The organism is Curtobacterium sp. 314Chir4.1 (assembly GCF_900215175.1).
Lineage (GTDB): Bacteria > Actinomycetota > Actinomycetes > Actinomycetales > Microbacteriaceae > Curtobacterium > Curtobacterium pusillum_A.
In genome coordinates this window covers 515,955-572,319 of record NZ_OCMI01000001.1, presented here as the reverse complement: position 1 = coordinate 572,319, position 56,365 = coordinate 515,955, and the positions used below count along the sequence as shown (strand labels likewise).

Below are 56,365 nucleotides of genomic sequence, written 5' to 3'. Positions count from 1 at the left end.
ACATGGCGCCAACGTAACACGGTCATGAGATAAACCGAGGGGGACAACGCCCAGGTTCTCAGGATCGGGTTGGGAATACACCATCGGTGAGAGTTCGGTGGCGGGTGGCGGGTGGCGGGTGGCGGTCGTTGCGCGTGCATCGTGCGACAAGACGCTCGTCGAACGACGGCCGCGGTGTCGCTCCTTGCACGCGCAACAGTTGCGTGTGCATCGTGCGACAAGGCGGCCGTCGAACGACAGCCGCGGTGTCGCTCCTTGCGCGTGCAACGGTTCGGCGCGACCGGCGTCGCGTCTCGAGGCTGGTGTGTGGCGCAACGGTTGCGCGTGCATCGTGCGACAAAGCGGACGTCGAACGACAGGCGCGGTGTCGTTGCTTGCGCCCGCAACGGTTGCGCGTGCATCGTGCGACAACGCGCTCGTCGAACGACAGCCGCGGTGTCGCTACTTGCGCGCGCAACGGTTGCGTGTGCATCTTGCGACAACGTGCTCGTCGAACGACAGCCGCGGTGTCGCTACTTGCGCGCGCAACGGTTCGGCCGGGCCGGTGTCGCTTCTTGCACGCGCAACGGTTCGGCGCAACACGCGCGACCGGCGCTAACGGCACCGCCGCGCCCGCCGATAGTCCTCCGTGCAGGCCCACGGACGGGCCGCATCCCGCCCCACGGACGGCGGCGGGACGATCGAGAACCAGGACGGGCCATGATCGTCGTCACACGACTGAACGGCAGCGGATTCGCTGTGAACCCCGATCTCGTGGAGCGCATCCAGGAGACGCCGGACACGACGCTCATCATGGTCGACGGTGCCAAGTACATCGTCCGCGAGTCCATGGCCGACGTCATCGACCTCATCGCCGCGTACCGCGCCCGCATCGTCGGGATGGCGTACGGCACCGACCTGCCGGCCGGCCGGAACGCAACAGGCCCCCAGCCGACGCTCGCCGCGGTCGCGCCCCTCCGCACGCAGGACGGGGGTCGCTGACGTGGACATCGCAACGATCATCGGCATCCTCGTCGCCTTCGGCGCACTGTTCGGCATGGTCGAGATGGAGCACGTCGAGCTCGCCGGGCTGTTCCTGCCCGCGCCGATGCTCCTCGTGTTCGGCGCGACGATCGGCTGCGGCATCGCGAGCACCACGCTGAAGGACGCCATCGCCAGCTTCAAGGCCGTGCCCAAGGCGTTCACCGGCAAGGTCACCCCGCCGCAGGCCGTCATCGACGACGTCGTCGGGCTCGCCGAGACGGCCCGCGCGAACGGCCTGCTCGCGCTCGAGCAGGAAGCCGACAAGCACGACGACCCGTTCATGAAGAAGGCCCTGCAGAACATCGCGGACGGCACCGACGGCGACGAGCTGCGGATCCTGCTCGAGGACGAGATCGAGTCGAACGCCGCCCCGGTGCGGAGCGCGAGCGCGTTCTTCATGGGCCTCGGCGGGTTCGCCCCGACGGTCGGCATCATCGGCACCGTGGTCTCGCTCACCCACGTGCTCGCGAACCTCGGCAAGCCGGACGAGCTCGGCCCGCTCATCGCCAGCGCGTTCGTCGCGACGCTCTGGGGCCTGCTCACCGCGAACTTCCTCTGGCTGCCGATCGGCGGCAAGCTCCGGAAGCTCGCGCAGCTCGAGGCCGACCGGCAGACGCTCCTGATGGAGGGCCTCCTCGCGGTGCAGGCCGGCAGCCAGCCCCGACTGCTCGGCGAGCGCCTGACCGCCATGGTCCCGCCGGCCGCGCGCGGTGGGGACGGCAAGGCGAAGGGCGCCAAGAACAAGGGCAAGGGCAGCGACGCCCACCTCGACGACCAACAGCTGGCGGCCTGACGATGAGCGCGAACCCCCGGGGACGCGGCCGCGGTCGCTCGAAGAAGTCCCACGACGAGGCGGAACACCCCGACGAGCGCTGGATGGCGTCCTACATGGACATGATCACCGTGCTGATGTGCATGTTCCTCGTGCTCTTCGCGATGTCGACGGTCGACCAGCAGAAGTACATCGCCCTGAAGAACTCGCTCGCGACGGGCTTCGGCGAGGTGAAGTCGCAGAAGGTCGACACGGCGTCCGGAACGGTCGTGACGAAGGACGAGGTCAAGGACGGCTCCGGCTACTCCGTCGACAAGTCCCAGGCGGACCACTCCACGGCGTCGTCGGGGACGAAGGACACCAACGTCGACCCGGCCTCCACCGTGGTGCCGGCGACCGCGACGAAGGCCGACGTGGCCGCGGCCCAGAAGGAGCTCGACGACCTCACGGCCATCGAGGCGGCGATCAAGGCGAACCTGGAGAAGGCCGGACAGACGTCGAACGTGCAGTTCACCGTCGACGCCCGCGGACTGACCGTCCGGCTCGTCGGCAGCGAGACGTACTTCACGACCAACAGCGCCGACCTGTCCGACCAGGCGAAGCGGATCATGGACGCCATCGCCCCGGTCCTGAGGACGAGCAGCCACGACGTCAGCGTCGAGGGGCACGCCGACCAGCGGAACTCGACCGCCCCGTACGCGACGAACTGGGAGCTCAGCGCGGCACGGGCGACCGGGGTGCTGCGGGACCTCGTCGAACGCGGAGGGATGCCGGCGGACCACGTCCAGAGCGTCGGGTTCGGGTCGAGCCGACCGCTCGCGAAGGGCGGCACCGACGCGGACCTCACGCTGAACCGCCGGGTCGACATCGTGGTGCTGTCGAACCAGGACCAGGACGTCAGCGCCCTGATGCCCGCGCTGGCGAAGGCGCAGGACGGAGCACGACAGGGCTGAGGCCCACCCAGGACGACACCGACACGACCACCGCCCCAGAAGGGGGGCCAGCACTGACGGGTGCTCCACAGCGAACCGATAGACGCACCCGTGACCGAGACCCTGCCAGCGCCCGAGGTGTACGACTTCGCGCGCCCGTCGACGCTCGCCCGCGAGCACGCCCGGGTCCTCGAGCTCGCCTTCGAGACGTTCGCACGCCAGTGGGGCACACAGCTGACCGCCAAGGTGCGCGCCGTCAGCCAGGTGACCTGCGAACAGGTCCAGATGACGACGTACGACGAGTACGCGGCGTCGCTGCCCGCCCTCACCGGCATGGTGCTGCTCCCGATCGCCGACGTCGTCCCGAAGGGCGTCCTGCAGGTCCCGCTCGACGCCGCCCTCACCTGGGTGTCGCACGCGCTCGGCGCCTCGAAGCCGCTCCCGACGCCGGACCGCACCTTCACGCCCATCGAGCAGGCGCTCGTTCGCAAGATCGTCGAGGACGCCCTCGACGACCTCCGCTACTCGTTCGGCGGACTGCTCGCGCACGACGTCACGGCCGGCGGCTTCCAGTTCAACTCGCAGTTCGCCCAGGCCGCCCAGAAGGGCGACCTGATGATCGTCGCGTCCTTCACGATCCGCGTGGGGGAGCGGGTCGCGCCCGGCACGCTCGCGCTGCCCGCGGAGGCCGTCCTGCCGCAGCTCGGCGAGGCCGCCGCGCACGTGACGCCCGCCGACGCGCGCGCCCTGGTCGACGCGCAGCTCGCGAGCGTCCCGGTCGGGGTCAGCCTGCGCTTCGCCCCGGCGACGGTCCTGCCGTCGCAGGTGCTCGGCCTGTCGGTCGGCGACGTCCTGCCACTGCCGCACCCGCAGCACCGACCCCTCACCATCGCGGTCGACGGCGAACCCGTCGGCACCGCCGCGGTCGGCGCGAACGGCTCGCGCCTCGCCGGCATCGTCGTCACCACCACATCGGAGCTCCCCGCATGACCGTCACGACCACCCTCCACACGCAGGCAGCCGAGGCCCTCGCCGCGCAGCTCCCGACGGCCGTCCCGTTGACGGTCGTGGCCCAGCCTGGAGGCGCGACCCCCGTCGCCCTCGAAGCGGCCGGTGACGCCGTGGTCGCCTCGTTCGTCGGCGGCCTGTCGGCCGACCTGGTCCTCGTGCTCACGGACCTCGAGACCGTCACCGCCGCTGGTGGCACCGAGCACGGGATCGTCGACGTCACCGACGTGCTGCGCCCCTCGCTCGAGGCAGCAGCGGGCGTGCTCGGTGTCGGTGTCCTCGGTGACGCCCGGCGCGAGTCGGCATCGGCGCTCCTGGCCGACCCGGACACGGTGGTGTTCGAGCTCACGGCCGGTGGGACGCCCGGCGGCTGGTTCGCCCTGCGCGTCCGCGAGAACGGCACGGTGTCCCGGACCACGTCCGCCCCGGCCGCGACGCTGCCCGCCGGGAACCTCGGCCGGATCAACAACGTCGAGATGACCCTCACGGTCGAGATCGGTCGCACCCGGATGTCCGTGCGCGACGTGCTCGGCATGGAACCGGGCGCCGTCGTCGAGCTCGACCGCAGCGCGGGTGCCCCCGCCGACGTCCTGCTCAACGGCCGCCTCATCGCGCACGGCGAGGTCGTCGTGGTCGACCAGGACTACGCCGTCCGCATCACGAAGATCCTCGACGTCGCCGAGAGCGTCTGAGCCGCCGACCGTGGACACGCTCGTCATCACCCTCCGCGTCGCGCTCTCGCTCGGCGTCGTGCTCGCCCTGATGTGGGTGCTGCACCGACGCATGGCGAAGAGCGGCTTCGGCGGGGGCAAGGCCAAGGGCCGTCGCTCGGCCTCGGTCGAGGTCGTCGCCCGGCAGGGCATCGGCGGCAAGGCGAGCGTCGTCGTGGTCGACGTCGAGGGGGAGCGCCTCGTGCTCGGGGTCTCCGAGCAGGGCGTCAACCTGCTGACGAGCGGGCAGGCGCCCGCGCCGGAACTCACCATCGTGACCGGTCCCGTCCAGCTGCCCGTGCGTCCGACCCCGTCGGCCGACGCGTTCCGTCAGGAACTCGAGCAGCAGACAGCAGTCGAGCCGCGCCTCCCGGCCGACACGGCGGAGCCGCTCCCGATGCGTCCCCGGAACCGTGACCGGCGTGCCGTGCCGACGTCCGCGCAGCTGCAGGGCTCCATCCTGTCGGCCGACACCTGGCGGCAGGCCGCCGCGGCGCTCCGGAACCGGCGGGCCGGGTGACCGCGGCGCGGACCGGACGCCTGATCGCACTCCTGCTGCTGGGGGTGACGGTCGTCGCCGGCTTCCTCATGCTCACCGCGACCGGTGCCCACGCGGCCGGCGTCGTCCAGCCGACCGCCCCCGCGACCCCGAGCGCACCGTCGACCGGTGACTTCAGCGTCAGCGTGAACGGCCCCGACGGCACGCCCTCGTCGGCCGTCGTGACGCTCATCGGCATCACACTGCTCAGCGTCGCCCCGGCGCTGATGCTCATGATGACGTCGTTCACGAAGATCTTCGTCGTCCTCGCGATGACCCGGAACGCGCTCGCGCTGCAGTCGATCCCGCCGAACCAGGTGCTGGCCGGCCTCGCGCTGTTCCTGTCGCTGTTCGTGATGGCGCCGGTCCTCGGGCACATCAACGACGACGCGCTGCAGCCGTACCTGGCCGGGCACCTGGACTTCAACCAGGCCGTCGAGATCGGCACGAAGCCGATCCGGACCTTCATGCTGCACCAGACTCGCGAGGAGGACGTCGCGCTCATCACCCGGGCGGCCGGTCAGGACAACCCGAAGTCGATGGCTGACGTGCCGATGACGACGGTGATCCCGGCCTTCGTGATCTCCGAGCTGCGCAGCGCGTTCATCATCGGGTTCGTCATCTTCATCCCGTTCCTCGTGATCGACCTCGTCGTCTCGGCGGCGCTGATGTCGATGGGCATGATGATGCTCCCGCCGGTCATGATCTCGCTGCCGTTCAAGATCCTGCTGTTCGTCCTCGTCGACGGATGGGGCCTCATCATCAAGTCGCTCATCGAGAGCTACCACGTCGTCTAGGACGACGGGACAGGGAACGACATGAACCAGCAGGCCGTCATCGACCTCACGCTGCAGGCGCTCCTGGTGTCGGCGAAGCTCGCCGCGCCGGTCCTCGTGACGTCGCTCGTCGTGGGCTTCGCGATCTCGCTCTTCCAGTCGGTCACGCAGATCCAGGAGGTCACGCTCTCGTTCGTCCCGAAGGCCGTCGCGGTCGCGATCGCCCTGGTGGTCTGCGGCAACTGGATGATCTCCGAGATGGTGGCGTTCACCCACATCGCCTTCGACATGATCCCGAAGCTGCTCGGGACGTAGCCGATGGAACTCGTGATCAACGGCGACCGCCTCGAGGCGACGATGCTCGCCGGCGTGCGCCTCGTGGCGTTCTTCGTCATCGCGCCGCCGTTCTCGTACCGGGCGTTCCCCGCGACGGTGAAGGTGATCCTCGGGCTCGGCCTGGCGATCGGCGTGGCACCCCGCGTCGCCGAGGGGTACCACGCGCTCGACACGGGACCGTTCCTGCTCGCGCTCCTCACCCAGCTCGTCGTCGGCCTCGCCCTCGGGTTCCTGGTGTTCCTCGTGTTCGCGGCGGTGCAGTCGGCCGGCGCGCTGATCGACCTGTTCGGCGGGTTCACCCTCGCGCAGGCGTACGACCCGCAGTCGCAGGTCAACGGCGCGCAGTTCACCCGCCTGTTCCAGATGGCGTCGCTCGCGCTCCTGTTCGCGTCAGGTGGCTACCAGCTCATCGTCGCGGGACTCGTGCGGTCGTTCGACGCGGTGCCGTTGACCGGGACCTTCGAGCTGGGCGGTCTCGCCTCGTTGCTCGTCACCGCCCTGTCGCAGATGTTCCTGTCGTCGCTGCAGATCGCCGGACCGCTCGTCGTCGTGCTCTTCCTCGCCGACGTCGGCCTCGGGCTGCTCACCCGCGTCGCCCCGGCGCTCAACGCCTTCCAGATGGGCTTCCCGATCAAGATCGGGCTGACCGTCGTCTTCGCCGGCGCCCTCTTCATGGCCCTGCCCTCCGTCGTGTCGTCCCTCACCGGCGACGCGGTGGCGGCGATCACGGGACGGGGGTGACCGACGTGTCCGACAGCGGAGAACGCTCCGAACAGGCGACGCAGAAGCGGATGCGCGAGGTCCACCAGAAGGGCCAGATCGGCCGCTCGCAGGACCTCGGCGCCTGGATCGGCATCGCGGCCGCGGCGCTGATGATGCCCGCGGCGATCGGCAACGCCGCCGCGGCCGGCTCCGACCAGCTCCGTGCGGTCCAGCGGGTCATCGCGAACCCCTCGCTCGGCACGATGAACGGCGTCTTCCACGACGCGCTCGGATCGATCGCCGGCACGCTCGGTCCGATGCTCGGGGTGGTGCTCGTCGCCGTGACGGCCGCTGCTGTCGCGCAGGGTGGCGTGCACGTCCGGAAGCTCACGCCGCAGCCCGAGCACTTCGACCCGATCGCCGGCCTGAAGCGGGTGTTCGGCACGCAGGCGCTCTGGAACGGGGCGAAGGCGCTCCTGAAGACCGCCGTCGTGGGGCTCGTCCTCTGGTTCGCCGTGCAGGCGCTCGTCCCCGTGCTGATGACGAGCGGTTCGCTGCCGCTCTCCGCCGTGCTCGACGCCGCCGCAGGAGGTGCCGGAACGCTGCTCCGGGCCGCGATCGCCGCCGGCCTGATCCTCGCCGCACTCGACGTCTTCGTGGTGATCCGCCGGAACCGGAAGCGCACGATGATGACCAAGCGCGAGGTCAAGGACGAGAACAAGCACAGCGAGGGCGATCCGCTCGTGAAGTCGCAGCGGCGGTCCCGGCAGCTCGCGATGAGCCGCAACCGCATGGTGCAGGCGATCGGCACCGCGGACGTCGTCATGACGAACCCGACGCACTACGCCGTGGCGCTCAGGTACGAGCCGGGCAAGTCCGCGCCGAGGGTCGTCGCGAAGGGTGCCGGTCCCGTCGCTTCCCTGATCAGGGACAAGGCGACCGAGGCCCGTGTGCCGATCGTCCGCGACGTCCCGCTGACCCGAGCCCTGCACGCTGCGTGCGAGCTCGGGCAGGAGGTCCCCGTCGACCTCTACACGCCCGTCGCCCGCGTGCTGTCGTTCGTGATGGCGCTCAAGGCGCGCGGGGCGGCGGCCGGCTCGCACTCCCCGCCACGACCGACCACGCCGGACGAGGTCGCCACGGTCCTCGACCCCGCCACCCTCACCGGTGACCTCCGGCCACGCAGACTCCGCAAGAACAGCCCACTCGAAGAGGTACCCGCATGAACCGCAAGGACCTGCCGAAGCTCGTCGTCCCGGTCTTCATCGTCGGCATCATCCTGCTGCTGATCCTGCCGGTGCCGTCGTTCCTGCTCGACTTCCTGATCATCTGCAACATCCTGCTGGCGCTGGTGATCCTGCTCACGACGCTGTTCGTGAAGAAGCCGCTCGACTTCTCGGTGTTCCCGTCGCTGCTGCTCGTCGCCACGCTGTTCCGCCTCGGGCTCAACGTCGCGTCGACCCGGCTCGTGCTCGGCGAGGGCTTCGCCGGTGACGTCATCCAGGCGTTCGGCCACGTCGCCGTCTCCGGGTCGATCATCATCGGCGCGGTGATCTTCCTCATCCTCGTCGTCATCCAGTTCGTCGTCGTGACGAAGGGTGCCGAGCGGGTTGCCGAGGTCGGGGCCCGGTTCACCCTCGACGCCATGCCGGGCAAGCAGATGGCCATCGACGCCGACCTGAACGCCGGGCTCATCACCGACGCGCAGGCGAAGGAACGCCGGGCCGCCGTGTCCGCCGAGGCCGACTTCTACGGCGCGATGGACGGTGCCTCCAAGTTCGTGAAGGGCGACGCGATCGCCGGCATCCTCATCATCGTCATCAACCTCGTCGGCGGCATCGCGATCGGCATGCTGCAGAACGGGCTCTCGGTCACGGACGCACTGTCGAAGTACGGCATCCTGACGATCGGCGACGGGCTCGTCACGCAGATCCCGGCGCTGCTCATGGCCGTCTCGACGGGCATGATCGTGACGCGCTCGGGTGCCGAGACCGAGATCGGGTCGTCGGCGACGACCCAGCTCACGCAGTCCCGGAACGCCCTCGCGATCGCCGGGGTCGCCGCCATCGCCATGGGGTTCATCCCGGGCATGCCGATCGTCCCGTTCCTGCTCATCGGCGCCACCCTGCTGTTCATCGCCTGGCGACTCGGGCAGCAGACCAAGCGCGCCGAGCAGGACGCCGCTGCCCAGCAGGCGCTCGAGGCGGCGGCACCGAGCGCGGACACCCCCGAGGACCTCATCGAGCAGATGCGCGTGCACGCCCTCGAGATCCTCCTGGCCCCCGACCTCGTCGACATGGTGTCCGGGGCGTCGGACGACCTGCTCGGCCGCGTCCGTGCGCTCCGCCGGAAGATCGCCGTGGACATGGGCGTCGTCGTGCCACCGGTCCGCACCCGGGACAGCATCGAGCTCCCGCCGTCCACGTACGCCATCCGGATCGCCGGCGTCGAGGCCGGCCGGGGCACCGCACCGTCGCGCAGCGTCCTGGCGCTCGGCGACCACCTCGACGGGCTGCCGGGGGAGACGACCGTCGAGCCGGTGTTCGGCCTCGCCGGCAAGTGGGTGCCCGCCGAGCTCCGGCACGCCGCCGAGATGACCGGCGCCACCGTGATCGACCGCGTCTCGGTGCTCGTCACCCACCTGCAGGCGATCATCGGCGACAACGCCGCCCGGCTGCTCACCCGCGAGGACGTCAAGGTCCTCACCGAGGGCGTCAAGCAGGTCAACCCGGCGGCGGTCGAGGAGCTCGTCCCGGGCATGCTCTCGCTCGCCGAACTCCAGCGCGTCCTGCAGGGGCTGCTCGCCGAGCGCGTGCCGATCAACGACCTCGGCCGGATCTGCGAGGCGCTCACGCTCCGCGCGAAGGTCTCCATCGACCCCGAGGGACTCGTCGAGGCCGCCCGAGCCGCACTCGGCCCCGCGCTGCCCGCCCGCTACCTCGACGCCGGGGTGCTCCGCGTCATCATGATCGACCCGCTGCTCGAGCAGTCGATGCTCGAGGGGCTCCGGCCGTCCGAGCAGGGCACCCAGATCGTGCTCGACGCGCACCGCATCGAGCAGGTCCTCGGTTCCGTCCGGGACGCCGTCCGGTCCGTCGAGGACCAGGGCATCTCCGCCGTCCTCGTCTGCGCCCCGCAGCTCCGACCGGCCGTCCACCGCATGGTGTCCGCGCAGTCGAACGGCCTGCCGGTGCTCTCCTACCAGGAGGCCACCGCCGCGGGCTCCACCATCGAGACCGTGGGAGTGGTCCGTGCCGCCGACCCGATTGCAGCGTAACGGCGCGACGCTCGACGAGGTCCGGGACGCCGTCCGGGCCGAGTTCGGCGCGGGTGCCAGGATCGTCGCCGCCGAGCGGGTCACGACGCCGGGCATCGGCGGCCTCTTCCGCAAGGCGCACGTCGAGGCCACCGTGGAGGTCCCGACTCCGGACGAGGTCCCCACCGCCCGCGTCGCCATCGCCGACGGCCCCGCCACGCGGGTCGGGATCGCGGCACTGCTCGCGGACGCCGAGGCGGCCGAGGCCCGGATCGCCGGCGGCGACGGCACCGCGTCGACGCGGGCCGACGCGTTCGCGTCGGTGCTGGACGGCTTCGTCGCGGACGGGATCACGGGGAGCGCCCCGCGCCCGGCGCCGGCACCGCCGGAGGTGCCGGAACCCGGTCAGGGCGGGTCGCGCCTCCAGGCCGTCGACGCGCTGGGCACGGACCCGGTCGTGGGTCGGCCTGGAGGCACGGCTCGGCCCGTGCCCGCAGCCGTGCGTTCCGCAGACGGGGACCTGGTGCTCCTGGTCGGTCGCCCGAACGACGTCGACGCGGCCGCCGGGATCTTCGCCACCCGCCACGCGCTGCGCGCGACGGACGCGTCGGACCGGCGGAGCGGGATCCTCGCGCGTGCCGAGGGGGTCCGCGACGGCCATGCCCTGCTCGCGGTCGCCGCGTGGGACGACGCCGCGACGGTGGACGGCCTCGCCCCGGACCAGGTGTGGGTCGTCGTGGACGTCGGACGGAAGCCGGCGGACTCCGCCGCGATGCTCACCGCGGTCGCCGGGCGGGTGCACGTCGCCGGGGTCGTGGCGATCGGTGCGGGGGAGACCGCCACGCCGGAGTCGGTCCACCTGCTGGGGGTGCCCGTCCTGTCGCTAGGCTGAGCGGGTGCTGGTACTCACGCGGAAGGTCGGCGAGCGGATCCTCGTCGGTGACGACATCGTCATCACGGTGCTCGACAGCCGCGGGGACGGCGTCCGCATCGGCATCGACGCTCCGCGCGGGGTGAAGATCCAGCGCGAGGAGGTCGTGCGCGCGGTGACCGAGGCGAACGCGTCGGCCTCGGCGACGGCGGCGGACGACGACGCCGAGGCGCGGTTGCGTCGGGCGTTGGGGGACCTGGGCGGTACCGAGGCCTGACGCTCGCTGCGGCGTGCTGCGCTCGGCGTCACGGGCTGATCGGAGGATCGCGCCCCGCGGTGAACACCGCGCCCCGGTCCTCAGGGGCGCGGTGTTCGTCCGGGGGCGCGGTTCCGGGACGTGCTCGCGCTACGGCCGGGGCTTCTTCTCCTGCTCGGGGAGCCGACCGGCCGCTGCCTCGGCGGCGAACCACGCGCGCGCCTCGTCCTGCCGCGCCTGCTCCTCGCCGAGGGCGATCGGTGCGCGGACGTGGCCGGGCTCGTAGCCGAACGACTCGAGCAGCTGCGGGATCACCGGACGGACGCGGGCGACCAGCCGGTCGATGTACGCCGACACCGCCCGGGCACGCTGGACCGTGATCCGACCGTGCATGAGGTACCAGTCGAGGTGCTGCTCGAGCAGTCCGAGGGCGAACAGGTCACGGAGCCAGACCAGGACACGGCGGGTGTCGCCCGGCGGGACCTCGTCGATCGCCTCGGTGAACGCGTCCCACTGCATGAGCTCGGCGTGCGCCTTGGCGGCCTCGATGAGCTCGTGCTGGGACCGGTTCAGCAGGAGCGCGCCGCGAGCACGGTCCTTGCCGGCGGACGCCAGACGCAGCCCGATCTCGGTCACCATGGTGTCGACCCGACCGGCGAGCAGGTCGCGCTGCGTCTTCGCGTCCTGCAGGTCCGTCACGGACGCGGCAAGCGAGCCGCGGTCGGCGACGGCCTGGCCGATGCGCCGGATGCCGGTGGCGTCGGCGAGCCTCGTCGCCGCCTGGGCCGCGACGAACTTCGCCGTCGACGCCGGGTCCTTCGGGGCCTTCGCGCGGAAGTCCGTGAGGAGGCGCTTGCCGACGAGCTGGAGCAGGACCGTGTTGTCGCCCTCGAACGTCACGTAGACGTCGAGGTCGGCGCGGAGGCCGGTGAGGCGGTTTTCGGCGAGGAAGCCCGCGCCGCCGCAGGCCTCGCGGCACTCCTGCAGGGTGTCGAGCGCCGACCAGGTCGACATCGACTTGAACGCCGCGGCCTGGGTCTCGAGGTCTTCGCGCCGCTGCGGGGTGTCCTCGCGCCCGCTGAAGACGTCGTCGAACGTGCGCAGGAGCTTCTCGTGCGCGAACGACTGCGCGAAGACCGTGGCGAGGCGGGGGATGAGGCGGCGCTGGTGGCGGCCGTAGTCGAGCAGGACGCCCTCGGTGCCGTCACCGGTGGGGAACTGGCGGCGCTGGGCGGCGTACGTCAGGGCGATCTCGAGCCCGATCTTCTGGGCGACGACCGCGGCGCCGTCGAGCGACACGCGGCCCTGCACGAGCGTGCCGAGCATCGTGAAGAAGCGGCGGCCGGGCGAGGCGATCGGGGACGAGTACGTGCCGTCCTCGGCGACGTCGCCGTAGCGGTTGAGCAGGTTCGTGCGCGGCACCCGGACGTGGTCGAAGTGCAGGCGACCGTTGTCGATGCCGTTCAGGCCGCCCTTGTACCCGTCGTCCTCGCCGCCGACGCCGGGCAGGAAGGCGCCGTCCGCGTCGCGGAGGGGCACGTAGAAGGCGTGCACGCCGTGGTCGACGCCCTGCGTGACGAGCTTCGCGAAGACGACCGCGGCCCTGCCGTGCAGCGCGGCGTTGCCGATGTAGTCCTTCCACGCGCCGCGGAAGGGCGTGTGGATCTCGAACTCCTGGGTCTCGGGGTCGTAGGTCGCGCGGGTGGCGATGCTCTGCACGTCGGAGCCGTGCCCGGTCTCGGTCATGGCGAAGCAGCCGGGGACCTCGAACGAGACGATCCCGGGGAGGAACTCGCGGTGGTTCCGCTCGGTACCGAGGTGGTGCACCGCCGACCCGAACAGGCCCCACTGCACGCCCGCCTTGATCTGCATCGAGGGGTCCGCCGTGGTGAGCTCCTCGAACGCGGCGAGGTTGCCACCGTGGTTGCTCGAACCGCCGAACTCCTCGGGGTAGGGGCGCTGGATCGCGCCGGCGTCGACGAGGACCCGGAGCTGGTCGAGCGTGCGGGCGCGCGCGTCGGCGTACGGCATGCCCTCGATCTTGTGCATGGCCGGGTCGAGCGCGAGGCGGCGGGAGGCGCGTCGGTCCTCCGCCCAGCGACCGAGCAGGTGCTCGGCGAGCAGGTCCACGTCGATGCGGACGTCGGTGTCCGTCCCGCCGGCGGGCGTGCCAGCTGCTGGGTCGCCCGCGGCGTCGGCCTTCGGCGTGTTCGTGCTGTGGACGGGTGCGGTGTCGACCATGGTCGGAGCCCTCCTGAACTGCTCTGTCCGGTGTTGCAGAAGCCACGCTATTCACCGCACCCGTGAGCCGCACGAACGCCGTCCGGGCCGCACAACGAAGGTCCCCGTCGGATCGCCCCTCGTGGTGGGAACCCTCCAAATCCTGGCGGCCGCAGTACCTGAGCATGGTTCGTCGATTCGGCGCGGCCCTCGCCCGAGGGGCAGACTGTCCGGCATGTCAGGTACCACCGCGCCGGAACGCAAGCGCACATTCTTCGGGCAGCCGTTCGAGCTGTCCACGCCGTTCGCGGTCGAACTCTGGGAGCGCTTCTCGTTCTACGGGATGCAGGGCATCGTCCTCATCTACATGTACTACTCCGTGGCCAAGGGCGGCCTCGGCATCGACTCCCACGTCGCGACCGGCATCGTCGGCGCGTACGGCGGCGCCGTGTACCTCTTCACGATCCTCGGCGCGTGGATCTCCGACCGGCTCATCGGCGCGGACCGCACCCTGTTCGGCAGCGCGGTCGTCGTGATGTGCGGCCACATCGCCCTGGCGCTCATCCCGGGCGTCGCGGGCGTCGGTGTCGGCCTGGTCCTCATCGCGCTCGGGTCCGGCGGGCTCAAGGCCACGGCGACCACCATCGTCGGCGGTCTGTACAGCAAGGACGACGACCGCCGCGACGCCGGCTTCTCGCTGTACTACCTCGGCGTGAACCTCGGTGCGTTCTTCGGTCCGCTCCTGACCGGCTACTTCCAGCTGAAGTTCGGCTTCCACGTCGGCTTCGGCATCGCCGCGGTCGGCATGGCGGCCGGCCTCGTGCAGTACGCGATCCGCCGTCGCAAGCTCCCCGCGGTCGTCCGGCACGTCCCGAACCCGCTCGAGAAGCGCCGCTACCCGCTCGTCGGGATCCTCGTCGTCATCGGGCTGGCGATCATCCTGACGGCGGTCCTGACCGGCCTGCTCACCGTCGACAACCTGCCGCAGGTCGTCGTCGCCATCGTGGTGCTCGCCACCATCGCGTACTTCGTCGTGATCCTGTCCAGCGGCATCACGAAGGAGGAGCGTTCGCGCGTCCTCGCCTTCATCCCGCTGTTCATCGGCAGCGCGGTCTTCTGGTCGCTGTACCAGCAGCAGTTCACCGTCCTGACGATCTACTCCGACCAGCGTCTCGACCGGTCCCTGTTCGGCTGGGAGATGCCGGTCTCGTGGGTGCAGTCGATCAACCCGGTGTTCATCATCGTGCTGTCCGGCGTGTTCGCGGCGATGTGGACGAAGCTCGGGCCCCGTCAGCCGTCCACCCCGACGAAGTTCGCGCTCGGCACCGGCATCATGGGCGTCGCGTTCCTGCTGTTCCTGCCGTTCGTCGGCACCGGCCAGAACGGCACTCCGCTGCTCGTGCTCGTCGGCATCCTGCTCGTCTTCACGTTCGCGGAGCTCCTGCTCTCGCCGATCGGGCAGTCCGTCGCCACGAAGCTCGCCCCGCCGAAGTTCCAGACCCAGATGGTCGCGCTGTTCTTCCTGTCGGTCTCGCTCGGCACGGCCGTCACCGGTGTCCTGTCGCAGTACTACGACCCGAAGAACGAGGCGCCGTACTTCGCGGTCCTCGGCCTCGTCGCCGTCGCGGTCGGTGTCGTGCTGCTCGTCATCGCCAAGCCGGTGCTGAAGCTCATGCGCGGCATCCGGTAGCCTGAGGGAAGCCACACCGGCCCCGGAACCAAGGAGTCACCAATGCTCGAACTCATCGCAGGCGTCATCATCGGCATCGGCGTGCTCGGCGGCGTGGGGGTCTGCATGGCCGTCGCCGCCATGATGAAGAGCGGCTCGGAAGAGTACTAGGACTCCGGTGCCGGCTCGACCGGCACCAACTGACGACTCAGGACGGTCGCGCGCTCGAAGGGGCCGCGGCCGTCCTTCGTGTACACGGGCTCCTCGAACGCGACCGTCCAGGTGCGCTGGGCTCCGCCGATCTGGCTGCCACCCGGTGCGACGATGACGCCGATCGGCTCGTCCGCCCACTCCTCGCCACCTCGGTCGGTGTCGACCACCCGCACGAGGGCCCCGATGCCGAGGCCGGGGGAGTCGTCGGGGCGGGGCTGGGGAGAGCGTCGTCCGAACACGCGCCCACCGTAGCGTGCCCGCCCGTGGCGGAGCCGCCGCTTCGGCGCGCCGGGCGCAATCGGGCGTACCGGGGAAGAACGGGCGTACCTGGTCGATCCTTTCGACCAGGTACGCCCGATTCCACCTCCCATCGCGGGCGTTCTGGGAAGGAACGGGCGCGTGCGGTGGTGGCGAGCAGCGCCGGACTGGAGGCACGGGGCGGGCCCGCACCGTGCCTCCAGTCCGGAACACGGTTGCGTCCAGGTCGCGCAACACGCCGTGCGCACCGCGTGGCGGTCCCACGAACTGCCGCCGCCGGTGCCGCCAGGCGGCAGTTCGTGCGACGTCGCGACCACGCGCGCCGCGCCCCGCGCGTCAGCCCGCGTCGGGCGCGACCCGCGCGATCTCCGTGATCGACGAGTGGCCGGTCTCCGGGTGCTTCCGCATCGACAGGAGCCGCTCCATCGACGGTTCGAGCGCCGTGACCTTGTCGAGCGGCGCACTCACCACGAGCTGGAACCCGAGCCGGAGCCACGCGGTGACGGCACGCCCGGCGAACTCCGAGTCCGCCTTGATGAACGCCTCGTCGAGGAACACCGGGGCGAACCGCGGCCGGGGCCGGGTCTCGTCACCGAGCTGGTAGCGGAGCGCCGCCCCGACGATGAACGCGACGAGCTCCTGCGTCTCGCCGCCGGACTTGTCCCCGAGCGACGAGTACACGCCGAGGTCGGCGCCGGAGGTGTCGTAGCGGACGGCCGTGATCTCCATGTGCCGGCGGACGTCGAGTACGGCGTCGCGGTGGGTCGTGCGACCGCGGGCGGCCTCCGGGTCTGGTCGGATGACGGCCATGAAGCGCCGGAGCCGGCGGAACCGGGTTTCGAGCACGTCGTCGGTCAGCTCGGTGTCGACCGAGGCGGAGAGGGCGCGGAGCTCCTTCCGGAACGAGACGACGTCCTCGCGGGTGACCCGGCGGATCTGGATCTTCAGGCGGTCGCGGTTCGCGCCGAAGGGCAGTTCGCGGAGGATCTCGTTGACGGGCTCGAGCCGCTCCTCGATCTCCACGACGGCCCGGTCGAACGCGCCGGCGAGCGGGACGAGGTCCTCGCCGCTCCACTGCGACAGCCGACGGCGCCACTCGGTGCGCCGGGCGTGCAGGCCGGTCGCGACGATCTGGTCGAGGATCGCGTGGTAGTCCGGGTACGAGGCGACCCCGGTGCCGAGGTTCGGGTCGGGCCAGGCGTCCTGGTACCGCTGGAAGGTCAGGGTCAGCGCGTTCGAGGCCGATGCGGCACCGTCGAGTGCCTGCGACAGGCGTTCCTCGAGCCGGCGCCGCAGTCGGCGGGTCGCGTCGTCGAACCCGTCGACGCCGTCCGGGGCGCCGACCTCTTCGAAGGTCTCGGCGAGCAGGCGCTCCTGGGCGTCGTCCGGAACGCTGTCCGGCACGGACTCGAAGCGCGACAGGATCTCCGCGGCGGCGTCCTGCCCGTCGACGAGCACGGCGTGGCGCTCCTCGAGGCGGGTGACCGACAGTCGAGCGGCGCTCCGACGGTCGGAGGCCTCGTCGAGGGCCTTGCGGAGCCGAGCGACCGACGTGCGCAGGGTGCGGAGGCCGTCGTCGGCGGCGAGCAACGCCTGGCGCTCCTCGTCGAGGCGGGCGAGCGAGGCCTCGACACCGTCGACGTCGATGGCGTCCCACGTCACGTCGACCACGTGCTGGTGCGCGGCGCGGAGGGTGTCGAGCGCCGCGATGTCCTGCGCGACGTCGGTGCGGCGGGCCTCGAGCGTCGCGAGGTCCTGCGCGATCGACGCGAGTTCGTCCTCCACGGAAGCGACACGCGCCTCGTTCGTGAAGCCGATGACGTTCGCCTGACGGCGGTCACCGTGTGCACCACGACGGCCGTCACGGAGCTGTCCGGACTCGGTGACGCGTCGGCCACCGCCGCCGAGCTCGTCCGCGGACGCGACGCATCGGGCGTCGGTGCGGTCGGACTCGATGCGCTCCCGCACCCAGGTGCTGAACGGCGACGACTTGATCGCGAGCTTGCCGGACACCATCGACGGGTCGCCCTCGAGGTCGAGGTGCGGCCCGGTGGGGACGCCCTCGAACTGCACGCGCACGGGCAGGCGCAGCGAGTCGATCGCCGCGCTGAAGTCGTCCAGCCGGTCCTGGTCGACCAGGAGCGTGCGGGCGACAGGGGCCAGGACGGACTCGATCGCCGTGCGCCAGCGCTCCTCGCCGGGCAGGACGTCGAGCAGCTCCGCAACGAACGGCAGCGACTCAGGGTCGATGCCGGCGGCGCGGGCCATCGCGAGCCGGGCCTCGTGCATCGGGAGCGGCATGGCGCCCTGGCGGTGCTCGAGCGACTGCCGCTCCTGGCGCAGGGACCGCTCGCGGTCGAGGAGCGGGTACTCCTCGCGCGTCAGGGCGTCCCGGCGCTCGTCCAGGGCAGAGCGCGACGCTGCGTACCGACCGAGGAACTCGTGTGCGGCACGCTGCACCCCGGTGAAGGCCGACTCCGACGCCACCGGGACCCCGAGCACGGCCGTGCGCTCGTCGAAGGTCGCACGGGTCCGGACGACGGCGTCGCGCTCCCGGGTGCGGCGTTCGATGCGGTCCTCGAGCTGCGCCAGGGCGTTGCCGCCCTGGTCGCGCAGGCGTGCCTCGGCGTCCCGCAGCTCGATCTCGACCGCGGCGTGCCGGGCCTCGGCGGCGGCGACCTCGCCGCGAGCGGCCGTGCGTTCGCGGCTGTTGCGGTCGACCTCGGCATCCAGCAGCGCACGCTTGCGCGAGGCGGTCCAGTGCGCGAACGGGGAGACCTCGGCACCGGTGGCGATGCCGTCGAGCGCGGCGGCGGCCGCCGTGGACCGCTCGATCTCGGCGTGCAGCTCGGTGATGGGGGAGAGGATGCGGACCTTGCGCTCCTCGGTGTCCATCGCCTCGTACGCCTCGTCCAGCGCGGAGAAGTGCGCGAGCGCCCGGTCCGCCGCTTCGTACGTGCCCGGCGTCTCGAGCACGAGCGACTTGTACAGGGCGTCGACGGTCGGCAGGTGCTGCCCGGCCTGGATGCGTGCGAGCAGACGCATCGCCCGGTTGCCGCCGCCGGAGTCGCCGATCCCGAGCCGCGTCTGCAGCGTGTAGGCGAGCTCCTGGTAGGTGTCGCGGATCACGAGCCCTGGCACGCGTCCGGTCAGCTCGAGGTGGTGGAAGCGCGTCGGCACGAACTCCTCGAGCCGGCGGAGGTCGAACGTGTCGTCGACCGTCGCCATCGTCATCTGGATGTCGCCGACGCCCCGCGCGCGCTTCGGCACGATGTAGGCGCGGAGGACCGTGAACCGGCGTTCGTCGTCGTTCCGGAAGGTCACCGCGACGGCGCCCCACGTGGTCTGGTCGTCGCCGCGCAGGTTCACGTCGCGGAGGGCACCCGACTCGGGGTCGCGGCGGGTGTCGACCTTGCCGCGCAGGTACGTGAGCAGGTTGCGCTGGTCCGCGCTGCGGGCGCGCCCGGTCGTCGCGTCGTTCGAGGCGCCGTTGAACGGCACGTCGGACGGCATCATCACCGCCAGGTAGGCGTCCATGAGCGTCGACTTGCCGGTGCCGGACGCGCCGGAGATGAGCGTCGCGGTGCCGGACAGCTCCACCTGGCGGTGGCCGTGGAACCCGCCCCAGTTCACGACCTGCATCGACTCGGCGCGCCACTGCGCGACGGTGTCGAACAGGGCCGGAGCTTCGTACTGACGCAGGCCGAAGGAGTCGGTCGCGGTGTCGGTCATGCGTCCGTCTCGCCTTCGTCGTCGGTGTCGGTGTCGGTGTCGTCGGCCTGGAGGCGGGGGTCGTCCCCGTCGGTCGGGTCGCCTCCCGGCGTGTTCGCGTCGGGCGTGGTCGCGTCGTCCTGCGCGGTGGTCGTCCGCAGCCAGGTGTCGAGTTCCAGGAGCCGCTCCAGCGGCAGGAGCACCTCGACCACGCTCGCGACCCGGAACCGGTCCGGGTCGGACGTCTTGATGAGGACGCGCGCGGTCACGAGGCGCTCGATCGCCTTCGCGACCCGGCCCTCGTCACGCGTGCGGTCGGTGGCGGTCGCTGGGCGGAACCCGGCGACGTGCCCGAGGATCTCGCTGCGGTCGACGACGACCTGGTCCGGGCCGGGGCGGGTGTCCGCCCGGAGCCGCATCCGCAGGTAGACGAGGACGATCGTCTCCTCGCGCGTGTACGGGACGTCGCGCAGCAGTGTCGGGAACCCACGGCGCTGGCTCTCCGACCGGGCCTGACGTTTCCAGGCGACCTCACGGTCGCGGTCCACGTGCAGCTCGAGGAACAGGTCGTTGAGGCGTGAGCGCAGCTGGTACTCGGCGTCGAGCACGGCACGCCACTCGTCGGCGTGCGTCCGGGCGCTCACGTACGAGTTCCGGAGCAGCGCGACGAGCGCGCGGCGCTGGCGGTCGTCGAGCCTGCCCTCGTCGCCCTCGAAGAGGGCGAAGCTGCTCTCGTCCCGTTCGTCGTCGTGCGTGACGGTGGTGGGGTCGTCGTCGGGGACCGTCTCGTCGACCGGTGCCGGCGTCGTGTCGCTCACCGCGCCTCCTGTGCGTGTTCGTCGTTGGTCGTGTCGGGGGTGCCGGTGCGGCGGTCGGCGTCGAGCGCGGCCGTCGGCATCCGGAAGGCGACCGGGCTGCCGTCCGGACGCACCGTGCGGTGCTCGGCGACGTGCGCGGCGGACTCGAAGTCCTCGTGGCCGGTGAGGAGATGCGCCAGGCCGAAGAGCTCGACCGGGCGGCGCTGCTCGTCGGGCAGGCCGTGGAAGGCGTCGACGCTCGAGTCGGCCTCGGCGAACCGGAGGGCCGCGCGGAGCTCGGTGAGCAGCGGGCCACCGTGCCGGCGGAGCATCTCGACGTCGAGGTCCTCGAAGACGTCGTCGTCGGGTTCCTCGATGGGAGGCGGCACCGACTCGGCATCCGGGTCGTAGAAGCGCTCCCGGAGGGTGCCCACCTCGGCCGTGGCGGGCAGTAGCCCGAGCGGCAGGCGATCGCGTGCCGACCCCCGGTCCATCCAGGTCGCGAGCCCGCGGTTGATCGACCGGATGACGGCGTCGAGCTCGCGGTCCCGGACGACGTCGTGCGCGACGATCTGGTCGCGGAGCGTCGCCGTGAGCTGCCGACGCTGGGCGAGCACGTCCTCGATGCCCTGGCGGAGGATGCTCACCGTGTTCCGGAACGCCCGACGCTCACCGGCACCGAGCGAGTCGGCGAACGGGTGGGCCAGGATCGTCGCGATGTCGTCCCGGAGCCGCAGGAGCAGGGCGTCGTCACGGAGGAGCTCGAACGCCCCCTCGAACGCGCGACCCTCCGGCGTTGCCTCCATGAGGTTGTCGGTGCGGACGAGGTAGTCGTCGAGGATCTCGCCGATCGGGCGCACCTCTTGCCGGAAGTCCTCGACGATCGAGCGGTGCATCGTGGCCACGGCTTCCTCGACGCGCTTGAAGTCGCTCGGGAGCTGGCGGATGAGGTCCGAGATGTTCGTGTAGCCGTCGCGCATGCGGGCGTCGTCCACGGTGGCGACGTCCCCCTGCTCGAGCCGTTCGCGCTCGGCCTGGAGCTCGGCGATCTGCGCGTCGATGCGGCGGATCTGCACGTCCGGGTCGGGTTCGGCGCGGGCGGCCCACCGGTGCACGGCGTCGACGATCATCGCGAGGCGGCTCTCGCTGATCAGGGCGCGGTCGGAGGACAGGGCGTCGACGAGGGACAGGGCCTCGAGGGCGTGGCTCGTGAGGGAGTACTGCTCGTCGCCGTCGGGGGAGTTGGATCGGACGAGCCACTGCGCCGACACCCACTCACGACAGAGCGCGCGGCCGTTCGGACGGGCGTCCTGGTCCTGTTGTTCGCCCGGGGTCTGCTCGCTCGCCGGCACGCGCGCGCCGGTGGCCTGCAGCCGGGCGACGTGCTCCTCGACCTGCAGGTGCATGCGGTCAGCCGGGACGTACTGGACGTCGCGGTCGAACACCGTGCGGAACACCGCGAGGACGGTCGCACTGGTCGGGCGGGACATGAGCCGCAGGGTCGGACGGTCGAGGACCGCCCGGACGCGGGCGAACTCGAGGTCGACGTCGGTCATGTGCCCCTTCGTCCGGATCGGGTCGGCGGTGTGCGGAGATGACAAGAGCCCGACGCTGTCGCGCCGGGCTCTTGTCGTCGGTGTTCTTGCTTGTGGGCGATACCAGACTCGAACTGATGACCTCTTCGGTGTGAACGAAGCGCGCTACCAACTGCGCCAATCGCCCCCTGCACTGTTCGTGCGGATCGATACTAGCGGATGCCGCGGGCTCTGCCGAACAGGGCGTGCGTCCCGGGTGTGGCGCGCGGTGGGGTGGGGTGGGGTCGCACGGTGCGAGGCTGCGCGGCGCCGCCGGTGCTGGGTGCGAGGTTCCTGCCAGTGTGCGAGGTCGTTCGCCTCGCACACTGCGCGAGACCTCGCACCGACGGGCGCTGCGTCGCACGGTGCGCGAGGTGCGGTGCGGTCGCACGGTGCGAGGCTCCGCGGCGCCGCCGGTGCAGGGTGCGCGGTTCCGACCAGTGTGCGAGGTCGTTCGCCTCGCACACTGCGCGAGACCTCGCACCGACGGGCGCCAGCGTCGCACGGTGCGAGGGGCGGCGGACCGTGCAGAACCGTTCCGATCCGCATGAACACGGGGGACACGCCCGGTGAACGAGAAGGATTTTGGTGGAAGCCACCTGGTTCGTATAGAGTTTACGTCGTCGCCGCGACAGCGGGTCAGACAAATGCGGATGTGGCGCAGTGGTAGCGCATCACCTTGCCAAGGTGAGGGTCGCGAGTTCGAATCTCGTCATCCGCTCGAGTGTGGTTCTCTCCGGAGGGCCACGACTCACCAGAGGGTATCCCACCGTTCGGGTACTCACGGAGACGTGAACCTCGATGGTGGGGTGGCCGAGAGGCTAGGCAGCGGCCTGCAAAGCCGTCCACGCGGGTTCGAATCCCGTCCCCACCTCCAGACTTCGCTTCGGCGGAGACTTCTGGGCGATTGGCGCAGCGGTAGCGCGCTTCCCTGACACGGAAGAGGTCACTGGTTCGATCCCAGTATCGCCCACCACGGAAAGCCCCGGCAGGACCACAGGTCCCCGCCGGGGCTTTCGTCGTTCCGGAACCGAACGATGGACAGCCCCGGGCCCGTCCCAGCCTCCGGACCGTCGCTGCTGGAGCGCTCGGCGAACGGGTCAGCGCAGCGATCCACTCGCGGCGTGCAGCCAGCGCCGTACCGCCTGCTCGTCAGCGTCCGTGATGCCGTGTCCGACCGGCAGCGTGACGTGGTCGACGGCGGCTCCCAGCGAACGGAGGCGTTCGGCGACCCGGAGACCGTCGTCCGCGTGCCGCCGGGGGTCGAACCGCCCGTCGAGGACCAGGACGGGCATCACCGACTCGGCCGGGGCCCGTCCGGCCGGGGCACGTGCGTCGCCGAACGGAGGTTGCGGGCGGATGAGGATGCCGGTGGTGAACAGGTCGGGTCGCGTCTCGATGAGCGCCGCGGCCATCACCGCTCCGTTCGAGAACCCCACGATGGTGCGCCGAGCCGAACCGGGGAGGGACGCCGTCGCGGACTCCACGGCGTCGGCGAGCAGCGGGACACGACGGCGCACGTCGTCGTGGTCGATGGTGCGGTCGGGGCGGCGCCGGAAGTGTGCGAAGCCGTGCGCTGTCCGCACCGTCCCGCGCGGCGCGATGGCGGCGGCCCCTGGACCGAGTCGGTCGGCGAGGGGCAGGAGGTCGGTCTCCCGTCCGTCGGATCCGTGCAGCAGCACCCAGGTCGCATGCGCCGAGTCGCCGTCGTCGGGGGCCACGAGGGTGAGCTCGACGCCCAGCGGTGCTCGGAACGATCGCGCTGGTCGCGGGTCTGCAGGGGGCACGCGGCGACGGTACCCCGGGCTGTCGTGCTGCGGAAGTCCCCGCTCGCGTCACCACCCCGGCACGGACACCCGCACGGCGCTGATCCGCCCCGCCCGCGTCCGCGCCGTCACCGCCGGGTCGTAGCTGTCCGCGGTCGCCAGGTACAGCGTGCGGCCGTCCTCGCCGCCGAGTGCGCAGTCGATCGCACACCGCCCGGGAACGTCGATCCGGTCGGTCACCTCGCCGCCCTCGACGACCCGGAGGAACTCGCCCGTGTCGACCGAGCAGACCCAGATCGCGCCGTCCCGGTCGACCGTGCTCCCGTCCGGGGTGACGCCGTCGGGCAGCGTCGCCCATGCACGTCGACCGGTCAGGGACCCGTCCGGCTCGATGTCGAACGCCGTCAAGCGGTGCCCCCACGTCTCGCTGACGACGAGGGTGCGGGTGCCGGGGAGCACGTTCGCACTGTTCGGGAAGACCAGTCCCTCGGCCGCCGGACGGAACGAGCCGTCCGGCTCGATGACGTACAGCGGGCCGGGGCGGAGCGCTTCGCCGCCGTACAGGTCGTAGCCGAACGCCCCGATGTAGGTCCGGCCGGTCTGCTCGTCGACCACCAGGTCGTTGACGAGGGAGGCCTCGACCTCGGACAGGTCGGCGAACACCGAGCTCGTGCCGTCATCGGACACGGCGACGACGGTCCGGGACTCCATCGAACTGATGACGAGCCGCCCGTCCCGGAGCCAGCCGAGCCCGGACGACTGCCCGGCGACCGTGGCCTCGAGACGCGGAGCCGCGTCCGAGCCGGGGTCGACGGAGAAGACCTCGCCCGTGTGCATGTCCGAGTACCAGAGCCGCCCGTCGTGCCAGCGGTTGCCCTCCGGGAAGCGGATGCCGGTGACGACGTCTGTGGCGGTGGTGGGGTCGAGTGTGATGCGCACTGCCCCAGCATGCCAGGCGACCGTTCGCCGATCAGACCTCGCTGGGCGGTCCCGACTGCCAGCGCACCCACGCCTCGAGCTGCGCCTTCGCGCTCTCCAGACTCGTGTGGAACCCGGTCATGTCGTCGTCGACCAGGTGGACGACGTACCGCGACCCGAAGGTCACGGTGCCGATCACGTCCGATCCGCACCGTCCCTGCCAGGTCCGCTCGTCGAGCGCGACCCAGCGGACCGCTTCGGTTCCGGCGTTGGTGGTGCTGGAGGGGGAGGTCATGGAGCTTCCGGTCGCTGGACGATGAGATCGTTCCGGCGGCCGTGGGCTGGGGTCACCTTCCTTGACCGTAGTCCGCCGAGCCTGGCAGCGCCGCGGGACGGGCAGGCGTCAGTCGGAGAGCCCGAGACGTCGGAGCCCTCGCCGGCACGCCTCGACGTACTCCCGGTACCGATCCGGCCGCCGCTCCCGTGCCCACCGGGTGACGTCGACGAGGTGCAGCGCGGTCATCGCCCGCAGCATGCGTCGGTCGCCCGGCCCGTCGAGACCGGCGGCCGCCGTGAACGCGTCGAACTCGGATCCCGAGACCTCGCCGTCCAGGTGCGTCCAGGCGTACACCCGTCGCGCATCCGTCCAGGGGGTCGGGCCGACCTCGGCAGCGCCCCAGTCGATCACGACGGGCGTCGCGTCGGGTCCGCGGGAGAGCAGGTTCCGCGGGGCGAGGTCGCCGTGCGCGAGACCGTGCTCGAACGCGCGGGCGCCCAGCGGCTCGAAGACCTCGCGAAGCGAGGATGCCGAGGTGTAGGCACCGGCCTGGAGGAGCGGGTCGGCCCCGTCGAGCGATCGCACGTTGTACGCGACGTGCGCCCGCCATGCCGTGGCCGGGTCGGTCCCGAAGCGCGAGTACAGGGACGGGGGAGCCCCGACGAGCGCGATCGTGCCGATCGCGCGCGCGGCCGCACCGAGCTGGCGCCACGGTTCCGTGATCGGCCGAGGGTCGGGTTCGACGTACTCGGCCACCAGGAACGGAGTGCCGCCGTGGCGTCCGTGGCGGAGGACCCGTGCGACCGTGATGCCGGCGCGCTCGGCGGCCGCACTCGCCCAGGCCTCGACGGGGTACTCGTCCACGCGGAGCGGATCGACGGGGATCCGGACGACCACGTCGGCGCCCGCCGACCGACGGACCCGGACCGTGTGGTTGACGGAGCCGCCGGTCAGCGGTTCGACGTCGGACCAGGAGGCGCCGAGATCGCGCAGCACGGCCCCGAGCACACTCTGAGCCCGCACGTCGTCGTCCACACGACCATCATGGCCGGTGGCGCCGGGGTCAGCGGAAGCGCTCGACCACCGGACAGGCGAACGGGTCGGCCGCGGCGAGTCCGACCTCGTTGAGGTAGCGGACGACGATCGCGTAGGAGTGCACCAGGTTCGTCTCGGTGTACGGGACACCCTGCTCGGTGCAGTACTGCCGCACGAGCACCCGCGCCGCCCGGAGGTTCGGCCGGGCCATGCTCGGGAACAGGTGGTGCTCGACCTGGTGGTTCAGCCCGCCCATGAAGAACTCGACCCACCGGCCGCCGCTGACGTCGCGCGACGTGAGCACCTGGCGCGAGAAGAAGTCCACGCGCTGCCCGGGCTCGATGATCGGCATCCCCTTGTGGTTCGGCGCGAAGGCGATCCCCATGCAGAATCCGAAGACCGCCAGTTGCACCCCGAGGAACGCGAACGCGATCCCCAGCGGCAGCAGCCAGAACACCGCGCCGACGGAGAGCACGAACCGGCCGGCGAAGACCGAACCCTCGGCCCAACGGTGCTTGACGGTGCCGTGGCTCGTGTAGGTCCGGATGGACTGCCAGTGCAGGTTGACGCCCTCGACGAGCAGCATCGGGAAGAACGCGTAGCCCTGCACCCGCACGAGGACCCGGAGGAACCCGGTGCGCCGCGCGGCGTCCTCCGGGCGGAACGAGATCGCGTCGAAGGAGATGTCCGGGTCCTTGCCGACCGTGTTCGGGTTGGCGTGGTGCCGGGTGTGCTTGTTCATCCACCACGCGTAGCTGATGCCGGTCAGGAACGTCCCGACGTAGCGGGCGGCGCGGTCGTTCCAGTCGTGGGACGCGAACACCTGCCGGTGCGCCGCCTCGTGCGACAGGAAGGCGAACTGGGCGAACAGCAGGCCGAGGACGCCGGCCACGACGAGCTGCCACCACGAGCCGCCGAGCACGGCGAATGCTCCACCGGTGGCGGCGAGCATCGCGGTGAGGACCCCGACGAGCCCCCAGTACCAGCCGGTCCGTCGGCCGAGCAGCCCGGCGGTCCGGACCCGCACGAGCAACGCCGAGTAGGTCGACGTCGTGTCGACCCGGTCCCCGCGTGGCGTGGTCTTCCGGTAGCCGACCGGCGTGGTGGTGTCGTCGCCCATGGTGTCCTCCCGGGTCCAGCTGTGGCGCTGCAACCGGGGACCGGGGCTACGTGGCGTGTCCGAGGGTACGCGCACGCGCGGGGCCCGATGGGGCCGCTGTTCAGGGAAGGACGAGACGGCGTTCGACGACGGCGCGAGCGACGTCCGCGAGGAGCTCCTGGTGGGAACGGGCGTACCCGCGCAGGAGGGCGAACGCCTCTTCCATGCCGACCCGGTGCGTCTGCGCGACGAAGCCCTTCGCCTGTTCGATGACGACGCGGCTTTCGAGCGCGCGCTGGAGCTGCTGCTGCGCCAGGTTCGCGTGCTCGAGCGTCCGCTGCTGCAGGATGCTGATCGTCGCGACGTCGGTGAGTGCCTGGGCGGCCAGCGCGTCCTCGCGGTTGAGCGCCCCCTCGGTCTCGCGGAACAGGTTGAGCGACCCGAGGGTGGTCTCCCGGAGTCGCATCGGGATCGAGTGCACGGACGCGTACCCGGACTCGGCGGACGCAGCGGCGAAGGTCGGCCAGCGCCGTTCCATCTCGGCGTGGTCGCGCACGGACACCGGTCGCCCGGTGGCGAAGCACTCCACGCACGGGCCTTCTCCGGCGTCGAGCTGCAGCAGCCCGAGGAAGCTCGAGCGCTCGCTCGTCGAGGCGAGGACCTCGAGCTCCTGCGCCTGGTTGACGAGGAGGATGCCCGCGGCGGAGGCGTCGAAGATCTCGACGACGCCGTCCACCAGGTTCTGCAGGAGCTCGACGACGTCGTAGTCGTCGACGAGGGTGTCGGTCAGGGCGACGAAGGTGTCGACGAGCCGCTGCTCGCGTGTCGGTGCCATGGTGCGTGCTCCCTAGGTCTCGGAACCGTACGGCCGGGCGAGGTCGAGTCGGCGTGCGATGAGGTCCGCGGCGACGTCGCGGACGGTGCGTTCGGTGGCGTAGGCGTGTGCCTGCAGGACGAGCAGGGCGTCCTGCACGCTCAGTCCGAGCTGCGCCGCGGCCATGCCCGTCGCCTGGTGCACCTCTCGTCTGGAGTACCGTCCGGTCTCCATGTCCGCGCGCCCGTCGGCGGCTGCGGCGAGGAGTGCGTCACGGAGGACCCTGCGTCCGGCGACCTCGGTCAGTTGCACGGCCCCGCGCACCTGATCGACGGTCAGGAAGCGCTCTTCGTCCACGGTGAGGTCGACGGCACCGACCGGGATCGTCCCGATCCGCATCGGGAACGAGAACACGGCACCGACCCCGGCACGCAGGAGCTCGTCGAGCGCGGCGGGCCAGCGCGCGCCGGTCGTGGAGGCGAGGTCGGCCTCGAGCACGGGGGACCGGGTGGCGAGGGCTTCCCAGCACGGGCCCTCGCCGAGGTCGAGCTGGATCTCGTCGACGCGTTCGGCGAGGGCGTCGCTCGCGCAGACCGTCGCGGAGCCGAGCGGGTCGCCGAGGGTCGAGATCCCGACGCCGGTCACCGGCAGGGTCGCGAGGAACGGCGGACACATGTCGGTGCCGTCCGGCGCGGCCTGCATCGACGATGCAGCCGCAGTGAATTCCGTCATCGGGAGCGCCGTTCCTGAGGGGTGACTCCCGACGCTAGCGCACGCGCGGTGGCTGCGGGTCGAAGTGGATCCGCGAGGCGGCACGCGTGACGTCCTGGGCTCGGGCCGTCCGGTCGTCGAAGTCGGCCCGGGCGGCGTCCCGCGCGACCTCCTTGTCGAGCAGTGCGGCTCGGCTGATCGTGTCGACGATCGTCGCGATGGCGTTCGACAGTCCGCCTTCGAGCTGGTCGAGGTTCGTGTGTCCGATGACGAGTCGACGGTCCTGCACGTCGAGCGAGACGTCGGGGTAACCGGCCGCTGCGAGCCGGGCGTGCCCGTCGGGGCCGCGGATCCCGGTGGTCTCGGCGGCGTCCGGCCGTCGGTTGAAGACGGCGGGGACGTCGTAGAACGTCGCGGCCTGCGGGGTGCCGAGGTCGACGGGGAGCCCGGAGGATTCCGCGGGCACACCCTGGTGACACCGTGGCGCCAGTGTGGGGCCACGCGATGTGCGCGCTCACAGTCTCGCGATCACGCCGATCACGCCGATCGCGTCACGCGGACCGCGTCGCGGCGTACAGGTCGCGGATCAGGGCTGCCTCGGCGGCGTGGTGCACGAGTTCGTCGACCACGTGCAGCACGAGGGACAGCCTCGAGTCGTCGGCGTACGGGCCGGCCACCGGCCCCAGCGGGTCGCCGGCCGTCGTCCCGAGGCCGCGTGCCAGGTCCGCGAACGCCGCACTCGCTCGGACGACCGCGGCGGTCGCGGCGTCTGCTCCGGCGGCTGCGGTGGTGGTCGGCGCGGCCGAGACGTCGGCGCCGAGCCACGTCCAGTTCCGCTCCTCGCCGAGCGCCGCGGCGACGTGGTCGAGCCGCCAGCGGATGGTCACCAGCCCGTCGCCGAGGACGGGCTGCCAGTTCCACTCGTCGTCGGTGAGTCCCACCATGCGGTCCTGGAGGCGCGCGGTCGCGTACTCCAGGAGGCCCACGACGTCCTCCACCGCGGTGGTCATCCCTGCTCCACGGGCCGGTAGACCGCGATCGGCGGCGCCTGGTCGTCGCCGTCGTCGTGGCTCTCGCCGGTGGCGAGCCAGGTCCGCCCCTCGTGCTCGATCGTCGTCGGCAGGTCCCCGTGCACGAGGATCCGCACCGCCGGCTCGTCGCCGTCGACGAGGTCGGCGCCGTGCGCCTCGGACCCGCCCGGGTTGTCGTGCACGTAGCTCATGGTCCGATCCAACTCCCGTGGCCTGGTAGAGTTCTGCTGTACGCGGATGTGGCGCAGTGGTAGCGCATCACCTTGCCAAGGTGAGGGTCGCGAGTTCGAATCTCGTCATCCGCTCGGACAAGCACGACAGCACGAAGGCCCCGGTCGGGAACGACCGGGGCCTTCGTCGTACCGCGACGGGCATCGCGGCCGGTGGAGCGGCCGACGTGCGCAGGATTCGGGTTCCCGCGCTCGTCGAACGCCGGGCCACCGTGCCCTCGGGACACGGCGGATGGGTGGTCCGCGCGTCCCGACAGAGCATCCGGAGCGACGGCCGCGTCGGATGGGGCGGCGGGGGAGCCGTGCGGTTTCCCGCACACTTCCCGCACGGATCGCGTCGAGCTCTTGTGCTCAGTCGATCGACGTGCTGACGGCCCGCGCACCGGGGAACCCCACCCAGCGTCGGTCCGGGCCGTCGACGACCGTGACGAGGGCCGTGTCGCAGTCCCGGCACCGCGCGACGGACCCCATCGGACTCGCGTGCACGCGGGTCTGCGCGAGGAGCCCGATCGAGCCGCACCCAGCGCAACGCAGGAGTGCACGAGAGGCGTTCGGACCGAGGAACTCCGCGAGGACCCCGGCCAACGCGTTGCCGTCGACGACGGTGGACATCAGCTGCCCCCGAACCGTTCGGCACGGACGTCGGTCGTGTCGTGGCCGAGTTCGCCGAGCCACCGCAGGACCTGCTCGACGAACGGCGTCGACCCGCAGACGTACACGAGGGCCCCGGTGTCGGGCGGGAACACCGCGGCGGCGAGGGTCTCCCGTGTGAGTCGTCCCGCCGGCACCGGTGCACCGTCGGGCGCGCGGCGGCTGTACACGATCGTGGTGTCGACACCGGCTGCTCCGGCGCGGGCGAGCTCGGTCCGGAAGAACACGTCCTCCGGCGTGCGGACCGCGTACAGGAGCCGGAACGGAGCGGCGTCGCCGGCATCGGCGTGGGCACCGGCGATCGCGGCGAGCGGGACGATCCCGGAGCCGCCGGCCACGAGCTGCACCGGGCGATCCGACACGCCCGGGCGCCAGACGAACCAGCCACCGAGCGGCCCGTGCACCTCGAGGGCGTCACCGACCTCGACCGCGTCGACCAGGAACGGCGAGACCTCGCCGTCCTCGACCCGGTCGACGGCGAGCACCACCGAGGTCGCCTCGCCCGAGGACGCGATCGAGTACGAGCGGGACGCCTGGTAGCCGTCCTCCGCGGTGAGCCGCAGGTCGAGGTGCTGCCCGGGGTCGTTGCCAGGCCACGTCGGGACCTCGAGGACGATGCGGCGCGCGTTCGGCGTCTCGGGGGAGACGGCGGCGACCGTCGCGGCGTGCCAGGCCGGCCGCCTGCGGACCGCAGCCGACCCAGGTGGGGTGATCCGTGCCTCCAGGCCGGTGTCGGGGAGCGTCACCAGTACCGCTCCTCCTTCCACGGATCGCCGTGCAGGTTGTAGCCCGCGTTCTCCCAGAAGCCGGGTTCGTCGTCGGACTGCATGACGATGCCGCGCACCCACTTGGCGCTCTTCCAGAAGTACAGGTGCGGCACGAGCAGGCGGGCCGGCCCGCCGTGCTCGGGCTCGAGCGGTGCTCCGTCGGCCTCGAACGCGATCCAGGACTGCCCGTCGAGCAGCTCGTCGAGGGGGACGTTCGTGGTGTACCCGCCGAAGCTGTGGACCATGCAGAATTCGAGCGAGGTCTCGACGTCGGCGAACAGCCGGTCGAGCGGGACACCGCGCCACGGCATGTCGAGCTTCGTCCAGTGCGTGACGCAGTGGATGTCGACGGTGACGTCCTCCACCCCGAGCGCCTGCACCTCGTCCCACGACCAGGTGTGCAGTCCGGACTCGGTGCGGATCGAGAAGCTCCACTCCGCCGGTTCGATCTCGGGGGTCGCTCCGGCGGACAGGACCGGCCAGTCCTGCACGAGCGTCTGACCGGGCGGGATGCGGGAGTCGTCCCGTTCGTGGCGTCGACCGCCGAAGCCCCTCGTGAACGTCGCCATCGGTGCTCCTCGCTCGTGTCCGGTGGTCCGATCCTGCCCCGCCGACAGCTCGCTCGTGTAACGGCTTGGTAAACGTTCGGACCGTCGACCGCGGTCCCCGCATCCGCAGACGTTCGCGGATCGACGGCGGATCCGTGCTCCGGCGCACACGTCACAGGACTTGGGGCCCGGCCAGATCCCCTCTATCGTTCACCGGAACGATTACCAGGAGGGGTCACCCCGAATGCAACCCATCGTCCCCGAACCCCGGAACGCCCGCGGCCCGAGCCGTCGAGCGCTCCTGACCGGCGCCGCCGGACTCGCCGGTCTCGGCCTGCTCACCCTGACCGGGTGCAGCTCCGGTGCCTCCGCCGGTACGACGTCACTGCCCGAAGCCGCCGCGACCGGCACCGCCCGGAACGGCGGTCGGCTCCGGATCGCGCGGCCGGCTGCATCGGCTGCCGAGACCCTCGACTCCGCCAGCTCGCTGTCGGCGTACGAGTACCTCGGCGCGCTCTACAACCGGCTCGTGAAGCTCGACCAGCAGGGGCAGACCGTCCCCGACCTCGCCGAGGAGTGGTCCGCGAACGCCGACGGCACCGAGTGGACGTTCCGACTCCGCCGTGGTGTCCGGTTCCACGACGGCTCCCGCTTCACCGCCGACGACGCGATCGCCAGCATCCGGCACATCCTCGACGAGAAGACCGGCAGCCCGCAGGCCGGTGTGCTCGGCGAGGTCATGGACGCGGCGTCGATGACCGCGGTCGACCAGTACACGCTCCGGTTCGCGCTCACGAAGCCGAACGCCGAGTTCCCCTCACTGCTGACCGCGTACCAGTGCTACATCGTGCCCGCCGGCGCGATCGCCGACATCGGCCGGACGGGCATCGGAACCGGTCCGTTCCGGCTGTCGGCCTTCACCCCGGCCGGGGCCGGCAGCGTCGAGGCGTTCGACGACCACTTCGCGGGGCGGCCCGCCCTCGACGGCATCGACTTCTACTCGATCCAGGACACGACGGCACGGGTGAACGCGCTGCTGGCGGGGCAGATCGACCTCATCTCGCAGACGAACCTCGACTTCGCGACGGCTCGGGTCGTCGCGGCCTCGGACCGTGCGACGATCGCCCGTTCGAAGAACGCGCAGTGGTACACGATCCCGATGCTCGCGACCTCGGACGAGTTCCGGGACCCGCGGGTGCGGCAGGCCATGAAGCTCGCGTACGACCCGCGCACGATCGTCGACACCGCGCTGCAGGGCACCGGGTCGGCCGGCTGGGACAACCCGGTCCCGCCGCAGCTCGCCGCCTTCGTCGACGACCACCGCGAGTACGACCCCGACAAGGCGAGGGCACTGCTCAAGGCCGCCGGTCGACAGGACCTCCGCGCGTCGATCTACACGTCGAGCTACGAGTCGGTGTTCACCCCGATGGCGGTCGCGTACCGCGACGCCGTCGCCGACGCCGGCATCCGCCTGACGGTGAAGAACGCGAGCTCCGACTCGTACTACACGCAGATCTGGATGCAGAAGCCGCTCATGGTGAGCTACTGGTTCACCGGCCGCCCGATCGACCAGCTGCTCAACCAGATCTTCCGCTCCGGCTCGTCCTACAACGAGAGCGCGTGGTCGAACGAGCGGTTCGACGGGATCCTCGACGACGCCCGCGCCGAGATGGACGACGCGAAGCGCCTGACGCTCTACCAGGACGCCCAGCGACTCGTCGTCGAGGACGGCGCGGACATGACCCCGATGTTCGGCGACCGCCTGGTCGGGCTGTCCCGCGACGTCGTGAACTACTCGGAGTACGGCTTCGAGTTCGACTACCTCCGGATCGGACTGCGCCGATGAACGTCCTCGTCCCCGTCCTCCGCCGGCTCGGCATCGCCGTGCTCACGGTCGTGCTCGCCTCGCTGTTCGTGTTCCTCGCGGTGCAGGCGCTCCCCGGCGACGTCGCCCAGCAACTCCTCGGGCAGAACGCCACGCCCGACGCGGTCAAGCAGCTCCGGGAGTCGCTCGGCCTCGACCAGAACGTCTGGCTGCGCTACCTGCAGTGGCTCGCCGGTGCGGTGCACGGCGACTTCGGCACCTCGCTCGTGAGCGGCGAACCCGTCGGCCCGACCCTGTTCACGGCGTTCCGGAACAGCATGCTCATCGCCGTCCCCGCGATGGTCGTCGGCGTCACGCTCTCGCTCACCCTCGGGGTCGTCGCGGGCGTCCGCCGCGGCCGGGTGTCCGACCGGGTGATCTCGATCGTCAGTCTCATCGTGATGAGCGTGCCCGAGTTCATGGTCGCCACCGTGCTCGTGCTCCTGTTCGCGATCGGACTGCCGCTGTTCCCCGCGGTCGTCCTGCGCGGCAGTGACGCGACGGTCGGCGAGCTCCTGCCGACGATCTGGCTGCCGATCATCGTGCTGACCCTGGCGATGGCCGCGTACATCGTCCGGACCGCCCGGTCGTCGACGATCGACGTGATGGCGTCCGAGTTCGTCACGACCGCGGAACTCAAGGGCCTGACGATGCGCCGGGTGGTGTGGAAGCACGCGGTGCCGAGCGCCCTGCTGCCGACGCTCAACGTCGTCGCCCTCAACGTCGCCTGGCTGCTCGGCGGCGTGGTCGTCGTCGAGAACGTCTTCAACTACCCGGGGATGGGCAAGCTCATGCTCGAGTCCGTCTTCAACCGGGACCTGCCGACGATCGAGGCGATCGCGCTCCTCAGTGCCCTCATCTACGTCGTGTGCAACCTCGCGGCGGACCTCGTCGCCCTGGTGCTCGACCCGAAGCTCCGCACGCGGCAGCGTCGGACGCGCACCCGGACCCGCACCCGCAGCACACGCTCCGCCCGGAAGGCAGCAGCATGACCGCCATCGCACCGCGTTCCCGGAACGTCATCGGCGCAGCCGTCGCCCCGCTGCGCAGCTCGACCGCGCTGAGCATCGGCCTCGGCCTCATCGCCCTCCACCTCGTGCTCGCCGTCCTCGCCCCGGTCATCGCCGGCCACGACCCGGTCGCGACGAACTCCGCCGACGTGCTCGCCGGCCCGACGTGGACGCACTGGCTCGGCACGGACCAGTACGGCCGCGACATCCTGTCCCGCACGCTCAACGGCGGCCGGTACGCGTTGCTCGTGACCTTCCTCGCGACGACCATCGCCGTCGCGGTCGGCACCGTGCTCGGCTGCGTCACGGCGTACGCGGACAACTGGTTCGACGAGGTCGTCATGCGGATCGTCGACGCGCTCCTCAGCGTGCCGTCGATCCTGGCGCTGCTCGTCGTCGTGACGGTGTTCGACGCCGGGCTCTGGGTGATCGTGCTCGCGGTCACCGTCGTCTACGCGCCCGCGGTCACGCGGGTGGTCCGCGGCGCCGCGAGGACCGTCATCACGCAGGACTACGTCACGGCCGCCCGGGCCCGCGGCGAACGGTCGATGTCGATCGTGTTCCGGGAGATCCTGCCGAACGTCCTCGACGTCGTGCTCGTCGAGTACGCGATGCGGGCGTCGTGGATCGTGCTGCTCGTGGCGTCGCTGTCCTTCCTCGGCTTCGGTGCGAACCCGCCGACACCGGACTGGGGCCTGATGGTCCAGGAGAACCGGACCGCGCTCACCGTCGTCCCCCTCGGCACGCTCGCGCCGATCGTGGCGCTGGCGACCCTGGTGGTCGGCCTCAACCTCGCGGCCGACGGGCTGAGCAAGTCGCTCGGTGTCGACCGTGCGACGAAGGGAGTCAGCGCATGAGCGTCGTCCAGGTCGACCGTCTCGCGATCTCGTACGCGGCGGGCAGGCGCTCCGTGCCGGTGGTCCGCGGTGTCTCGTTCGCCATCGAGGCGGGGCGCACGCTCGGTCTCGTCGGCGAGTCCGGCAGCGGCAAGTCCACCGTCGCCCGCACGCTCCTCGCGCACCTCCGCACCGGGTCGACCATCGAGCACGGCACGGTGCACGTCGACGGACAGGACGTCTTCGCGCTGTCGCCGTCCGGCCGCCGGGCACTCCGCGGCGGGACGGCGAGCGTCGTGGCGCAGAACGCCGGGCAGGCCCTGACGCCGTCGATGCGCGTCGGCGAGCAGATCCGCGAGGCGCTCCGCGCCCACGGCGAACCCGACGGCCCCGAGCGCGTGCTCGAACTCGTCCGACTCGTCCGGCTGCCGGCACCGGAGACGATCGTCCGCCGCTACCCGCACCAGCTCTCCGGCGGCCAGCAGCAGCGCGTCGCGATCGCGATGGCCGTGGCTGCCCGGCCGCGCGTGCTCGTCCTCGACGAACCCACCACCGCCCTCGACGTCGTCACGCAGGCGGCCGTCCTCGACCTCATCGCCGACCTCGGCCGCGAGCTCGGCATGGCCGTCCTCCTCGTCAGCCACGACCTCGGCGTCGTGTCCGCGATGGCGGACGAGATCGCCGTCATGCGCGACGGCGAGGTCGTCGAGCACGCCGCCACGGCGGCGCTCTTCGCCGCGCCGCAGCACGAGTACACGCGTGCCCTGCTGGCAGCGGTGCCGGACGGGCGACGGCCTGGGGCCACGTCGCCGGTTCCGGCGCGACGCGCCAGCGGCGGGACGGCCGTGCCGATGGGGAGAGGGACGGATCACGTGCCCGAGGACGCGACCATCCCCGGGACGGTCACCTCCAGATCGACCGGCACCGTTCCTCCCGTCCCGCTCGTCCGTCCCGTGGTGACCGCCCACGACCTGGTGATCCGGTACGGACGCGGCCTGCCGGCCGCCGTCGACGGCGTCTCCTTCACGATCGCGCCGCGCGAGACGCTCGCCGTCGTGGGGGAGTCCGGCAGCGGGAAGTCGACGCTCGCGACGGCACTGGCCGGCCTGGTGCCGACCGAGTCCGGCACGTTCGCGTTCGACGACGGCACCGTGAGCGGCGACCTGCGCGAGCCGATCGCTGGGCGGTCCCCGGAGCTCCGTCGTGCGGTGCAGCTCGTGTTCCAGAACGCCGACACCTCGCTGAACCCCCGTCGGACCGTCGGAGCGGCGATCGCCCGACCGCTCAGGCTGTTCACCGGTTCCTCGTCGCGGGAGCGGGTCGGCGAACTGCTCACCCGGGTCGGCCTCGGACCGGAGTTCGCGGAGCGGCTGCCGGCGCAGCTGTCCGGCGGGCAGCGACAGCGCGTCGGGATCGCCCGCGCACTGGCCGCCGAGCCGCGCCTGGTCATCGCCGACGAGATCACCACCGCACTCGACGTGCAGGTGCAGGCGGGCATCCTCGCGCTGCTCGCCGACCTGCAGCGGTCTCGGGGGCTCAGCTGCCTGTTCATCAGCCACGACCTCGCCGTCGTGCGCGGCGTGGCGGACCGCGTCGCCGTGATGACCGGTGGCCGGATCGTCGAGATCGGCCCGACCGAGCGGGTCTTCGGCGGACCGAACCACCCGTACACGACCACGCTGCTCGCGGCGACGCTCGAACCGGGCAGCACCGAGCTGCCCGACGTCGGCGACGGGGTTCCGCGCTGGCGGCACGCCGACGGCTGGACCGACCGCGGCGACGGACACCTGACCCGGAACTGGGAGGACGCATGACCGGCTTCACCGCACTCGGGGAGCACCCGGTGCTCCCCGACGGCGTGACCGTCCGCGACGAGTGGATCCCGATGCCGGACGGCGTCCGGCTGCACACCCGGATCTGGTCGCCGACGGCGCCCGACGGGCCCGTGCCGGTGCTGCTCGAGTACCTGCCGTACCGGCTCGACGACTGGACGGCGCCCCGCGACTCCGAGCGGCACCCCTGGTACGCCGCGCACGGGTACGCGTCCGTCCGGGTGGACATCCGTGGCACGGGGTCGTCCGACGGTTTCTTCGACGACGAGTACAGCGAGCAGGAGCTCCGCGACGGTGAGGCCGTGATCGCCTGGCTCGCCGAGCAGGAGTGGTCGACGGGCGCCGTCGGCATGTTCGGCATCTCGTGGGGCGGCTTCAACGCGCTGCAGCTCGCCGCCCGGGCGCCCGCCGCGCTCAAGGCGATCGTGACGGTGTGCTCGACGGACGACCGGTACGACAACGACGTGCACTACGTCGGCGGTGCGGTGCTCGGCATCGACATGGCGGCGTGGGGCGCGACGATGTTCGCGTTCAACTCGCGGCCGCCGCGGCCCGAGGTCGTCGGTGCCGACTGGGTCGAGCGGTGGCGAGCCCGGCTCGACGCGAACCGCCCGATGACCCCGGTGTGGCTCGCGCACCAGGAGCGCGACGACTACTGGCGGCACGGCAGCGCCGCCGAGGACTCCGGGAACATCGGGGCCGCGGTCCTCGCCGTCGGCGGCTGGGCAGACCCGTACCGCGACGCCGTGCTCCGACTGGTGTCGAACGTGCAGTCCCCGGTCAAGGGCATCGTCGGGCCGTGGTCGCACCAGTACCCGGATCGTGGACTCGCCCCCGGTCCGTCGATCGGCTTCCTGCAGGAGACCCTTCGGTGGTGGGACCGCTGGCTGCGCGGGGTCGACACCGGCGTGGAGCAGGAGCCAGCACTCCGGGCGTGGATCAACGAGGGCGAGCCGCCCGCGACGTCCTACGAGACGCGCCGCGGCCGGTGGGTCGGCGCAGAGGCCTGGCCGTCGTCCGCCACCACGACCCGCACGGTTCCGCTCGCCCAGCTCCGCGGTGGGGCGGACGGTGCGGTCGTCGTCCGGTCGCCGCAGCACACCGGTGCCGACGCCGGACGCTTCTTCCCGTTCGGCAACGCCACCGACCTGCCGCCGGACCAGCGCGCCGAGGACGGCCGCTCGGTCTGCTTCGACCTGCCGCTCGACGAACCCGTGGACGTGCTCGGCAACGTCCTCGTGGGGTTGTCGATCACGAGCGACCAGTCCCGGGCGACCCTGACCGTGCGCCTGTGCGACGTGGCGCCGGACGGCTCGTCGACCCTCGTCACCCGCGGGGTGCTGAACGCCGCCAAGCGGGACGGGATGGACCGGAACGACCCGCTCGAACCCGGCGTCCCGGCGTCGCTGGCCGTCCGACTCGTGTCGACCGGCCACCGGTTCGCCGCCGGACACCGGCTCCGGATCGCCGTGTCGACGTCGTACTGGCCGTGGGTCTGGCCGCACGGGGTCGCGCCGAGCGTGACGATCGACCCGACCGGCTCGCACGTCGAGCTGCCGGTGTGGACGCGGAGCACCGACGACGGTGTGCGGTTCGAGCAGCCGGAACGCTCCGAGCCGCTCGCGATCGAACGGGTCGCGTCGACCGAGGTGCTGCCGCAGCGCACCGTCACGCACGACGTCGAGACGGGGGAGTGGACGCTCGACGTCGACCCCGGGTACGGCGGCGGACGGGTGTACCCGGACGGACTCGTGTTCAGCGAGGACGCCCGCGAGACCTACCGCATCCGCTCGGACGACCCGGGTTCCGCCGTCGCCACGTCACGCTGGGCGATCGGGCTGGCGAAGCCCGAGTGGGCGGCACGGCTCGAGACCTCGTCCGAGGTCACCGCGGACGCCGACGCCTTCCACGTCCGGAACACCGTGCGCGCCTGGGCCCGCGACGGTGGGCTCGACGTCCCGGAGGTCCTCGTCGCCGAGCACACCTTCACCGACGACGTCCCGAGGACCTCGGCGTGAGCAGCACGGGGCCGGCACGGGTGCGGCAGCGCCCCGAGGTCCGTCGCGCGATGATCGTCGAAGCGGCACGGGCGGTCATCGTCCGGAACGGCGTCGGCGCGACCGGCCTGCGGGACATCGCCGCCGAGGCCGGGGTCTCCGTCGGCACCGTGACGTACCACTTCGGCAGCGTCGCGGAGATCCTCAACGAGGTCGTCGTGCTCGAGACCGAACGCTTCTACGGCGCGATCGTCGCGGCGGTCGACGCCGAGCCCGACCCCGTGGCGGGCCTGCGCATGCTCGTCGAGCCGCTGTTCGGCGACACCGAGCAGGTCCGGCAGCACTGGCGGATCTGGTCGGACTACTGGACCGCGGTCGTGCGGCGGCCCGAGGTCGCGGCCGAGTACGCCGAGCGCATCCGCGTCTGGGAGGCCTGCCTGGTGCGGGTGGTCCGCCGCGGCACCGAATCAGGGGTGTTCGTCCCGGCGGACGCACCCGAGGTCGTCGCGCTCAAGCTCGCGGCGTACAGCGACGGGGTCGCGACGCAGATCGCCCAGGGCGTCCCGGACCTGACGAACACGGTGGCGCTCCGGTGGATGTGGACGTTCCTGTCGCACGAACTCGGTGTGTCCGCTGCGGGTATCGGTGGAAGCGACTCGGAGCCCTTGTGATGAGGTAAGGCTTCCCTTACCGTTGGACCATGGCACGGACCCGGCGACAGCCCAGCGAACGCATCCTCATCGCCGGCGGCGTCGACGACATCCCCGAGATGACGCGCATGCTCGCCGACCTGCCCAAGAACGCCTACGGCCAGGTCTTCGTCGAGGCCGCCCTCGCCGAGCAGGTCCGCACCCTCCCGGCGCCCCCGCGGGTCACGGTGACGTGGTTGCTCCGGAGCGCCCGGACCTCCGCGGTGGCGCCCCTCGTCTTCGCCGACCACGGTGAGGCCCTCGCGCACGCCGTCACCGGCTGGGCGGCCGAGTGGTGCGTCGCCGACTGCGAGCCGCGCACGAGCGTCTGGATCGGGTGTGCGGACAGCCCCTGGGTCGAGCGTGCACGGTCGGTCGTGCAGATCGAACTCGCCGACGCAGGGTTCGACACGCTCGTCGGCTGACCAGGTTAGGTCAGCCTCCGCTTCCTTGCGGCATACAAAAGAAGCGGGCACTGTTGTCACCATCGGTTGCACGCCACTGGACAGGACAGGCCCAGCGGACCGGTGTAGCCACGAGGCAGGAGGAACCGACATGACCAACACCACGAGCACCACGCCCACCACGTCCCCGTTCTCGACGACGCCGGAGCTCGCCGCCGGGGTCGCTCAGTTCCTGGCCCCCGTCGTGATCGATCTCGAAGCGCTCGTCGTCAACGGCAAGCAGGCCCACTGGCACGTGCGCGGCCGGAACTTCGTCGGCGTCCACGAGCTCCTCGACACCATCGTCGAGCACGCCCAGGAGTGGGCCGACCTCGCCGCGGAGCGCATCGTCGCCCTCGGCCTGCCGGTCGACTCCCGCATCGCGACCGTCGCCGCGAACACCACGATCCCGCCGCTGTCCGAGGGCTTCCAGAACTCCGACGTGACCATCACCGAGGTCATCGCCGAGATCGACGCCGCGCTGCTGCAGGTCCGTCGCGCCGTCGAGGGCCTCGACGAGGTCGACCTCAACAGCCAGGACGTCGTCATCGAGATCGAGCGCGGCCTGACCAAGGACCGCTGGTTCCTGCAGGCGCACCTCGCCGCGTAGACGCGACCCAGACCGGACGGGAGGCGCGGTGCCAGCTGGCACCGCGCCTCCCGTCTGCTCGCGGGGTCGCGTCCGCGGGAGTTGCGAACGGTGCGATTGCCGGGTTGCGGCGGGGGCAACTGTTGCGGGCGCGGGGTTGCGACGTCGTCGATGTCGTACGACATCGAGTTTGTCGCACCGACGCGCGTGCAACTGTTGCAGGCGCGGGGTTGCGACGTCGTCGATGTCGTACGACATCGGATTTGTCGCGCGAGCCCTCCGCCGCCGCCTCGCCGCCCCGCCTCGCCGCGCCCCGCCGCGCCCCACCCGCGCTGTTCACACGCCGGCCGCCACCGATTCACCTGTCTGTACCCCTGCACAGCCATCCTCGTACGGCACCCGTTCGGGGCACAGACGAGGGGAACACCATGCAGCACAATCCGAAGCGCCGCCGCCGTGCGGGGCTCGCACTCGGCGCCGCACTCATCGCCGGGGCCGTCGCCCTGCCGGGTGCCGCCGAGGCCGTCGGGCAGCTCACGCTGAACCAGCACGGCGGCGCGCAGCGTGCGGTCGGCGACCAGACGCAGGCCGTCCGGAAGGCGATCAAGAACGCTGACGCGAAGAACGTCATCCTGCTCATCGGCGACGGGATGGGTGACTCCGAGATCACGATCGCCCGCAACTACCAGTACGGCGCCGCAGGTCGGCTGCCCGGGCTCGACGCCCTCCCGCTGACCGGCTCGTACACGACGTACTCGCTCGTGAAGGACGGCGTGAACAAGGGCAAGCCCGACTACGTGACGGACTCCGCGGCGTCCGGCAGCGCCTGGGCGACCGGCACCAAGACCTACGACGGTGCGATCTCGGTCGACATCGACGGGAAGCCGCAGCAGACGATCCTCGAGACCGCGAAGGCGAACGGCCTCCGCACCGGTGACGTCTCCACCGCGGAGATCCAGGACGCCACCCCGGCCGTGCAGGTCGCCCACGTCGGATCGCGCTCCTGTTACGGGCCGGACACCGCCGCGTGCGGCGCGGACGCGCTGCAGAACGGCGGGCTCGGCTCGATCAGCGAGCAGCTGCTGAACACCCGTCCGGACGTCACCCTCGGCGGCGGCTCCGCGAGCTTCCAGCAGACCGCGAAGGCCGGTCCGTACGCCGGCGACACCCTGTTCGACCAGGCCGAGCAGCGCGGGTACCAGGTGGTCTCCGACGCGGCCGGTCTCGCCGGCGTCCGGAAGGCCGACCAGAAGTCGCCCGTCCTCGGCCTCTTCACCCCGGGCAACTTCCCGACGCGCTACGCACCGACGACGGCGACCGTCGGCGGGGCCGACCAGGCAGCGGTGCGGTGCACCCCGAACCCGGCACGACTCGACACCGGGCTGTCCCTGGCGTCGCTGACGAACAAGACCATCGACCTGCTGAACCGCGGGAAGAACGGCAAGGGTTTCTTCCTCCAGGTCGAGGGCGCGAGCATCGACAAGCAGGACCACGCCGCGGATGCCTGCGGCCAGATCGGTGAGACGATCGACTTCGACGAGGCCGTGCAGGCCGCACTCGCGTTCGCGAAGCAGGACGGCAACACCCTCGTCATCGCGACGGCGGACCACGCGCACTCCAGCCAGATCGTCGACAACACGCCGCCGACGTCGCTCTCGACCGCGCTCGTGACCGCCGACGGCACCACGATGAAGGTCTCGTACGGCACCTCCGGCGCGGGTGCGTCGCAGCAGCACACGGGCACGCAGGTGCGGATCGCCGCGTACGGCCCCGGTGCCGCGAACGTCGTCGGACTCACCGACCAGACCGACACCTTCTTCACGATGTCCGAGTCGCTGCGCCTCGACGAGGACCTCGCGGCGCTGAGCCGCCACGCCCGCGTCGACCTGTCCGTCGGTGCACCGCGTCCGGGGCAGCGCGTGGCCGTCACCGGCTCGCGGTTCGCCGGCGACCGGCAGGTCCGGGTGCAGGTCGGGTCGACGGACCTCGGCACCGTGGACGTCATCGACGGGACTGCCTCGGTCACGTGGAAGGCGGTCGCGGGCAAGGCGACGGTGACCGTCACCGGCGTGCAGTCGGGGAAGCAGGCGAGCACGCAGGTGCGCGTCCGCTAGTCCCGAGACCCGGCCCGACCGGCCTGGTCACGCCGTCTCAGGACGGTGTGACCAGGCCGGTCTCGTACGCCAGCACCACCGCGTGCACCCGGTCCCGCAGCTGCAGTTTCGCGAGGATCCGCCCGACGTGGGTCTTCACCGTCTGCTCGGCGATGAAGAGGTCGGCCGCGATCTCCCCGTTCGACCGCCCCCGCGCCATCAGCAGGAACACGTCCCGTTCCCGTTCGGTCAGCACGTCGAGCACCTCGGTCCGCGGCGCGGTCGGCGGCGGTCCGGCGACGAACGCCTCGACGAGGTGCCGGGTCACCCTCGGCGCGAGCAGCGAGTCGCCCGCCGCGACCGTCCGGACCGCCTGGACGAGCTCGTCCGCGCTGGCGTCCTTCAGCAGGAACCCGCTGGCGCCGGCCCGCAGGGCGTCGAACACGTAGTCGTCGATGTCGAACGTCGTGAGCATCACCACGCGGACGGGTCGGTCCGCGGGCGCTGCGGTGATCCGCCGGGTCGCCTCGATCCCGTCGAGCTGCGGCATCCGCACGTCCATCAGGATCACGTCCGGCTGCAGCCGGACCGCCTGGGCGACGGCGTCGGCTCCGTCGACCGCCTCGCCGACGACCTCGACGTCGTCCTGGGCCTGGAGGATCGCCCGCAGTCCCATGCGGAACATCTGTTGGTCGTCGACCACCATCACCCGCGTCATCGGCTTCCCCCGTCGGCTGTCGGACCCGACGTGGACCGGGTCGGCTGGGTGGGCAGGCTGACGGCCACGTGGAAGCCGCCGTCCGGGTCCGGCCCGTGGTCGATGGTGCCGTGCAGCGCAGCGACCCGTTCGCGCATGCCCGCGAGTCCGAACCCGCCGTCGTCGGGCGGTGCGGCAGGGACGGTGCCCGCGGGTGGCGCCGTGTTGGCGACCTCGACCGTGAGCGCCGAGCCGTGCCTCCCGACCGTCACGACGGTGGGCGCGCCGGGCGCGTGCCGGGCCACGTTGCCGAGCGCCTCCTGCACGACCCGGTAGACGGTGAGCTGGGCGAGCCGGTCGGCGTCGTCCTCCCCGCCGTCGGACGCGTCCGACCGGAGCTCGACCGGGATGCCTGCCGCGCGCGTCGCCTGCACGAGCGCGGGGAGGTCGGCGAGGCGCGGCTGCGGGGCGCGCTCCGCGTCGGTGTCGCCGCGGAGGGTGCCGAGCAGCTGCCGCATCTCGCGGAGTGCGGTACGGGAGGTCTCGGCAATGGCGGCGAACTCCGCACGGGCGTCGGGCGGCAGGTCGGCGACGCGGTACGGGGCGGACTCGGCCTGCATGTGCACGACGGACATGCTGTGCGCGACGACGTCGTGGAGCTCGCGGGCGATCCGGGACCGCTCCTCGACGGAGCGGCGCCGCGCCTGTTCGAGCTCGGCGTCGCGCCGGGCCTCGGCCAGTTCCTGCCGGATGGTCCGACGCTGCCCGATGACGATCGCGGCGGCCGCGAGGATGAGCGAGTCGCCCGCGCTCACCACGAAGCTCGTGGCCCACACGTCCGGGTGCGCCCAGCGGGCCGGTGACACCGCGACGAGCACGAGGGTGAGGACGGCGGCGGCGACCCAGACGGTGGCGGTGAGCCGCCAGGTGGTCCGGACGCCGAGGACGACCAGCAGCACGCCGAGGCCGATCATGCTCGTCACCGAGACCGGCCAGGGCGCAGCCGGGCCCGGGGCGGTGAGGAGACCGAGCGCGGCGAGACCGGCGAGGTGGGCGATCGACGCCGAGCGGGGGAGGAGCGGGGCGAGGCCGATGCTCAGCGAGAGGACCGCGGTGACGAGCATCGCGAGCGGCACCGGGACGCCGTAGAAGACCGCGGTGACCGGAGCGGCGACCGCGAACAACGACACCGCGACGACGACGAGCGCGACCCGACCGGCGAGGGGGAGCCAGGTCGGTCGGGTCGGGGTCGGTGCAGGGTTCACGGTCGGGCGATCTCTCCGGTGCGGGTCATGCGGGGGACCGGGCGGGTGGTGGGGGTCGGGGCGACCGTCGCGGGGGCGCTGCGGGAGCCGTCGGGTGCAGGAGCCGGGGCGGCGTGGTGCGGTGCGGCCGGCGTGGTGGCGTCGCGTGCGGCCGTGGTGGTCGCGCGGGCGTCACGCCTCCGGCTGATGCTACCGATCACCCGGTCCACCGCGATGCCGAGGCCGGCCGCGACCACCATCGACACGAGGGCGGCGACGATCGGTTCGTGCAGCACGCTCGACGCGGCGAGGGCGATGCCGATCGACGTCGCCGACCAGGCCAGCCCGGCGAGCGAGCTGATCGCGAGGAAGCGGCGGTAGGGGAGCCGGGTGGCCCCGGCGGTCATGTTCACGGCGACCCGGCCGACGGGGACGTAGCGGCCGATGAGGATGAGGCTCGCGGACCGTCGTCGCATCTGCCGTTCGGCGAAGGCGAACGCCGCCGCGATCCGTGGGCGTCTCGACCGAGCCAGCCGGGCGAGCCCGATCCGACGGCCGATCCAGTACGCGATCGAGTCGCCGACGATCGCGCCGACCGCCGCGGCGACGAGGACGCCCGCGAGCACCGGCTGCCCGGAGGTCGCTGCGACCGCGGCGACGGCCACCAGGGCCGACTCGCTCGGGATCGGCGGGAAGAACCCGTCGACGAGGCACAGGGCGACGAGGACGACGTACACGAGCGGGCTCGCGGCCAGCTCGACGACGAGCGGGGTGATCTGGTCGAACACGGGTGGCTCCCTCCGCCGACGGACCTCGTCGACGGAGACGACGCTACGGAGCGGCGGGACCGCTGCCATCCCGCGGCGGTCTCGACCACCCCCTACCGCGGTATGACTTCCCCCTGGCCGAAGAGGACGTCGGGGGCGTCCACTCGGCGGTCGGTGACGGTCGTCGGCGCCTCGAGGTGGACGGCGCCCGAGGGCAGGATCCCGACTCCGCCGAACCGCTCCATGACGCGCCACTGCGCGACGACGTCCTCGCCGGCGTGCTCGGGCGGCAGCGCCCGCCAGAAGCCGAACCCGCCGACGGTCTCGAGCGCCTCGCGGTCGTACAGCACGCAGGCACCGACCCAGGCGACCCGGTAGGGCACCCACCCGCCCGGTTCGACGTCGAGCGTGGCGGCGAGGTGGGTCGGGTTCGCGGCGTTGTGCAGCGACCAGCGGTCGAAGGCCGACGTCCCCCGGCGGACGACCTCCGGGACGACGGGGCCGTCCCACCCCTCGAAGACGCTCGTCTCCTGGGGACGCCGGTCGTCGAGGTAGGACAGGCCCTGCACGGGACTGCCGACGAACCCGCAGTCGAGGGACCGCAGGGCGTCGAGCATCCGCGCGATCGAGCCCGGTTCGAGCCAGACGTCGTCGTCGAGGAACAGCACCGCGGGTGCGGTGGCGTGGTCGAGGAGGAACTGCCGGTGCTCTGCCAGGCCACGCCGTTCCGGGTGCGTGCGGAGCGTGACGGACCGGCCCTGCGCCTCCAGGACCCGGATCATGGCGGCGACCGCCGGCGCGGCGGCGGCGTCCCCGTCCCGGGACTGGTCGCTGAGCACGAGCCGGAGGTCGACGTCGGTCTGCGCGGCGAGCCCGGCGAGGGTGGTCGCGAGCTCGGCCGGACGGCCGACGGTCGGGATGAGGACGTCGACGTCCGCGGTGGTGGTGGTGTCCGCCGGTTCGGGCGCCGTTGCCCAGAGACCGGACCAGCGGGCGGTCACGGTGCGGGGTCGGGCTCGGGCCGCGGTGCGGCGGACTCCGCCGACTGCGCTGCGGCGGTCTGCGCCGTCTGTGCCGCTGCTTCGCGGATGCGTCGGACCACGGCCGTCGTCGAGTGCTCCGGGACGTAGTCGACCATCACCACCTCGCCGCCGTAGGCGCGCACGACCTCGGTCTCGCGGAGCATCTCGGGCGAGTAGTCCCCACCCTTGACGTACACCTCGGGCCGGAGCCGTTCGATGAGCGGGATCGGGGTGTCCGTCGCGAACACGGTCACCAGGTCCACGCAGGCGAGGGCGGCGAGGACGCCGGCGCGGTCCTCGGCCGGGTTGATGGGGCGCTCCGGGCCCTTCAGCCGACGGACCGAGTCGTCGTCGTTCAGGGCGACGACGAGCAGGTCGCCGAGGTCGCGCGCCTGCCGGAGGTACGTCGTGTGCCCGCGGTGGACCACGTCGAAGCAGCCGTTCGTGAACACGACCCGGCGTCCCGCCTCGTGGGCACGCTCGACGGCGTCGGCGAGTTCGTCGTGGTCGACGACGGTCGCGGCCGGGGCGGTCACCGAGTCGAGGAGCGCGGCGGCGGTGCACACCGAGGTGCCCGCTTCGCGGACGACGACGTCGGCCGCGGCCTGTGCGACCGCGACGGCGTCGCGCAGCGGAGCGCGGACGGCGAGCGCGACCGCTGCGGCCGCGCAGAAGGTGTCGCCCGCTCCGGACGCCTGCTGCTCCGACGCCGGGGTGGCGCGGGTGCGGAAGGCGCGGTCGCCCTCCGCGACGTCGCGCTCGAGCAGCACGGTCCCGTCGCGGTCGAGGGTGACCACGGCGGCGCGGGCGCCGGTGCGCGCGAGGACCTCGTCCCGCGCGGCGAGGACTGCCGGCACGCGTTCGACCCCGGTGCCGAGGTCGCGGCCGAGGAGGCCGGCGGCCTCACCGGCGTTCGGCGTGACGAGGTCCGGCGCGAGTGCCGCCCAGCGGGTCAGGTCGTGCGCGTCGACGACCACCGCGCCCGGGCGGTCGCGGTCGAGCATCGGCACGATGTCCGAGGCCTGCACGCCGAGGCCGTAGTCGCAGACCACCGCTGCGTCGGCGCAGCGGACCGCGCGGGCGACGGCCTGCGCCAGGAGCGCGCCGTGGTCGGTGGTCGGTGCCGCCGCGAGCTCGTCCACCCGGACGACGACCCGATCGCCGGCGACGACGCGGGACTTCGTGGTCGTGCGCGTGCCCGCCACGACGACCAGGTACGAGGTGTCCACCCCGGCCGCGTCGAGCCGCTCGCGGAGGGTCCGGCCGGCTTCGTCGTCCCCGACGAGGCCGACCATCCGGACGCGGGCGCCGAGTGCCCGGGCGTTGACCGCGGTGTTCGCGGCGCCGCCGGGGACGGCGACGGTCTCGGTGACCCGGACGACCGGTGCGGGGGCCTCACGCGAGACGCGTTCGGCTTCGCCGACCGTCCAGCGGTCGAGGATGCAGTCGCCGATCACGACCACGAGCGGCTCGCGGTCGTCGATCGTGGCGACGAGGTCGCGGACGAGGCGGACGTCGGCGGTCATCGTGCACCCCCGACGGTGTCGGCGCTGCCGCCGGTCGCGCCGGCGGAGTCGGCGGGAGCGGGGGCGGTCGGTGCCGCGGTGCTGTTCGGTGCTGCGGTGGCGGTCGGTGCTGCGGTGGCGGTCGGTGCTGCGGTGGCGGTCGGTGCCGCGGTGGCCGGCGGTGCCGGCGGCGCCGGTTCGAGGTGGACGACGGTGGTCGTCGTCATCTCGTCGAGCAGGTGCGGCCCGTACCCGAATCCGGCGCCCGACGCGCCCCGCGGCTGGGCGCTCCCGCCCGGGGCACCGCCGAACACCGCGTTCACCTTGACGGTGCCGACCGGCAGTTCGGCCGCGGCACGGAGCGCGTGACCGGTGTCGTTCGTCAGGACCGTGGCAGCCAGGCCGTAGCGGTCCGCGGCGGCGAGCCGGAGCCCCTCGTCGAAGTCGTCGACGACCCGGACGGGTGCGATCGGCCCGAAGGTCTCCTCGGTCATCACGAGCATGTCGTCGGTGCAGTCCGTCAGGACCGTCGCGGGGTAGAAGGCCCCGGCGCCGTCGGGGGTCGAACCGCCCGTGCGCGCGGATGCACCGCGCTGCAGGGCGTCGTCGATGTGGGACTGCACGGTCCGCCGGAGTCGGTCGTCCACGAGCGGGCCGAACTCGGCGGCCGGAGCGGCGGTGCGACGTTCGGCCTCGGCGACGAGCGCGGCGACGAAGGGCTCGGCCACGGCTCGGTGCACGTAGACGCGCTCGACGCTCGTGCAGATCTGCCCGGTGTTCGCGAACGCCCCGAGCGCGACCTGCGCCGCGGCCCAGACCGGGTCGACGTCGGCGTCCACGATCACGGGGTCGTTCCCGCCGTTCTCGCGGATCACGTGCGCGCGGGTGCCGGCGGCGACCTCCGTGAGACGGTCGCCGGTCGCCGTCGACCCGACGTGCGCGTAGACGTCGATGCCCTCCTGGGCGAGCAGCTGTTCGCCGGTCGTCGCGTCACCGTCGACGCCGACCAGCACGCCGTCGGGCAGGACCTCGGCGAGCAGCTCGTTCAGTCGTGCGATGGTCGCGGGGCAGCGCTCGCTGCCCTTGTGCACGACCGTGTTGCCGGTGACGATCGCGGCGCCGAGGATCCCGCACGCGACGGCGACCGGGTCGTTCCAGGGCGTCAGCGCGAGCACCACGCCGCGGGGGTGCGGCACGGACCAGTCGGCAGCGCCGAACTGCCCCCGGAGTACCTCGCCGCGGTGCACGGGGCCCAGCTCGGCGTACTGCACGAGGGTCCCCACGCCGGCCTCCACTCCGCCGAGCGCGTCACCCGGGACCTTGCCGGTCTCGCGGGTGTTGAGGTCGGCGAGCTCCTGCGCGTGCGCACGGACGTGCTCCGCGGCGCGGTGGAGCAGGGCGCCCCGCTCCGCCGGGGCGGTCCGCGCCCAGGCACCGGCGGCGGCACGTGCGCGGGCGACCGCGGCGACGACCTCCTCCTCGGTGGCACGGGCGACGGTCGACGCCGTCGAGCCGGTGACCGGATCGGTCACGACCAGGGCGTCCGCGTCGGAGCGTGCGGCGTCGGTGGAGGGAGGTGCGATCGTCATGAGGTCCTTCCGGGAGACGGGCGGGAGTCGAACGCTCCTCCGCCCTGGCTGGGTGCGGACTCGGACTCGCGCTTCTCGTCCAGCGGGCACCACTGCTGAACACCGCGACGGTGGCCGACCGGTAGACGGGAGGGGTGCAACTGATCGGCAACGGTGGAGAACGCTTCGACGGCGTCCGGGAGATCGCGGTGCTCCGCGGCGGTGGTCTGGGGGACCTGATGTTCGCGGTCCCCGCGCTCGAGGCCCTCGCGGCGGCCTACCCGGAGGCGCGGATCACCCTGCTCGGCAGCCCCGCCGCTCCCGCGGTCCTGCGAGGACGGACGGACGCCGTGCACGCGTTCGAGGAGCTCCCCGTCGCCCCGGGCGTCCGCGAGTCCGGCGCGGACGCCCCCACCGTCGACGACTTCTTCGACCGGCTCGCGGGCCGCTTCGACCTCGCCGTCCAGGTGCACGGCGGTGGCCGCAACTCGAACCCGTTCCTGCTCCGCCTCGGCGCCCGCCACACCGTCGGCACCGCGACGGAGGACGCCGAGGTCCTGGAGCGCTGGGTCCGTTACGTCTACTACCAGCACGAGGCGCTCCGGGCACTCGAGGTGGTGTCCCTCGCCGGCGCCGTCCCCGTCACGCTCGACCCGCGGGTGCACGTCGACGCCGACGAGCGTGCCGCGGTCCGGGAACGCCTCGGGGTGACCGGCCGGCTCGTCGCGGTGCACCCGGGAGCGACGGATCCCCGGCGGCGGTGGAGTCCGGACCGCTTCGCCGCCGTGGTCCGGGCGCGGCTCGAGGCCGGCGACGACGTCGTCCTGGTCGGCGACGCGTCCGACGTGCCGGCCTCGACGGCGATCAGGGCGGCCCTGCCGACCGGGCTCGCGGCACGTGTGCACGACGTCACCGGGTCCCTGCCGCTCGACGAGCTCCCCGCCATGCTCGCCGCCGCCGACGTGATGGTCGGCGACGACTCCGGGCCGCGCCACCTCGCCGTGGCGGTCGGGACCCCCACGGTCGGCGTGTTCTGGTTCGGCAACGTCGTCAACGCCGGGCCGTTCGACCGCGGGCGGCACCGCGTGCACCTGTCGTTCGTGACCCGGTGCCCGGTGTGCGGGATCGACGTGACGCAGGTCGGTTGGACCGCGGAGCGCTGCGAGCACGACCCGTCCTACGTCGACGAGGTCACACCCGAGGCCGTCCTGGCCGACGTGGAGGACCTGCTCGCGACCAACTGACGAGCCGGCGCGCGCGGGCGTCCCCCGACGTCCCCCGACGTCTCCCGCGCACCGAGCGAGAACGGGCGCACCGTGCGAGAACGGGCGTACCTGGTCGGGAGTTCCGACCAGGTACGCCCGTTCTCGGTCGGTTCCGGCGCGGGCGCGGGCGCGGCGTGCGCGGGCGCGCGACCGCAGCCGCGCCCCGCGCTCAGCGCGCGCGGCTCACGGCCAGCTCGGCTCCGTCGCCGGCATGATCGACAGCTCGCGGATCTCGCAGCCGGCCGGCTGCGCCAGCGCGAACAGGATCGCGTTCGCGACGTACTCCGGCTCGATGAGCTGCGCGTCCGGCCCGGGCTTGTACTGCTCGGTGCGGTCGGCGAAGAAGTTCGTGCGCATGCCGGCGGGGATCACGTTGGTGACACCGACGCGGCCACCGGTCTCGGCGGCGAGTGCCTGCGAGAACCCGCGGACGCCGAACTTCGACGCGGAGTACGCGGTGCCGTCGCCGACGCCACGGAGCGCGAGCGACGACGAGATCGTGACGACCCGGCCGTGCGTGGCCTCGAGCGCGGGGAGGGCGGCGCGGACCACCGCGGCGGTGCCGAGCAGGTTCACGGCGACGATGCGCTCCCAGTCGCCCGACGAGATCCCGCCGATCGGCGCCGGCTTGTCGATCCCCGCCGCGGTCACGACGGCGTCGAGGCCGCCGTGGCGTTCGGCCGCGTCGCGGACCGCCTGCTCGGTCGCCGCCGTGTCGGTGACGTCGACCGCGACGGCGTCGAGGCCGTCCGCGACGGCGTCGACCGTCAGGTCGAGGACGATCGGCGTCCCGCCGGCCTCGGTGACGGCGCCGACGACCGCGGCACCGAGGCCGGAGGCGCCACCGGTGACGAGGACGCGGCCGATGGGGGTGGTGGGGACGGGCATGGACTTCCTTCCGTAGGGGAGTTGTGGGTGCGGCGTCAGCCGACGTGCTCGAGCGCTGCGGCCAGGCGCGTGGTGGACCGGCCCGGGTGGAACGGCACCGTCACGACACGGCCGCCCCACTCGGCGAGGGTCGCCGTCTCCGGCAGTTCGGCCGCGGTGTAGTCGCCGCCCTTCGCCCAGACGTCGGGGCGGAAGCGGCGCAGGGCCTCGTCGGGCGTGTGCTCGTCGAACACGACGACGGCGTCGACGCAGTCGAGCGCGAGCAGGAGCTCGACGCGGTCGTCCTGGCCCATGATCGGCCGGTCGGGGCCCTTCAGCGCTCGGACCGAGTCGTCCGAGTTGAGGCAGACGACCAGGCAGTCGCCGAGGGCGCGGGCCGCCGACAGCGTGCGGGCGTGCCCGGCGTGCAGCAGGTCGAAGCAGCCGCCGGTGGCGACGACGGTGCCGCCGGCGCTCCGGACGTCGTGGACGACTCGCATCGCGTCCCGGTCGGCCCCGGGCACCCGGACGGGTGCGGGGCCGTCGTCGGCGAACAGTGCGGTGACGCCACCGGCGGCGAGGTACTCGGACGCCGCGGTGACGCCGGCGCTCACCGCCCCGGCGACGTCGGCGCCGCCGGCGAGGGCGACGGCGACACCGGCGGCGAGCCGGTCTCCGGCTCCGCAGGGGTCACCGGCCGTCACCGAGGGGGCGGGGACGAACCGGTTGCCCTCCCGGGCGCTCGCGACGAGGGCGCCTCGGTCGCCGAGCGTGACGGCGACCGCGCCGACCTGCCAGGCCTCGACGAGGGATGCGGCGGCCTCGGTGGCGAAGGGGACGCCCTCGCCGGAGGCCTCGCTGAAGCGACGCGCCTCGGCGGCGTTCGGTGTCGCGACCGTGGTGCCCGGCACGGGTGCGGCGCCCTTCGGGTGCGGGTCCCAGACGACCGGGATCCGGGTGGCGCCGCGGGCCAGGGCGTCGCGCAGCGCGGGCGCCGCCGCGACGCCGCGACCGTAGTCGGCGACGACGATCGCGTCGACGTCGTCGAGTGCGGCGGTCATGGCGTCGGTGACCTCGGGGACGGGCGGGGTGGCACACCCCTCGTCGATCCGGACGAGGGCGTGGTCGGCGACGCGGACGCGCGTCTTCACCGGGGTCGGCACACCGGACGGGCCGGCGACGACCGTGACCTCCGGGAGGAGGTCGCGGATCTCGGTGGCGCGGGCGTCGTCCGAGAGCACGGTGACGAGGGTGACCTCGTGGCCGTCACGACCGAGCATGGTCGCGACCAGTCCGGCGCCGCCGGCACGACGATCGTCGGTGCGGACGTCGACGACGGGGACCGGGGCGTCCGGGCTGAGGCGTTCGCTGGTACCGGAGACGTCGACGTCGAGCAGGGTGTCCCCGACGACGGCGATCCGGAACCGACCGGCAGCGCCACCCGCAGCGCGAGCACCGGACGTGGCCCCGCCGGCGCGAGCACCGGCGCCGTCGGACCCGCGGGTCACCGACGGCCCCCGCGACGGAGCGCCGGCTCCATCGCTCGGCACAGGGCGTGCACGAGGACGAGCTGCGCCTCCTGCACGTTCGCGGACGGCCCGTCGATGCAGATCGCGTCGTCGACCGCCTCGGCGAGGGGGTTCGGTCGCGGCCCGGTCATCGCGAGCGTGCGAGCGCCGACGGCCCGAGCGGCCTGGGCGGCGCGGAGCAGGTTCGGGCTCTTGCCGCTCGTGCTGAGCAGGACGACGACGTCACCGGCGCGGGCGTGGGCCGACACCTGGCGCGCGAACACCTCGTCGTAGCCGTAGTCGTTCCCGATCGCCGTGACCGCGGAGGACTCGGCGTGCAGCGAGATCGCCGAGTACGCCGGGCGGTCCCCGTCGAACCGACCGGTCAGCTCGGAGGTGAGGTGCTGGGCCTCTGCCGCCGATCCGCCGTTGCCGGCGGCCAGGAGCCGCCGGCCGGCGACGAGCCGTGCGGCGATGTCGTCGGCCCAGTCGCCGATGTGGTCCTTGTGGTCGACGAGGGACGCGACCACCGGCACGGAGGCCGCGACGTGGTCGAGCACGATCCGCGCACTCGCGGTGGTCGGTCCGTCCACCGTCCCGGTTCGCTGGTCGATGGTCATCGGGCGGTCCTCTCCGTCGAGTGCGCGGGACGGACGGTCCGTCCGGCGCGGGTGCTGGTGGGGCGGGGTGTCGCGGACGGTGCACCGGCCGCGGCGCTCCCGGCGACGAGGCGGTCGTAGACGCGCTCACTGTCGGCGGCGACCTTCTCCCAGGTGTACCGGGTCTCGGCGCGCTCCCGACCGGCGCGTCCGTACTCCTCGCGCCGTTCGGGATCGTCGAGCAGGCCAGCGACGGCGGCGGCGACCGCGGTCTCGTCACGCGGCGGCACGTGCAGACCGGTGGCGTCCTCGACGACCGTGTCGATGAGGCCGCCGACCCTCGACGCGACGACGGGGCGTCCGCACGCCATGGCCTCGAGCGGCACGATGCCGAACGGTTCGTACCAGGGTGCGCACACGACGACGTCGGCGCTCCGGTACACCGCGGGCATGTCGTGCTGGCCGAGCTGCCCCCGGAAGGTCACGTGGTCGCGGACCCCGAGCGACCGAGCGAGGGCGTCCAGCCGTTGGTACTCCGGGTCGTCGGCGAGGTCGGCCCCGGCGACCCCTGCGCCACCGACGACGACGAGCTCGACGTCGCGGCCCTCGGCCACCAGCGCGGCGAGGGCGGCGATCGTCGTCCCCACGCCCTTCCGGCGGACGAGGCGGGAGGCGGTCAGGATGCGCGCGGCACGGCCGCGCTCCTCGACGGGCCGCCCGTCACCGGCGGGCTGGAACAGGGACACGTCGACGCCGCACGGGACGACCGAGATGCGGTGCAGCGGCACGCCGAGGGCCTTGAGCTCGAACGCTTCGTCCGAGCACGTCGCCACCACCTGGTCGACGCTCCGGCCCACGCCGGGCTCGACCCACTCGCGCTCGGCGGGGCTGGTGTCGGCGGCTCCCTGGTGCCGGCGCTTCACGACGCCCAGGGCGTGGAAGGTCTGCACGACGGGGATGCGGACGCCGCCGGTCCGGGCCTGCACCTGGGCGACCGCCTCGAGCGCGGCGTGACCGGACATCCAGAAGTGCGCGTGCACGATGTCGGGGCGCTCGACGAACCACTCCGCGGCGAGCACCGACGCGAAGGCGCCCATGGCGGGGAACAGCTCGTCCTTCGGCACCGTCCGTGCCGGACCCGCGTCGACGTGCACGACCTCGACGCCTGGCCGGAGGGGCACCCGCACGGGCGTGCCGGGGTCGTCCCGCCGGGTGTAGACGGTGACCTGGTGGCCCCGGTCGGCCAAGGCGCCGGAGAGCTCCGCCACGTGCACGTTCTGCCCGCCGGCGTCCACACCACCGAGCACCGCGAGCGGGCTCGCGTGTTCGGAGACCATCGCGATCCTCATCGCGCACTCCCTTCCATGGCGGCCGCAGCCGCACGGTTCCGTCGGACGCCGCGGGACACGGCGTCGTCGAGGAGGTCGTCCCAGTCGGCCGTGAACCGTCCGAGCGCGTGCCGCGCCAGCACGGCCTCGCGGGCGACGGCGCCGCGTCGTCGAGCCTCCTCCGGGTCGTCGAGCAGCGTCCTGGAGGCGCGGACCAGCTCCTCGACGTCGGTCGCGATCGCGCCGGCCTCGTCCGGGACCGTCCGCGCCGCGTCCGTCGTGGCGAGCACGAGGACCGGCATCGCCATGTGCATCGCCTCGATGAGCGAGAGTCCGAGTGACGTCCAGCGGTTCGGGTGCACGTACGCCCGCCGCTCCGCGAGGGCGCTGTGCATCAGGTCCGCCGGGACGTCCCCGAGGGCGACGACGCGGTTGCCGAACCCGAGTTCCGGCAGGCGCTCGGTCCCCATGCCCCAGACGTCGACGGGCGCGACGGTCGCGAAGCGCGGGAGCAGGTCGGTGCCGACGACGCGGTTGCGGCGGACCGGCTCGTTGACGACCACGCCGAGGCGCTCCAGCGTGCCGCGGTAGCGCGGACCGGGGTCGACGACGCCGTGCTCGACGACGGTGGTCCTCGTCGTGCCGCAGTCCCACATCACCGCGTTCCAGTGCGTCACGTGCGCGATCGTCAGGTCGTCCCGGTCCCGGAGCGGGTGCACGCTGTTCGGCACGTCGACGCGGGGTGCGTTGTGCTCGACGTACACCATCGGCACCGGTCGGCCGCCGAGCAGTCGCCGTGCGGCCTCGACCTCCTCCGGGCGCTGCAGGACCACGACGTCGACCTCGGCGTCGGCGACGTCGGCCGGGTCGACCTCGATCGCGGAGTCCGGCCAGGAGCGTCCGCCCCGGCCGAGGCCCCACGCGTCGCGCGCCGGCGTGGTCGGGATGAGGTACTCGTGCGGGCCGCGGACGAACGCGTCCATCCAGCCACCGTGCACGTGCCACACGAGGATCCGCATGCAGGGCCTTTCGAGTTCGAGGGGAGGAGAAGCAGGAGCAGTGGCGGACGCTACCCAGCGCTCTCTGGAGTGCTCCGCAGGCTTCTCCTGACCATCCGCGAAGCGCGGTCCAGCAGCCGTTCGTGCGCTTCCAGGACGTCCTCGATGCGCACCG

The 56,365-nt window shown here is 72.4% G+C and carries 55 protein-coding genes and 5 tRNA genes (2 of these 60 only partly in view); 28 read left to right on the top strand and 32 right to left on the bottom strand.

Going from position 1 to position 56,365, the window contains the following annotated elements; genetic code table 11:
• Positions 1-4, bottom strand: partial view of a UDP-N-acetylglucosamine 1-carboxyvinyltransferase gene (locus tag CRP27_RS02645; RefSeq protein ID WP_176505434.1) — the start only. Its footprint begins 1,571 nt before the window's first position; only the first 4 of its 1,575 coding nucleotides appear in the window; its start codon is at positions 2-4; its stop codon lies beyond the left edge, outside the window.
• 695 nt (positions 5-699) lie between these two features.
• Between CRP27_RS02645 and CRP27_RS02640 the strand changes: the two genes are divergently transcribed.
• The 13 genes from CRP27_RS02640 (at position 700) to csrA (ending at position 11,201) form a co-directional block, all read left to right on the top strand.
• The gene (locus CRP27_RS02640; RefSeq protein WP_097179185.1) at positions 700-981 is read left to right on the top strand and encodes a flagellar FlbD family protein; all 282 of its coding nucleotides are present in this window, start codon (positions 700-702) and stop codon (positions 979-981) included.
• 1 nt (position 982) lies between these two features.
• Entirely contained in the window at positions 983-1,816 is an 834-nt protein-coding gene (locus CRP27_RS02635) for a motility protein A (protein ID WP_097179184.1), read from the top strand.
• Between the two features lie 2 nt (positions 1,817-1,818).
• The gene (locus CRP27_RS02630) at positions 1,819-2,748 is read left to right on the top strand and encodes a flagellar motor protein MotB (RefSeq protein WP_097179183.1); all 930 of its coding nucleotides are present in this window, start codon (positions 1,819-1,821) and stop codon (positions 2,746-2,748) included.
• Positions 2,749-2,838: 90 nt separating this feature from the next.
• Positions 2,839-3,717 (top strand): flagellar motor switch protein FliM, encoded by an 879-nt coding sequence (locus tag CRP27_RS02625; protein ID WP_097179182.1) that lies wholly within the window; start codon positions 2,839-2,841, stop codon positions 3,715-3,717.
• On the top strand, positions 3,714-4,427 hold the full coding sequence (fliN, locus tag CRP27_RS02620) for a flagellar motor switch protein FliN (RefSeq protein WP_097179181.1): 714 nt from the start codon (positions 3,714-3,716) through the stop codon (positions 4,425-4,427). The genes CRP27_RS02625 and fliN overlap by 4 nt, the downstream gene beginning before the upstream one ends.
• Positions 4,428-4,437: 10 nt before the next feature.
• The gene (locus CRP27_RS02615) at positions 4,438-4,965 is read left to right on the top strand and encodes a flagellar biosynthetic protein FliO (protein WP_097179180.1); all 528 of its coding nucleotides are present in this window, start codon (positions 4,438-4,440) and stop codon (positions 4,963-4,965) included.
• 68 nt (positions 4,966-5,033) lie between these two features.
• Positions 5,034-5,780 (top strand): flagellar type III secretion system pore protein FliP, encoded by a 747-nt coding sequence (gene fliP, locus CRP27_RS02610; RefSeq protein WP_255257440.1) that lies wholly within the window; start codon positions 5,034-5,036, stop codon positions 5,778-5,780.
• Between the two features lie 21 nt (positions 5,781-5,801).
• Positions 5,802-6,074 carry a flagellar biosynthetic protein FliQ gene (locus CRP27_RS02605; protein ID WP_097179178.1) on the top strand — a complete coding sequence of 91 codons (273 nt, stop codon included), beginning with the start codon at positions 5,802-5,804 and terminating at the stop codon, positions 6,072-6,074.
• 3 nt (positions 6,075-6,077) lie between these two features.
• Positions 6,078-6,836 carry a flagellar biosynthetic protein FliR gene (locus tag CRP27_RS02600; protein ID WP_097179177.1) on the top strand — a complete coding sequence of 253 codons (759 nt, stop codon included), beginning with the start codon at positions 6,078-6,080 and terminating at the stop codon, positions 6,834-6,836.
• Positions 6,833-8,023 carry a flagellar biosynthesis protein FlhB gene (locus CRP27_RS02595; RefSeq protein ID WP_369680005.1) on the top strand — a complete coding sequence of 397 codons (1,191 nt, stop codon included), beginning with the start codon at positions 6,833-6,835 and terminating at the stop codon, positions 8,021-8,023. Before CRP27_RS02600 ends, CRP27_RS02595 begins: the two co-directional genes overlap by 4 nt.
• The gene (locus CRP27_RS02590) at positions 8,020-10,074 is read left to right on the top strand and encodes a flagellar biosynthesis protein FlhA (protein ID WP_097179176.1); all 2,055 of its coding nucleotides are present in this window, start codon (positions 8,020-8,022) and stop codon (positions 10,072-10,074) included. Before CRP27_RS02595 ends, CRP27_RS02590 begins: the two co-directional genes overlap by 4 nt.
• A complete protein-coding gene (locus CRP27_RS02585; protein ID WP_097179175.1) occupies positions 10,049-10,945 on the top strand; it encodes a hypothetical protein in 897 nt (298 codons plus the stop codon). The genes CRP27_RS02590 and CRP27_RS02585 overlap by 26 nt, the downstream gene beginning before the upstream one ends.
• Before the next feature lie 4 nt (positions 10,946-10,949).
• A complete protein-coding gene (gene csrA / locus CRP27_RS02580) occupies positions 10,950-11,201 on the top strand; it encodes a carbon storage regulator CsrA (protein ID WP_097179174.1) in 252 nt (83 codons plus the stop codon).
• Positions 11,202-11,330: 129 nt separating this feature from the next.
• Here csrA and CRP27_RS02575 read toward each other — a convergent pair whose 3' ends face one another.
• Entirely contained in the window at positions 11,331-13,421 is a 2,091-nt protein-coding gene (locus CRP27_RS02575) for an acyl-CoA dehydrogenase (protein WP_255257403.1), read from the bottom strand.
• 214 nt (positions 13,422-13,635) lie between these two features.
• Between CRP27_RS02575 and CRP27_RS02570 the strand changes: the two genes are divergently transcribed.
• On the top strand, positions 13,636-15,090 hold the full coding sequence (locus CRP27_RS02570; protein ID WP_097179173.1) for a peptide MFS transporter: 1,455 nt from the start codon (positions 13,636-13,638) through the stop codon (positions 15,088-15,090).
• 146 nt (positions 15,091-15,236) lie between these two features.
• On the opposite strand, the gene CRP27_RS02565 is transcribed toward CRP27_RS02570, so the two are convergent.
• From CRP27_RS02565 to CRP27_RS02545, 5 genes are all read right to left on the bottom strand, one after another.
• Complete coding sequence (locus CRP27_RS02565; protein WP_097179172.1) at positions 15,237-15,521, bottom strand: hypothetical protein; 285 nt, start codon at positions 15,519-15,521, stop codon at positions 15,237-15,239.
• 355 nt (positions 15,522-15,876) lie between these two features.
• Complete coding sequence (locus CRP27_RS02560) at positions 15,877-19,272, bottom strand: ATP-binding protein (protein ID WP_097179171.1); 3,396 nt, start codon at positions 19,270-19,272, stop codon at positions 15,877-15,879.
• Positions 19,269-20,069 (bottom strand): DUF4194 domain-containing protein, encoded by an 801-nt coding sequence (locus CRP27_RS02555; RefSeq protein ID WP_097179170.1) that lies wholly within the window; start codon positions 20,067-20,069, stop codon positions 19,269-19,271. The genes CRP27_RS02560 and CRP27_RS02555 overlap by 4 nt, the downstream gene beginning before the upstream one ends.
• Positions 20,066-21,604, bottom strand: a complete 1,539-nt coding sequence (locus CRP27_RS02550; RefSeq protein WP_097179169.1) for a DUF3375 family protein — start codon at positions 21,602-21,604, stop codon at positions 20,066-20,068. The genes CRP27_RS02555 and CRP27_RS02550 overlap by 4 nt, the downstream gene beginning before the upstream one ends.
• 93 nt (positions 21,605-21,697) lie before the next feature.
• A tRNA-Val gene (locus CRP27_RS02545) sits at positions 21,698-21,770 on the bottom strand.
• Positions 21,771-22,271: 501 nt separating this feature from the next.
• Between CRP27_RS02545 and CRP27_RS02540 the strand changes: the two genes are divergently transcribed.
• The 3 genes from CRP27_RS02540 to CRP27_RS02530 all read left to right on the top strand — a co-directional run bounded on the left by CRP27_RS02540 (position 22,272) and on the right by CRP27_RS02530 (position 22,598).
• Positions 22,272-22,343: transfer RNA gene (locus CRP27_RS02540), tRNA-Gly, on the top strand.
• Positions 22,344-22,425: 82 nt separating this feature from the next.
• Positions 22,426-22,499, top strand: a tRNA-Cys gene (locus CRP27_RS02535).
• A gap of 24 nt (positions 22,500-22,523) precedes the next feature.
• Positions 22,524-22,598 (top strand) — tRNA-Val (locus tag CRP27_RS02530).
• A 124-nt stretch (positions 22,599-22,722) separates the two neighbouring features.
• Here the strand turns inward: CRP27_RS02530 and CRP27_RS02525 are convergent.
• The 10 genes from CRP27_RS02525 to CRP27_RS02480 all read right to left on the bottom strand — a co-directional run bounded on the left by CRP27_RS02525 (position 22,723) and on the right by CRP27_RS02480 (position 29,464).
• Positions 22,723-23,409, bottom strand: a complete 687-nt coding sequence (locus tag CRP27_RS02525; RefSeq protein WP_141399658.1) for an alpha/beta hydrolase — start codon at positions 23,407-23,409, stop codon at positions 22,723-22,725.
• 48 nt (positions 23,410-23,457) lie between these two features.
• Positions 23,458-24,327 carry an SMP-30/gluconolactonase/LRE family protein gene (locus CRP27_RS02520; RefSeq protein WP_097179167.1) on the bottom strand — a complete coding sequence of 290 codons (870 nt, stop codon included), beginning with the start codon at positions 24,325-24,327 and terminating at the stop codon, positions 23,458-23,460.
• 31 nt (positions 24,328-24,358) lie between these two features.
• Positions 24,359-24,601: a hypothetical protein gene (locus CRP27_RS02515; RefSeq protein ID WP_097179166.1), complete on the bottom strand. Its 243-nt coding sequence runs from the start codon at positions 24,599-24,601 to the stop codon at positions 24,359-24,361.
• A 108-nt stretch (positions 24,602-24,709) separates the two neighbouring features.
• Complete coding sequence (locus tag CRP27_RS02510; RefSeq protein WP_097179165.1) at positions 24,710-25,618, bottom strand: aminoglycoside phosphotransferase family protein; 909 nt, start codon at positions 25,616-25,618, stop codon at positions 24,710-24,712.
• Between the two features lie 28 nt (positions 25,619-25,646).
• Complete coding sequence (locus tag CRP27_RS02505; protein WP_097179164.1) at positions 25,647-26,738, bottom strand: acyl-CoA desaturase; 1,092 nt, start codon at positions 26,736-26,738, stop codon at positions 25,647-25,649.
• Between the two features lie 100 nt (positions 26,739-26,838).
• Entirely contained in the window at positions 26,839-27,552 is a 714-nt protein-coding gene (locus CRP27_RS02500) for a GAF and ANTAR domain-containing protein (protein ID WP_097179163.1), read from the bottom strand.
• Between the two features lie 12 nt (positions 27,553-27,564).
• The gene (locus CRP27_RS02495) at positions 27,565-28,263 is read right to left on the bottom strand and encodes a GAF and ANTAR domain-containing protein (RefSeq protein WP_097179162.1); all 699 of its coding nucleotides are present in this window, start codon (positions 28,261-28,263) and stop codon (positions 27,565-27,567) included.
• A gap of 34 nt (positions 28,264-28,297) precedes the next feature.
• Positions 28,298-28,708 carry a hypothetical protein gene (locus CRP27_RS02490; RefSeq protein ID WP_097179161.1) on the bottom strand — a complete coding sequence of 137 codons (411 nt, stop codon included), beginning with the start codon at positions 28,706-28,708 and terminating at the stop codon, positions 28,298-28,300.
• Positions 28,709-28,793: 85 nt separating this feature from the next.
• Positions 28,794-29,252, bottom strand: a complete 459-nt coding sequence (locus tag CRP27_RS02485; protein ID WP_097179160.1) for a DinB family protein — start codon at positions 29,250-29,252, stop codon at positions 28,794-28,796.
• On the bottom strand, positions 29,249-29,464 hold the full coding sequence (locus CRP27_RS02480; RefSeq protein ID WP_097179159.1) for a hypothetical protein: 216 nt from the start codon (positions 29,462-29,464) through the stop codon (positions 29,249-29,251). The genes CRP27_RS02485 and CRP27_RS02480 overlap by 4 nt, the downstream gene beginning before the upstream one ends.
• A gap of 42 nt (positions 29,465-29,506) precedes the next feature.
• Between CRP27_RS02480 and CRP27_RS02475 the strand changes: the two genes are divergently transcribed.
• Positions 29,507-29,578 (top strand) — tRNA-Gly (locus CRP27_RS02475).
• Between the two features lie 276 nt (positions 29,579-29,854).
• Here CRP27_RS02475 and CRP27_RS02470 read toward each other — a convergent pair.
• The 3 genes from CRP27_RS02470 to CRP27_RS02460 are packed head-to-tail and all read right to left on the bottom strand — an operon-like array spanning position 29,855 to position 31,490.
• Positions 29,855-30,115: a DUF6510 family protein gene (locus CRP27_RS02470; RefSeq protein ID WP_097179158.1), complete on the bottom strand. Its 261-nt coding sequence runs from the start codon at positions 30,113-30,115 to the stop codon at positions 29,855-29,857.
• Entirely contained in the window at positions 30,115-30,900 is a 786-nt protein-coding gene (locus tag CRP27_RS02465) for an FAD-binding oxidoreductase (protein WP_097179157.1), read from the bottom strand. The genes CRP27_RS02470 and CRP27_RS02465 overlap by 1 nt, the downstream gene beginning before the upstream one ends.
• Positions 30,897-31,490, bottom strand: coding sequence for a molybdopterin-dependent oxidoreductase (locus CRP27_RS02460; RefSeq protein ID WP_097179156.1), 594 nt, complete (start codon positions 31,488-31,490; stop codon positions 30,897-30,899). Before CRP27_RS02460 ends, CRP27_RS02465 begins: the two co-directional genes overlap by 4 nt.
• A gap of 223 nt (positions 31,491-31,713) precedes the next feature.
• On the opposite strand from CRP27_RS02460, the gene CRP27_RS02455 reads away from it, so the two are divergent.
• The 9 genes from CRP27_RS02455 (at position 31,714) to phoA (ending at position 42,843) form a co-directional block, all read left to right on the top strand.
• Positions 31,714-33,315 (top strand): ABC transporter substrate-binding protein, encoded by a 1,602-nt coding sequence (locus CRP27_RS02455; protein WP_097179155.1) that lies wholly within the window; start codon positions 31,714-31,716, stop codon positions 33,313-33,315.
• Complete coding sequence (locus tag CRP27_RS02450; RefSeq protein ID WP_097179154.1) at positions 33,312-34,325, top strand: ABC transporter permease; 1,014 nt, start codon at positions 33,312-33,314, stop codon at positions 34,323-34,325. The genes CRP27_RS02455 and CRP27_RS02450 overlap by 4 nt, the downstream gene beginning before the upstream one ends.
• Positions 34,322-35,200, top strand: a complete 879-nt coding sequence (locus CRP27_RS02445) for an ABC transporter permease (RefSeq protein WP_097179153.1) — start codon at positions 34,322-34,324, stop codon at positions 35,198-35,200. Before CRP27_RS02450 ends, CRP27_RS02445 begins: the two co-directional genes overlap by 4 nt.
• Complete coding sequence (locus CRP27_RS02440; RefSeq protein ID WP_097179152.1) at positions 35,197-36,993, top strand: ABC transporter ATP-binding protein; 1,797 nt, start codon at positions 35,197-35,199, stop codon at positions 36,991-36,993. Before CRP27_RS02445 ends, CRP27_RS02440 begins: the two co-directional genes overlap by 4 nt.
• Positions 36,990-39,029, top strand: a complete 2,040-nt coding sequence (locus CRP27_RS02435; protein WP_097179151.1) for a CocE/NonD family hydrolase — start codon at positions 36,990-36,992, stop codon at positions 39,027-39,029. Before CRP27_RS02440 ends, CRP27_RS02435 begins: the two co-directional genes overlap by 4 nt.
• Positions 39,026-39,679: a TetR/AcrR family transcriptional regulator gene (locus CRP27_RS02430; RefSeq protein WP_255257402.1), complete on the top strand. Its 654-nt coding sequence runs from the start codon at positions 39,026-39,028 to the stop codon at positions 39,677-39,679. The genes CRP27_RS02435 and CRP27_RS02430 overlap by 4 nt, the downstream gene beginning before the upstream one ends.
• A gap of 29 nt (positions 39,680-39,708) precedes the next feature.
• Positions 39,709-40,122, top strand: coding sequence for an SIP domain-containing protein (locus CRP27_RS02425; protein ID WP_097179150.1), 414 nt, complete (start codon positions 39,709-39,711; stop codon positions 40,120-40,122).
• A gap of 130 nt (positions 40,123-40,252) precedes the next feature.
• The gene (locus tag CRP27_RS02420; RefSeq protein ID WP_070418937.1) at positions 40,253-40,750 is read left to right on the top strand and encodes a Dps family protein; all 498 of its coding nucleotides are present in this window, start codon (positions 40,253-40,255) and stop codon (positions 40,748-40,750) included.
• A gap of 407 nt (positions 40,751-41,157) precedes the next feature.
• A complete protein-coding gene (gene phoA / locus CRP27_RS02415) occupies positions 41,158-42,843 on the top strand; it encodes an alkaline phosphatase (RefSeq protein ID WP_097179149.1) in 1,686 nt (561 codons plus the stop codon).
• Positions 42,844-42,880: 37 nt separating this feature from the next.
• On the opposite strand, the gene CRP27_RS02410 is transcribed toward phoA, so the two are convergent.
• The 6 genes from CRP27_RS02410 to CRP27_RS02385 form a co-directional block, all read right to left on the bottom strand.
• Positions 42,881-43,540 (bottom strand): response regulator transcription factor, encoded by a 660-nt coding sequence (locus CRP27_RS02410; RefSeq protein ID WP_097179148.1) that lies wholly within the window; start codon positions 43,538-43,540, stop codon positions 42,881-42,883.
• Positions 43,537-44,784 (bottom strand): sensor histidine kinase, encoded by a 1,248-nt coding sequence (locus tag CRP27_RS02405; protein ID WP_097179147.1) that lies wholly within the window; start codon positions 44,782-44,784, stop codon positions 43,537-43,539. The genes CRP27_RS02410 and CRP27_RS02405 overlap by 4 nt, the downstream gene beginning before the upstream one ends.
• Positions 44,781-45,551, bottom strand: a complete 771-nt coding sequence (locus CRP27_RS02400; protein ID WP_176505433.1) for a DedA family protein — start codon at positions 45,549-45,551, stop codon at positions 44,781-44,783. The genes CRP27_RS02405 and CRP27_RS02400 overlap by 4 nt, the downstream gene beginning before the upstream one ends.
• A 92-nt stretch (positions 45,552-45,643) precedes the next feature.
• Positions 45,644-46,531, bottom strand: coding sequence for a glycosyltransferase family 2 protein (locus tag CRP27_RS02395; RefSeq protein WP_097179145.1), 888 nt, complete (start codon positions 46,529-46,531; stop codon positions 45,644-45,646).
• A complete protein-coding gene (gene rfaE2 / locus CRP27_RS02390; protein WP_097179144.1) occupies positions 46,528-48,078 on the bottom strand; it encodes a D-glycero-beta-D-manno-heptose 1-phosphate adenylyltransferase in 1,551 nt (516 codons plus the stop codon). Before rfaE2 ends, CRP27_RS02395 begins: the two co-directional genes overlap by 4 nt.
• Positions 48,075-49,646: an aldehyde dehydrogenase gene (locus CRP27_RS02385; protein WP_097179143.1), complete on the bottom strand. Its 1,572-nt coding sequence runs from the start codon at positions 49,644-49,646 to the stop codon at positions 48,075-48,077. Before CRP27_RS02385 ends, rfaE2 begins: the two co-directional genes overlap by 4 nt.
• Positions 49,647-49,780: 134 nt before the next feature.
• Between CRP27_RS02385 and CRP27_RS02380 the strand changes: the two genes are divergently transcribed.
• Positions 49,781-50,869, top strand: coding sequence for a glycosyltransferase family 9 protein (locus CRP27_RS02380; protein ID WP_097179142.1), 1,089 nt, complete (start codon positions 49,781-49,783; stop codon positions 50,867-50,869).
• A gap of 204 nt (positions 50,870-51,073) precedes the next feature.
• Here the strand turns inward: CRP27_RS02380 and CRP27_RS02375 are convergent, their stop codons facing one another.
• The 6 genes from CRP27_RS02375 to CRP27_RS02350 all read right to left on the bottom strand — a co-directional run.
• Positions 51,074-51,778: an SDR family oxidoreductase gene (locus tag CRP27_RS02375; RefSeq protein ID WP_097179141.1), complete on the bottom strand. Its 705-nt coding sequence runs from the start codon at positions 51,776-51,778 to the stop codon at positions 51,074-51,076.
• A gap of 35 nt (positions 51,779-51,813) precedes the next feature.
• Positions 51,814-53,175 (bottom strand): PfkB family carbohydrate kinase, encoded by a 1,362-nt coding sequence (locus CRP27_RS02370; protein WP_097179610.1) that lies wholly within the window; start codon positions 53,173-53,175, stop codon positions 51,814-51,816.
• Positions 53,176-53,261: 86 nt separating this feature from the next.
• Complete coding sequence (locus CRP27_RS02365; protein ID WP_097179140.1) at positions 53,262-53,885, bottom strand: SIS domain-containing protein; 624 nt, start codon at positions 53,883-53,885, stop codon at positions 53,262-53,264.
• Positions 53,882-55,213: a glycosyltransferase gene (locus CRP27_RS02360; protein ID WP_097179139.1), complete on the bottom strand. Its 1,332-nt coding sequence runs from the start codon at positions 55,211-55,213 to the stop codon at positions 53,882-53,884. The genes CRP27_RS02365 and CRP27_RS02360 overlap by 4 nt, the downstream gene beginning before the upstream one ends.
• A complete protein-coding gene (locus CRP27_RS02355; RefSeq protein ID WP_097179138.1) occupies positions 55,210-56,211 on the bottom strand; it encodes a glycosyltransferase in 1,002 nt (333 codons plus the stop codon). Before CRP27_RS02355 ends, CRP27_RS02360 begins: the two co-directional genes overlap by 4 nt.
• Before the next feature lie 50 nt (positions 56,212-56,261).
• A protein-coding gene (locus tag CRP27_RS02350) for a glycosyltransferase family 9 protein (protein WP_097179137.1) crosses the window boundary here: on the bottom strand, positions 56,262-56,365 show its 3' portion. The gene runs 991 nt beyond the window's last position; only the last 104 of its 1,095 coding nucleotides appear in the window; its start codon lies beyond the right edge, outside the window — the gene reads right to left on this strand; the stop codon is at positions 56,262-56,264.

Excerpts from the sequence above, each read along its gene's own strand:
- CRP27_RS02640 (WP_097179185.1), top strand. The coding sequence starts at position 700 with ATGATCGTCGTCACACGACTGAACGGCAGCGGATTCGCTGTGAACCCC.
- CRP27_RS02630 (WP_097179183.1), top strand. The coding sequence starts at position 1,819 with ATGAGCGCGAACCCCCGGGGACGCGGCCGCGGTCGCTCGAAGAAGTCC.
- fliN (WP_097179181.1), top strand. The coding sequence starts at position 3,714 with ATGACCGTCACGACCACCCTCCACACGCAGGCAGCCGAGGCCCTCGCC.
- fliP (WP_255257440.1), top strand. The coding sequence starts at position 5,034 with ATGCTCACCGCGACCGGTGCCCACGCGGCCGGCGTCGTCCAGCCGACC.
- CRP27_RS02605 (WP_097179178.1), top strand. The coding sequence starts at position 5,802 with ATGAACCAGCAGGCCGTCATCGACCTCACGCTGCAGGCGCTCCTGGTG.
- CRP27_RS02600 (WP_097179177.1), top strand. The coding sequence starts at position 6,078 with ATGGAACTCGTGATCAACGGCGACCGCCTCGAGGCGACGATGCTCGCC.
- CRP27_RS02590 (WP_097179176.1), top strand. The coding sequence starts at position 8,020 with ATGAACCGCAAGGACCTGCCGAAGCTCGTCGTCCCGGTCTTCATCGTC.
- CRP27_RS02575 (WP_255257403.1), bottom strand. The coding sequence starts at position 13,421 with ATGGTCGACACCGCACCCGTCCACAGCACGAACACGCCGAAGGCCGAC.
- CRP27_RS02570 (WP_097179173.1), top strand. The coding sequence starts at position 13,636 with ATGTCAGGTACCACCGCGCCGGAACGCAAGCGCACATTCTTCGGGCAG.
- CRP27_RS02560 (WP_097179171.1), bottom strand. The coding sequence starts at position 19,272 with ATGACCGACACCGCGACCGACTCCTTCGGCCTGCGTCAGTACGAAGCT.
- CRP27_RS02550 (WP_097179169.1), bottom strand. The coding sequence starts at position 21,604 with ATGACCGACGTCGACCTCGAGTTCGCCCGCGTCCGGGCGGTCCTCGAC.
- CRP27_RS02515 (WP_097179166.1), bottom strand. The coding sequence starts at position 24,601 with ATGACCTCCCCCTCCAGCACCACCAACGCCGGAACCGAAGCGGTCCGC.
- CRP27_RS02505 (WP_097179164.1), bottom strand. The coding sequence starts at position 26,738 with ATGGGCGACGACACCACCACGCCGGTCGGCTACCGGAAGACCACGCCA.
- CRP27_RS02500 (WP_097179163.1), bottom strand. The coding sequence starts at position 27,552 with ATGGCACCGACACGCGAGCAGCGGCTCGTCGACACCTTCGTCGCCCTG.
- CRP27_RS02495 (WP_097179162.1), bottom strand. The coding sequence starts at position 28,263 with ATGACGGAATTCACTGCGGCTGCATCGTCGATGCAGGCCGCGCCGGAC.
- CRP27_RS02485 (WP_097179160.1), bottom strand. The coding sequence starts at position 29,252 with ATGACCACCGCGGTGGAGGACGTCGTGGGCCTCCTGGAGTACGCGACC.
- CRP27_RS02480 (WP_097179159.1), bottom strand. The coding sequence starts at position 29,464 with ATGAGCTACGTGCACGACAACCCGGGCGGGTCCGAGGCGCACGGCGCC.
- CRP27_RS02470 (WP_097179158.1), bottom strand. The coding sequence starts at position 30,115 with ATGTCCACCGTCGTCGACGGCAACGCGTTGGCCGGGGTCCTCGCGGAG.
- CRP27_RS02460 (WP_097179156.1), bottom strand. The coding sequence starts at position 31,490 with ATGGCGACGTTCACGAGGGGCTTCGGCGGTCGACGCCACGAACGGGAC.
- CRP27_RS02455 (WP_097179155.1), top strand. The coding sequence starts at position 31,714 with ATGCAACCCATCGTCCCCGAACCCCGGAACGCCCGCGGCCCGAGCCGT.
- CRP27_RS02450 (WP_097179154.1), top strand. The coding sequence starts at position 33,312 with ATGAACGTCCTCGTCCCCGTCCTCCGCCGGCTCGGCATCGCCGTGCTC.
- CRP27_RS02445 (WP_097179153.1), top strand. The coding sequence starts at position 34,322 with ATGACCGCCATCGCACCGCGTTCCCGGAACGTCATCGGCGCAGCCGTC.
- CRP27_RS02440 (WP_097179152.1), top strand. The coding sequence starts at position 35,197 with ATGAGCGTCGTCCAGGTCGACCGTCTCGCGATCTCGTACGCGGCGGGC.
- CRP27_RS02435 (WP_097179151.1), top strand. The coding sequence starts at position 36,990 with ATGACCGGCTTCACCGCACTCGGGGAGCACCCGGTGCTCCCCGACGGC.
- CRP27_RS02425 (WP_097179150.1), top strand. The coding sequence starts at position 39,709 with ATGGCACGGACCCGGCGACAGCCCAGCGAACGCATCCTCATCGCCGGC.
- CRP27_RS02420 (WP_070418937.1), top strand. The coding sequence starts at position 40,253 with ATGACCAACACCACGAGCACCACGCCCACCACGTCCCCGTTCTCGACG.
- phoA (WP_097179149.1), top strand. The coding sequence starts at position 41,158 with ATGCAGCACAATCCGAAGCGCCGCCGCCGTGCGGGGCTCGCACTCGGC.
- CRP27_RS02410 (WP_097179148.1), bottom strand. The coding sequence starts at position 43,540 with ATGACGCGGGTGATGGTGGTCGACGACCAACAGATGTTCCGCATGGGA.
- rfaE2 (WP_097179144.1), bottom strand. The coding sequence starts at position 48,078 with ATGACCGCCGACGTCCGCCTCGTCCGCGACCTCGTCGCCACGATCGAC.
- CRP27_RS02385 (WP_097179143.1), bottom strand. The coding sequence starts at position 49,646 with ATGACGATCGCACCTCCCTCCACCGACGCCGCACGCTCCGACGCGGAC.
- CRP27_RS02375 (WP_097179141.1), bottom strand. The coding sequence starts at position 51,778 with ATGCCCGTCCCCACCACCCCCATCGGCCGCGTCCTCGTCACCGGTGGC.
- CRP27_RS02365 (WP_097179140.1), bottom strand. The coding sequence starts at position 53,885 with ATGACCATCGACCAGCGAACCGGGACGGTGGACGGACCGACCACCGCG.
- CRP27_RS02360 (WP_097179139.1), bottom strand. The coding sequence starts at position 55,213 with ATGAGGATCGCGATGGTCTCCGAACACGCGAGCCCGCTCGCGGTGCTC.
- CRP27_RS02355 (WP_097179138.1), bottom strand. The coding sequence starts at position 56,211 with ATGCGGATCCTCGTGTGGCACGTGCACGGTGGCTGGATGGACGCGTTC.